Annotated in this window: 60 protein-coding genes, 1 pseudogene and 1 riboswitch (1 of these 62 running past the window's edge); of the genes and pseudogenes, 20 read left to right on the top strand and 41 right to left on the bottom strand. The window is 73.8% G+C overall.

Going from position 1 to position 54,782, the window contains the following annotated elements; translation table 11 throughout:
* Positions 1–91 precede the first annotated feature (91 nt).
* The 4 genes from dusB to ACGFI9_RS32805 form a co-directional block, all read right to left on the bottom strand.
* Entirely contained in the window at positions 92–1,264 is a 1,173-nt protein-coding gene (gene dusB, locus ACGFI9_RS32790) for a tRNA dihydrouridine synthase DusB (protein WP_393184225.1), read from the bottom strand.
* Between the two features lie 51 nt (positions 1,265–1,315).
* Positions 1,316–2,695 (bottom strand): glycine--tRNA ligase, encoded by a 1,380-nt coding sequence (locus ACGFI9_RS32795; protein ID WP_393184227.1) that lies wholly within the window; start codon positions 2,693–2,695, stop codon positions 1,316–1,318.
* Positions 2,696–2,810: 115 nt separating this feature from the next.
* Complete coding sequence (locus ACGFI9_RS32800; protein ID WP_393184229.1) at positions 2,811–3,386, bottom strand: hypothetical protein; 576 nt, start codon at positions 3,384–3,386, stop codon at positions 2,811–2,813.
* Positions 3,387–3,411: 25 nt separating this feature from the next.
* Complete coding sequence (locus ACGFI9_RS32805) at positions 3,412–3,753, bottom strand: antibiotic biosynthesis monooxygenase family protein (protein ID WP_393184231.1); 342 nt, start codon at positions 3,751–3,753, stop codon at positions 3,412–3,414.
* Between the two features lie 27 nt (positions 3,754–3,780).
* Between ACGFI9_RS32805 and ACGFI9_RS32810 the strand changes: the two genes are divergently transcribed.
* The 8 genes from ACGFI9_RS32810 (at position 3,781) to ACGFI9_RS32845 (ending at position 8,311) form a co-directional block, all read left to right on the top strand.
* A complete protein-coding gene (locus ACGFI9_RS32810) occupies positions 3,781–4,038 on the top strand; it encodes a DUF6703 family protein (RefSeq protein ID WP_393184233.1) in 258 nt (85 codons plus the stop codon).
* 75 nt (positions 4,039–4,113) lie between these two features.
* Positions 4,114–5,052, top strand: a complete 939-nt coding sequence (locus ACGFI9_RS32815) for a metal ABC transporter substrate-binding protein (RefSeq protein ID WP_393184235.1) — start codon at positions 4,114–4,116, stop codon at positions 5,050–5,052.
* Complete coding sequence (locus ACGFI9_RS32820; protein ID WP_393184237.1) at positions 5,049–5,813, top strand: metal ABC transporter ATP-binding protein; 765 nt, start codon at positions 5,049–5,051, stop codon at positions 5,811–5,813. Before ACGFI9_RS32815 ends, ACGFI9_RS32820 begins: the two co-directional genes overlap by 4 nt.
* Positions 5,813–6,697 carry a metal ABC transporter permease gene (locus ACGFI9_RS32825; protein WP_393184239.1) on the top strand — a complete coding sequence of 295 codons (885 nt, stop codon included), beginning with the start codon at positions 5,813–5,815 and terminating at the stop codon, positions 6,695–6,697. Before ACGFI9_RS32820 ends, ACGFI9_RS32825 begins: the two co-directional genes overlap by 1 nt.
* A gap of 43 nt (positions 6,698–6,740) precedes the next feature.
* Positions 6,741–7,043, top strand: coding sequence for an ArsR/SmtB family transcription factor (locus ACGFI9_RS32830; RefSeq protein WP_393184241.1), 303 nt, complete (start codon positions 6,741–6,743; stop codon positions 7,041–7,043).
* Positions 7,044–7,086: 43 nt separating this feature from the next.
* Positions 7,087–7,479 carry a Fur family transcriptional regulator gene (locus ACGFI9_RS32835; RefSeq protein ID WP_393184243.1) on the top strand — a complete coding sequence of 131 codons (393 nt, stop codon included), beginning with the start codon at positions 7,087–7,089 and terminating at the stop codon, positions 7,477–7,479.
* Positions 7,480–7,525: 46 nt separating this feature from the next.
* Positions 7,526–8,131 (top strand): hypothetical protein, encoded by a 606-nt coding sequence (locus tag ACGFI9_RS32840; protein WP_393184245.1) that lies wholly within the window; start codon positions 7,526–7,528, stop codon positions 8,129–8,131.
* 9 nt (positions 8,132–8,140) lie between these two features.
* Entirely contained in the window at positions 8,141–8,311 is a 171-nt protein-coding gene (locus tag ACGFI9_RS32845) for a hypothetical protein (RefSeq protein WP_393184247.1), read from the top strand.
* Between the two features lie 55 nt (positions 8,312–8,366).
* Here the strand turns inward: ACGFI9_RS32845 and ACGFI9_RS32850 are convergent, their stop codons facing one another.
* The 5 genes from ACGFI9_RS32850 to ACGFI9_RS32870 form a co-directional block, all read right to left on the bottom strand.
* Positions 8,367–10,421 carry an acyl-CoA dehydrogenase family protein gene (locus ACGFI9_RS32850; RefSeq protein ID WP_393184248.1) on the bottom strand — a complete coding sequence of 685 codons (2,055 nt, stop codon included), beginning with the start codon at positions 10,419–10,421 and terminating at the stop codon, positions 8,367–8,369.
* A 121-nt stretch (positions 10,422–10,542) separates the two neighbouring features.
* Complete coding sequence (locus tag ACGFI9_RS32855) at positions 10,543–11,046, bottom strand: DUF6328 family protein (RefSeq protein WP_393184249.1); 504 nt, start codon at positions 11,044–11,046, stop codon at positions 10,543–10,545.
* 95 nt (positions 11,047–11,141) lie between these two features.
* On the bottom strand, positions 11,142–11,891 hold the full coding sequence (locus ACGFI9_RS32860; protein WP_393184251.1) for a sugar isomerase domain-containing protein: 750 nt from the start codon (positions 11,889–11,891) through the stop codon (positions 11,142–11,144).
* On the bottom strand, positions 11,888–12,700 hold the full coding sequence (locus ACGFI9_RS32865) for an aminoglycoside N(3)-acetyltransferase (RefSeq protein WP_393184252.1): 813 nt from the start codon (positions 12,698–12,700) through the stop codon (positions 11,888–11,890). The genes ACGFI9_RS32860 and ACGFI9_RS32865 overlap by 4 nt, the downstream gene beginning before the upstream one ends.
* The gene (locus ACGFI9_RS32870) at positions 12,697–13,521 is read right to left on the bottom strand and encodes an alpha/beta fold hydrolase (RefSeq protein ID WP_393184254.1); all 825 of its coding nucleotides are present in this window, start codon (positions 13,519–13,521) and stop codon (positions 12,697–12,699) included. Before ACGFI9_RS32870 ends, ACGFI9_RS32865 begins: the two co-directional genes overlap by 4 nt.
* Positions 13,522–13,609: 88 nt before the next feature.
* A riboswitch (TPP riboswitch) is annotated at positions 13,610–13,716 on the top strand.
* A 73-nt stretch (positions 13,717–13,789) separates the two neighbouring features.
* On the opposite strand from ACGFI9_RS32870, the gene ACGFI9_RS32875 reads away from it, so the two are divergent.
* The 3 genes from ACGFI9_RS32875 to ACGFI9_RS32885 all read left to right on the top strand — a co-directional run bounded on the left by ACGFI9_RS32875 (position 13,790) and on the right by ACGFI9_RS32885 (position 16,700).
* Positions 13,790–14,368 carry an ECF transporter S component gene (locus ACGFI9_RS32875; RefSeq protein ID WP_393184256.1) on the top strand — a complete coding sequence of 193 codons (579 nt, stop codon included), beginning with the start codon at positions 13,790–13,792 and terminating at the stop codon, positions 14,366–14,368.
* A 107-nt stretch (positions 14,369–14,475) separates the two neighbouring features.
* On the top strand, positions 14,476–15,903 hold the full coding sequence (locus ACGFI9_RS32880) for an ABC transporter ATP-binding protein (RefSeq protein ID WP_393184258.1): 1,428 nt from the start codon (positions 14,476–14,478) through the stop codon (positions 15,901–15,903).
* A complete protein-coding gene (locus ACGFI9_RS32885; RefSeq protein ID WP_393184259.1) occupies positions 15,900–16,700 on the top strand; it encodes an energy-coupling factor transporter transmembrane component T family protein in 801 nt (266 codons plus the stop codon). Before ACGFI9_RS32880 ends, ACGFI9_RS32885 begins: the two co-directional genes overlap by 4 nt.
* A gap of 328 nt (positions 16,701–17,028) precedes the next feature.
* On the opposite strand, the gene ACGFI9_RS32890 is transcribed toward ACGFI9_RS32885, so the two are convergent.
* The gene (locus ACGFI9_RS32890) at positions 17,029–17,274 is read right to left on the bottom strand and encodes a hypothetical protein (RefSeq protein WP_393184261.1); all 246 of its coding nucleotides are present in this window, start codon (positions 17,272–17,274) and stop codon (positions 17,029–17,031) included.
* A 245-nt stretch (positions 17,275–17,519) separates the two neighbouring features.
* On the opposite strand from ACGFI9_RS32890, the gene ACGFI9_RS32895 reads away from it, so the two are divergent.
* Together ACGFI9_RS32895 and gndA are read left to right on the top strand one after the other, a co-directional pair.
* Positions 17,520–17,852 (top strand): MTH1187 family thiamine-binding protein, encoded by a 333-nt coding sequence (locus ACGFI9_RS32895; protein WP_393184263.1) that lies wholly within the window; start codon positions 17,520–17,522, stop codon positions 17,850–17,852.
* 94 nt (positions 17,853–17,946) lie between these two features.
* Entirely contained in the window at positions 17,947–19,389 is a 1,443-nt protein-coding gene (gene gndA / locus ACGFI9_RS32900; RefSeq protein WP_393184265.1) for an NADP-dependent phosphogluconate dehydrogenase, read from the top strand.
* A 3-nt stretch (positions 19,390–19,392) separates the two neighbouring features.
* On the opposite strand, the gene ACGFI9_RS32905 is transcribed toward gndA, so the two are convergent.
* The 5 genes from ACGFI9_RS32905 to recO form a co-directional block, all read right to left on the bottom strand.
* Positions 19,393–20,160 carry a pirin family protein gene (locus ACGFI9_RS32905; protein ID WP_393184267.1) on the bottom strand — a complete coding sequence of 256 codons (768 nt, stop codon included), beginning with the start codon at positions 20,158–20,160 and terminating at the stop codon, positions 19,393–19,395.
* Positions 20,157–20,381 carry a thioredoxin reductase gene (locus ACGFI9_RS32910; protein WP_393184269.1) on the bottom strand — a complete coding sequence of 75 codons (225 nt, stop codon included), beginning with the start codon at positions 20,379–20,381 and terminating at the stop codon, positions 20,157–20,159. Before ACGFI9_RS32910 ends, ACGFI9_RS32905 begins: the two co-directional genes overlap by 4 nt.
* Before the next feature lie 140 nt (positions 20,382–20,521).
* Positions 20,522–20,707 carry a hypothetical protein gene (locus tag ACGFI9_RS32915; protein WP_393184271.1) on the bottom strand — a complete coding sequence of 62 codons (186 nt, stop codon included), beginning with the start codon at positions 20,705–20,707 and terminating at the stop codon, positions 20,522–20,524.
* A gap of 68 nt (positions 20,708–20,775) precedes the next feature.
* Positions 20,776–21,552 carry an isoprenyl transferase gene (locus tag ACGFI9_RS32920; RefSeq protein WP_393184396.1) on the bottom strand — a complete coding sequence of 259 codons (777 nt, stop codon included), beginning with the start codon at positions 21,550–21,552 and terminating at the stop codon, positions 20,776–20,778.
* A gap of 53 nt (positions 21,553–21,605) precedes the next feature.
* A complete protein-coding gene (gene recO, locus ACGFI9_RS32925) occupies positions 21,606–22,454 on the bottom strand; it encodes a DNA repair protein RecO (RefSeq protein ID WP_393184272.1) in 849 nt (282 codons plus the stop codon).
* 102 nt (positions 22,455–22,556) lie between these two features.
* Between recO and ACGFI9_RS32930 the strand changes: the two genes are divergently transcribed.
* Entirely contained in the window at positions 22,557–23,336 is a 780-nt protein-coding gene (locus tag ACGFI9_RS32930) for a DUF4097 domain-containing protein (RefSeq protein ID WP_393184274.1), read from the top strand.
* On the opposite strand, the gene ACGFI9_RS32935 is transcribed toward ACGFI9_RS32930, so the two are convergent.
* From ACGFI9_RS32935 to ACGFI9_RS32970, 8 genes are all read right to left on the bottom strand, one after another.
* Positions 23,323–24,423, bottom strand: a complete 1,101-nt coding sequence (locus ACGFI9_RS32935) for an acyltransferase (protein ID WP_393184276.1) — start codon at positions 24,421–24,423, stop codon at positions 23,323–23,325. The genes ACGFI9_RS32930 and ACGFI9_RS32935 overlap by 14 nt on opposite strands.
* A 191-nt stretch (positions 24,424–24,614) precedes the next feature.
* A complete protein-coding gene (era, locus tag ACGFI9_RS32940; RefSeq protein ID WP_393184278.1) occupies positions 24,615–25,523 on the bottom strand; it encodes a GTPase Era in 909 nt (302 codons plus the stop codon).
* Positions 25,520–25,906: a cytidine deaminase gene (locus ACGFI9_RS32945; RefSeq protein WP_393184279.1), complete on the bottom strand. Its 387-nt coding sequence runs from the start codon at positions 25,904–25,906 to the stop codon at positions 25,520–25,522. Before ACGFI9_RS32945 ends, era begins: the two co-directional genes overlap by 4 nt.
* A complete protein-coding gene (locus ACGFI9_RS32950) occupies positions 25,899–27,311 on the bottom strand; it encodes a hemolysin family protein (RefSeq protein WP_393184397.1) in 1,413 nt (470 codons plus the stop codon). The genes ACGFI9_RS32945 and ACGFI9_RS32950 overlap by 8 nt, the downstream gene beginning before the upstream one ends.
* The gene (ybeY, locus tag ACGFI9_RS32955; protein WP_302762477.1) at positions 27,287–27,760 is read right to left on the bottom strand and encodes an rRNA maturation RNase YbeY; all 474 of its coding nucleotides are present in this window, start codon (positions 27,758–27,760) and stop codon (positions 27,287–27,289) included. The genes ACGFI9_RS32950 and ybeY overlap by 25 nt, the downstream gene beginning before the upstream one ends.
* Positions 27,761–27,777: 17 nt before the next feature.
* Entirely contained in the window at positions 27,778–28,836 is a 1,059-nt protein-coding gene (locus ACGFI9_RS32960; protein WP_393184282.1) for a PhoH family protein, read from the bottom strand.
* Positions 28,837–28,966: 130 nt separating this feature from the next.
* Entirely contained in the window at positions 28,967–30,343 is a 1,377-nt protein-coding gene (locus ACGFI9_RS32965; RefSeq protein ID WP_393184283.1) for a serine hydrolase domain-containing protein, read from the bottom strand.
* Positions 30,344–30,364: 21 nt separating this feature from the next.
* A complete protein-coding gene (locus ACGFI9_RS32970) occupies positions 30,365–30,715 on the bottom strand; it encodes a histidine triad nucleotide-binding protein (protein WP_393184285.1) in 351 nt (116 codons plus the stop codon).
* 45 nt (positions 30,716–30,760) lie between these two features.
* Between ACGFI9_RS32970 and ACGFI9_RS32975 the strand changes: the two genes are divergently transcribed.
* A complete protein-coding gene (locus tag ACGFI9_RS32975; RefSeq protein ID WP_393184286.1) occupies positions 30,761–31,522 on the top strand; it encodes an SDR family NAD(P)-dependent oxidoreductase in 762 nt (253 codons plus the stop codon).
* 748 nt (positions 31,523–32,270) lie between these two features.
* Here the strand turns inward: ACGFI9_RS32975 and ACGFI9_RS32980 are convergent.
* From ACGFI9_RS32980 to hrcA, 3 genes are all read right to left on the bottom strand, one after another.
* Complete coding sequence (locus tag ACGFI9_RS32980) at positions 32,271–33,005, bottom strand: 16S rRNA (uracil(1498)-N(3))-methyltransferase (protein ID WP_393184288.1); 735 nt, start codon at positions 33,003–33,005, stop codon at positions 32,271–32,273.
* Position 33,006: 1 nt separating this feature from the next.
* Positions 33,007–34,149 carry a molecular chaperone DnaJ gene (gene dnaJ, locus ACGFI9_RS32985; RefSeq protein ID WP_393184290.1) on the bottom strand — a complete coding sequence of 381 codons (1,143 nt, stop codon included), beginning with the start codon at positions 34,147–34,149 and terminating at the stop codon, positions 33,007–33,009.
* A gap of 75 nt (positions 34,150–34,224) precedes the next feature.
* Positions 34,225–35,247 carry a heat-inducible transcriptional repressor HrcA gene (gene hrcA / locus ACGFI9_RS32990; RefSeq protein ID WP_393184292.1) on the bottom strand — a complete coding sequence of 341 codons (1,023 nt, stop codon included), beginning with the start codon at positions 35,245–35,247 and terminating at the stop codon, positions 34,225–34,227.
* 228 nt (positions 35,248–35,475) lie between these two features.
* Between hrcA and ACGFI9_RS32995 the strand changes: the two genes are divergently transcribed.
* Positions 35,476–36,135, top strand: coding sequence for a DUF4870 domain-containing protein (locus tag ACGFI9_RS32995; protein WP_393184294.1), 660 nt, complete (start codon positions 35,476–35,478; stop codon positions 36,133–36,135).
* A 38-nt stretch (positions 36,136–36,173) separates the two neighbouring features.
* Here the strand turns inward: ACGFI9_RS32995 and hemW are convergent, their stop codons facing one another.
* Positions 36,174–37,397, bottom strand: coding sequence for a radical SAM family heme chaperone HemW (gene hemW / locus ACGFI9_RS33000; protein WP_393184296.1), 1,224 nt, complete (start codon positions 37,395–37,397; stop codon positions 36,174–36,176).
* A gap of 19 nt (positions 37,398–37,416) precedes the next feature.
* On the opposite strand from hemW, the gene ACGFI9_RS33005 reads away from it, so the two are divergent.
* Together ACGFI9_RS33005 and ACGFI9_RS33010 are read left to right on the top strand one after the other, a co-directional pair.
* Positions 37,417–38,226 (top strand): enoyl-CoA hydratase-related protein, encoded by an 810-nt coding sequence (locus ACGFI9_RS33005; RefSeq protein WP_393184298.1) that lies wholly within the window; start codon positions 37,417–37,419, stop codon positions 38,224–38,226.
* Positions 38,227–38,343: 117 nt separating this feature from the next.
* Positions 38,344–39,207, top strand: coding sequence for a hypothetical protein (locus tag ACGFI9_RS33010; protein WP_393184299.1), 864 nt, complete (start codon positions 38,344–38,346; stop codon positions 39,205–39,207).
* A gap of 16 nt (positions 39,208–39,223) precedes the next feature.
* On the opposite strand, the gene ACGFI9_RS33015 is transcribed toward ACGFI9_RS33010, so the two are convergent.
* From ACGFI9_RS33015 to ACGFI9_RS33050, 8 genes are all read right to left on the bottom strand, one after another.
* Entirely contained in the window at positions 39,224–39,868 is a 645-nt protein-coding gene (locus tag ACGFI9_RS33015; RefSeq protein ID WP_393184301.1) for an MOSC domain-containing protein, read from the bottom strand.
* 77 nt (positions 39,869–39,945) lie between these two features.
* Positions 39,946–40,776: a carbohydrate ABC transporter permease gene (locus tag ACGFI9_RS33020; protein ID WP_393184302.1), complete on the bottom strand. Its 831-nt coding sequence runs from the start codon at positions 40,774–40,776 to the stop codon at positions 39,946–39,948.
* Positions 40,773–41,759, bottom strand: a complete 987-nt coding sequence (locus ACGFI9_RS33025) for a carbohydrate ABC transporter permease (RefSeq protein ID WP_393184304.1) — start codon at positions 41,757–41,759, stop codon at positions 40,773–40,775. The genes ACGFI9_RS33020 and ACGFI9_RS33025 overlap by 4 nt, the downstream gene beginning before the upstream one ends.
* On the bottom strand, positions 41,756–43,048 hold the full coding sequence (locus ACGFI9_RS33030; protein ID WP_393184306.1) for a sugar ABC transporter substrate-binding protein: 1,293 nt from the start codon (positions 43,046–43,048) through the stop codon (positions 41,756–41,758). Before ACGFI9_RS33030 ends, ACGFI9_RS33025 begins: the two co-directional genes overlap by 4 nt.
* 230 nt (positions 43,049–43,278) lie before the next feature.
* Positions 43,279–43,560 carry a GlsB/YeaQ/YmgE family stress response membrane protein gene (locus tag ACGFI9_RS33035; protein WP_393184307.1) on the bottom strand — a complete coding sequence of 94 codons (282 nt, stop codon included), beginning with the start codon at positions 43,558–43,560 and terminating at the stop codon, positions 43,279–43,281.
* 262 nt (positions 43,561–43,822) lie between these two features.
* On the bottom strand, positions 43,823–44,104 hold the full coding sequence (locus ACGFI9_RS33040) for a GlsB/YeaQ/YmgE family stress response membrane protein (protein WP_091664913.1): 282 nt from the start codon (positions 44,102–44,104) through the stop codon (positions 43,823–43,825).
* A 373-nt stretch (positions 44,105–44,477) separates the two neighbouring features.
* Positions 44,478–46,355 carry a translation elongation factor 4 gene (gene lepA / locus ACGFI9_RS33045; RefSeq protein WP_393184309.1) on the bottom strand — a complete coding sequence of 626 codons (1,878 nt, stop codon included), beginning with the start codon at positions 46,353–46,355 and terminating at the stop codon, positions 44,478–44,480.
* Positions 46,356–46,450: 95 nt separating this feature from the next.
* Positions 46,451–46,987 (bottom strand): DUF4240 domain-containing protein, encoded by a 537-nt coding sequence (locus ACGFI9_RS33050; RefSeq protein ID WP_393184311.1) that lies wholly within the window; start codon positions 46,985–46,987, stop codon positions 46,451–46,453.
* A 115-nt stretch (positions 46,988–47,102) separates the two neighbouring features.
* Here ACGFI9_RS33050 and ACGFI9_RS33055 point away from each other — a divergent pair, with 115 nt between their 5' ends.
* A complete protein-coding gene (locus ACGFI9_RS33055) occupies positions 47,103–48,080 on the top strand; it encodes a phosphotransferase family protein (protein ID WP_393184313.1) in 978 nt (325 codons plus the stop codon).
* 275 nt (positions 48,081–48,355) lie between these two features.
* Entirely contained in the window at positions 48,356–48,622 is a 267-nt protein-coding gene (rpsT, locus tag ACGFI9_RS33060) for a 30S ribosomal protein S20 (RefSeq protein ID WP_393184315.1), read from the top strand.
* A gap of 216 nt (positions 48,623–48,838) precedes the next feature.
* On the opposite strand, the gene ACGFI9_RS33065 is transcribed toward rpsT, so the two are convergent.
* The 6 genes and pseudogenes from ACGFI9_RS33065 to ACGFI9_RS33090 form a co-directional block, all read right to left on the bottom strand.
* Complete coding sequence (locus tag ACGFI9_RS33065) at positions 48,839–49,309, bottom strand: hypothetical protein (protein ID WP_393184399.1); 471 nt, start codon at positions 49,307–49,309, stop codon at positions 48,839–48,841.
* A complete protein-coding gene (holA, locus tag ACGFI9_RS33070; RefSeq protein ID WP_393184317.1) occupies positions 49,306–50,286 on the bottom strand; it encodes a DNA polymerase III subunit delta in 981 nt (326 codons plus the stop codon). Before holA ends, ACGFI9_RS33065 begins: the two co-directional genes overlap by 4 nt.
* A 151-nt stretch (positions 50,287–50,437) precedes the next feature.
* A pseudogene (locus ACGFI9_RS33075) lies at positions 50,438–52,809 on the bottom strand (ComEC/Rec2 family competence protein); the annotation flags it as partial.
* The gene (locus tag ACGFI9_RS33080) at positions 52,809–53,909 is read right to left on the bottom strand and encodes a helix-hairpin-helix domain-containing protein (protein ID WP_393184318.1); all 1,101 of its coding nucleotides are present in this window, start codon (positions 53,907–53,909) and stop codon (positions 52,809–52,811) included. The gene ACGFI9_RS33080 and the pseudogene ACGFI9_RS33075, both read right to left, overlap by 1 nt.
* A gap of 106 nt (positions 53,910–54,015) precedes the next feature.
* Positions 54,016–54,738, bottom strand: a complete 723-nt coding sequence (locus tag ACGFI9_RS33085; RefSeq protein ID WP_393184319.1) for an alpha/beta fold hydrolase — start codon at positions 54,736–54,738, stop codon at positions 54,016–54,018.
* Positions 54,739–54,743: 5 nt separating this feature from the next.
* Positions 54,744–54,782, bottom strand: the 3' end of a protein-coding gene (locus ACGFI9_RS33090; RefSeq protein ID WP_393184401.1) for an SDR family NAD(P)-dependent oxidoreductase. 720 nt of this gene lie beyond the right edge of the window; the window shows 39 of its 759 coding nt (coding positions 721–759); the start codon falls outside the window, past its right edge — the gene reads right to left on this strand; its stop codon occupies positions 54,744–54,746.

Consider the following 54,782-nt stretch of genomic DNA (forward strand, 5'->3'; position numbering starts at 1 on the left):
GATCGCCACCCGCGGCTACTCCGCCTCCTGACGATCCGCACCAACCAGCAAAGGGCCCGACCCCACCACGGGGTCGGGCCCTTTCGGCGTCTCAGCCGCCGGAGTCGTCCAGCTCGGCACCGTCCGGCGGGGTGTCGTCGTCGCGGCTGGCCAGCCAGCCGTCGGGCAGGAAGACCTTGCCCGGGGAGTTGGTCCGGCCGCGCGGCTGGCCCAACGTCTCCACCGGGAACGGCACCGTCGGGTCGAGCTTGCCGAGCAGGTCGTCGAGCTGGGCCAGGCTGTCGATCATCGCCAGGGAGCGGCGCAGCTCGCTGCCGATCGGGAAGCCCTTGAGGTACCAGGCGACGTGCTTGCGGAAGTCGGTGCAGCCGTCCCGCTCGCCCCGGGCCGGGTTGCGGGCGCCCGCCACGAACTGGTCGACCAGCAGTTCGGCGTGCCGCCGCATGGTCACCGCCACCTCGCCGAGGCTGGGCAGCCGCCGCTCGGTACGCCCGTTGAACGCGGCCTCCAGGTCGGCGAAGAGCCACGGCCGGCCCAGGCAGCCGCGCCCGATCACCACCCCGTCGACGCCCGTGTGGGCGACCATCCGCAGCGCGTCGTCGGCCTCCCAGATGTCGCCGTTGCCGAGCACCGGCACGTCCAGCGCCTGCTTGAGGGTAGCGATGGCGTCCCAGTCGGCGGTGCCCGAGTAACGCTGCGCGGCCGTACGCCCGTGCAGGGCGACCGCCGCGACGCCGGCGTCCTGGGCGGCGAGCCCGGCCTCGACGTACGTCAGGTGGTCGTCGTCGATGCCCTTGCGCATCTTCACGGTGACCGGCACCCCGGCGGGCGACGCGGCGTCCACCGCTGCCTTGACCAGCCGGGCGAAGAGCCGGCGCCGCCACGGCAGGGCCGAGCCGCCGCCACGCCGGGTGACCTTCGGGACCGGGCAGCCGAAGTTGAGGTCGATGTGGTCGGCGAGGTCCCGCTCGACCACGATCCGCACGGCGGCGGCGGTGATCTCCGGGTCGGTGCCGTAGAGCTGGAGGCTGCGCGGCTGCTCCTCCGCCCCGAAGGCGATCATGCGCAGCGTCTTCGGGTTCCGCTCGACCAGCGCCCGGGTGGTGATCATCTCGCAGACGTAGATGCCGCCGCCCTGCTCCCGGCAGAGCCGCCGGAAGCCGACGTTGGTGATCCCCGCCATCGGCGCGAGCACGACCGGCGGCCACACCTGGTGCGGCCCGAGGGTCAGCGGACGCAGCGCGGGCAGGGTCGGGGCGGTCACCGGACAAGTGTACGGGGCCCCGACCGGCGCGGTCGGGGCCCCGTGACCAGCTCAGCAGCCGGGCAGGCGCTCGATCAGGTAGCGCTCGACCTGGTCCAGGGAGATCCGCTCCTGGGCCATGGTGTCCCGGTTCCGCACGGTCACCGCGTTGTCGTCCAGGGTGTCGAAGTCGACCGTGACGCAGAACGGCGTACCGATCTCGTCCTGGCGGCGGTAGCGGCGGCCGATGGCCTGCGAGTCGTCGAACTCGACCACCCAGCGCTTGCGCAGGTCGGCGGCGAGCTGCTTGGCCTTCGGCGAGAGCGCCTCGTTACGGGACAGCGGCAGCACCGCCACCTTCACCGGGGCCAGCCGCGGGTCGAACCGCATGACCGTGCGCTTGTCGACGCCGCCCTTGGTGTTCGGGGCCTCGTCCTCGTCGTACGCCTCGAGCAGGAACGCCAGCACCGCGCGGGTCAGGCCGGCGGCCGGCTCGATCACGTACGGCATCCAGCGCTCGCCCTTGGTCTGGTCGAAGTACGACAGGTCGACGCCGGAGTGCTTGCTGTGCGTCGACAGGTCGAAGTCGGTGCGGTTGGCGATGCCCTCCAGCTCGGCGAACTCGGTGCCGCCGAACTGGAACCGGTACTCGATGTCGACCGTGCGCTTCGAGTAGTGGGAGAGCTTCTCCTTGGGGTGCTCGTAGAAGCGCAGGTTGTCGGCGGAGAGGCCGAGGTCGAGGTACCAGTTCCAGCGCTCCTGGAGCCAGTACTCGTGCCACTTCTCGTCGGTGCCCGGCTCGACGAAGAACTCCATCTCCATCTGCTCGAACTCGCGGGTCCGGAAGATGAAGTTGCCCGGGGTGATCTCGTTGCGGAACGACTTGCCGGTCTGCGCGATGCCGAACGGCGGCTTCTTGCGGGCGACCGTCTCCACGTTCTTGTAGTTGACGAAGATGCCCTGGGCGGTCTCCGGGCGCAGGTAGTGCAGGCCCTCCTCGCTCTCCACCGGGCCCAGGTAGGTCTTCATCAGGCCGTTGAACATCTTCGGCTCGGTGAAGGTGCCCTTGTTGCCGCAGTTCGGGCAGTTGATCTCCGAGAGCGCGGTCGGCGGCCGGCCGTGCCGCGCCTCGAACGCCTCCTCCAGGTGGTCGGCGCGGAACCGCTTGTGGCAGGACTGGCACTCGGTCAGCGGGTCGACGAACTCGGCGATGTGGCCGCTGGCCTCCCACACCTGCCGGGCGAGGATGACCGCGGAGTCCAGGCCGACGACGTCGTCGCGCTGCTGGACCATGGTCTTCCACCACTGCCGGCGGACGTTCTCCTTGAGCTCCACGCCGAGCGGACCGTAGTCCCACGCCGATCTGGTGCCCCCGTAGATCTCGCTGGAGGGGAAGACGAAGCCTCGGCGCTTGGCGAGGCTGACGACGGCGTCGATACGGTCGGCTGGCATGTTTCCTCCTACGCCGGCTGGCGGTCGGCGGGGGCGATGTGTGGATGGAACCGGACGGTTCGGGACAACGGTACGACCACCGGTGTCCTGAGCCCAGCAGAATACCGGGGTCCGGTCAGCTCACCCCGCAGACCTCCATGCCGCCCGTCTGCTGGTCCGGCGCCAGCGTCACGGTCTGGGCCTCGCGCTTGCCGCCGGCCAGGGTGACGTCCACCGGCACGGTCAGCGTCTGGGTGTCGACCTTGCCCACCCGGTAGCCGGAGATCTGCGGCTCGGTGGCCACCCGCTGCTCGAACTCCTGCCGGGACTCCCGCCGCTGTGCGTCGTCGCAGAGCTGGTCGTACGCCTTGGACCAGTCCTTCTCGACGAGGGCCTGGTAGTAGTCGTCGGTGACCGCCCGGCCCTGCTCCGCGACGGCCTGCACGTTGCTCACCGCCAGCCCGACGACGGCCGCGCCGCCCCCGCCGCAGCAGAGCAGCACGGCGAGCGCGCCGACGCCGAGGCCGAGCCAGAGCCGGGACCGGCCGCCCTCGGTCGGCGGAGCGGCGAACGGCGGGGCGACCCCGGGGCCGGGGGGCGGCGCGGGGACGCCCGGCTCCACCAGCCCCCCGGGGTCCGGTGGGCCCGGCACCGCCGGCACGTCGGGCGGCTCGGGAGGCGGGGGTGGGGCGGCCGGGCCGGGTGCGGTCATACGCCAGAGGGTAGTGCCCCCGGACTCAGCGGTAAGGACCTGCGGCCCGATCACTGGCGACGACGACGATCTCGCCCTCCGGCGCGGCACTGGCGAGTGTCTCGTAGGCGGAGGGCTCGTCCACCGACTGGGCGAGCAGGGGAACCGCGGTGACCTTGACATCGAAGCCGCCGAGCGCCCGCCGGTACGCCCCGACCGACTCCCACTCGGTGAGCAGGCACCAGTGCGTGGGGTCGTCCAGGGCGCGCATCAGCTCACCGCGCAGGTAGCCGGGGCGGGCGGCGAGCGCGGCCAGCGCGGCGTGCGCCCGTTCAGTGAATTCGGGCGCCACCTCGGTGTCCACCACGAACCGGTTGGTGACCAGCACCGGCTTCCTCCTCGTAGAGTCTGTGGGATGCAGCGTACGCAGAGTCCCCTGCTGGCCCGGCTGGCCGGGCTCAACCCGACGACGGTGTTCCTGGCGACGCTGGTCCTGGTGCTGGTGGCGCTCTTCGCGCCCGGCCCGGTGGGCGGCGTGCTGTTGCTGTTGCTGGCCGGGCTGCTGGTGTGGCTGATGACGGTCACCTGGGCGGTGCAGCGGCCGGCCACCCGGGTGCTGCGGCTGGTGATGCTCACCCTGTTGATCACGGTCGCGCTGGCCAAGGTGCTCTGATCCGGGGCCGGCCCGCGCTGACATGCAATCATGCGTTTTTGACAATCAATTTCGTTATCGCGGACAGTTGACGACATGACCGTCCGACCTGCCCCGCGCGTCCTCGCCGTAGCCACCGCCGCCCTGCTCACCCTGGGCGGCGCCGCCGCCTGCTCGGACGGCGGCGGCGGGAGCGACCCGGGCCGCGTCGACGTGGTGGCCGCGTTCTACCCGCTCCAGTTCCTCGCCGAACGGATCGGCGGGGACGCCGTCACCGTCACCAACCTGGTCAAGCCCGGCGCGGAGCCGCACGACCTGGAACTCAACCCGCGCCAGGTCGGCCAGGTCAGCGACGCGGGGCTGGTCGTCTACCTCGCCGGCTTCCAGCCGGCGGTGGACGAGGCGGTCGAGCAGAACGCCGGCGGCCGGGCCTTCGACGTGGCCGGCGTCCAGCCGCTGCGCGACGCCGCGGAGGGCGGCCACCAGCACGAGGGCGAGTCCGGGCACGAGGAGGAGAGCGGCGGCAAGGACCCGCACGTCTGGCTCGACCCGACCCGGCTGGCCACCATCGGCGACCGGCTCGCCGAGCGGCTCGGCAAGGCCGACCCGGACCACGCCGCCGACTACACCGCCCGGGCGAAGACGCTCCACGCCGAGCTGGCGCGGCTCGACGCCGACCTCGCGCAGGGGCTGAAGACCTGCCAGCGGCGGGAGATCGTGACCAGCCACACCGCCTTCGGCTACCTGGCCGCCCGCTACCAGCTCGAACAGGTCGGCATCACGGGGCTCAGCCCGGAGGCGGAGCCCTCCCCGCAGCGCCTCGCCGAGGTGGCGACGGAGGCCCGGGAGCACGATGCCACCACGATCTTCTTCGAGACCCTGGTCAGCCCCAAGGTCGCCGAGACCGTGGCCCGCGAGGTGGGGGCGAAGACCGCCGTGCTCGACCCGATCGAGGGCCCGCCGGCCGAGGGCGACTACCTCTCGGCGATGCGGACCAACCTCCAGACCCTGCGTACCGCCTTGGACTGCTCATGACCGCACCCGTTCTCCAGGTCACGCACGCCGCCGTCGGCTACGACGCCCGGCCGGTGCTGCGGGACGTCTCACTCACCCTCACCACCGGCGAGGTGGTCGCCGTGCTCGGCGCCAACGGCTCCGGCAAGTCCACCCTGATCCGCGCCGTGCTGGGCCTGGTCCCGCTGAGCGGCGGGTCGGTCACCCTCTTCGGCACCCCGCAGCGCCGGTTCCGGCAGTGGCACCGGATCGGGTACGTCCCGCAGCGGCTCGGCGCCGGCAGCGGCGTACCGGCCACGGTGGGCGAGGTGGTGGCCTCGGGCCGGCTGGCCCGCCGGGGCGTGCTGCGCCCGCCGGGCCGGGCCGACCGCGAGGCGGTCGCCGCCGCGCTGCGCGCGGTCGGGCTCGCCGACCGGGCCGGCGACCCGGTGGCCACCCTCTCCGGCGGGCAGCAGCAGCGCACCCTGATCGCCCGCGCCCTCGCCGGCCAGCCGGAGCTGCTGGTGCTGGACGAGCCGACCGCCGGGGTGGACGCGGTCAGCCAGGAGGCGTTCGCCGTGGCGCTGCGCGGCTTCCTCGACGGTGGCGGAACGGTGCTGCTGGTCGCCCACGAGCTGGGCCCGCTGCGCCCGCTGATCAGCCGGGCGGTCGTGGTCCACCAGGGCGGCATCTGCCACGACGGCGCGGTGCCGGAGCCGGCCGGGCACCACGCGGATCCCGACCACGAGCACGTGCACCCGCACTGCGACGAGGAGCCCGCCGGGCTGTGGAGGAGCATCTGATGGACCTCTTCCAGTACGACTTCATGCTGCGTGCCCTGGTCGGCGCGCTGGTCATCGGGCTGGCCGCCCCGGCGCTCGGCATCTACCTGGTACAGCGCCGGCTGGCCCTGATCGGCGACGGCATCGGGCACGTGGCGCTCACCGGCGTCGGCGCGGGACTGCTGCTCAACCGCTCCCCCGTGCTGGTGGCGGTGATCGCGGCGACCCTCGGCGCGATCGTCATCGAGCTGGTCCGCTCGCGCGGGCGTACCTCCGGCGACCTGGCCCTGGCGCTGCTCTTCTACGGCGGCATCGCCGGCGGCGTGATGCTGGTCGGGCTCTCCGACGCCAGCAGCGGGTCGCTCAACGCGTACCTCTTCGGGTCGCTGACCACGACGTCGGCGGCCGACCTGACCACCATCCTGGTGCTCGGCGTGGCGATCCTGGTCACCATGCTGGTGCTGCGCCCGGCGCTCTTCGCGGTCTGCCACGACGAGGAGTACGCGCGGGTCTCCGGCCTGCCGGTCCGGGCGCTCAACCTGCTGCTGGCGGTGACCACCGCGGTGACCGTGACCATCGCCATGCGGGCCGTCGGGGTGCTGCTGATCAGCGCGCTGATGGTGGTCCCGGTGGCGACCGCGCAGCAGGTGACCCGGGGTTTCCGGGGCACCATGGCGGCGGCGATGGCGCTCGGGCTGTTCGCCGCCGGTGCGGGCGTGGTCGTGGCGGCCACCGCCGACACCGCGCCCGGCGCCTCGGTGGTGCTGCTGGCCATCGCCTCGTTCCTGGTGGTGGCGCTGGCCACCGCCGGCCGGCGGGCGCTGCGCCGGCGGTCCGGTCCGGTCGCCGTGCCGGTCCGCGAGGCGGTCGCGGAGCCGCCGGAGCACGAGGTCGCGCTCCGGTGAGCCGGCCCGGGCCGACCCAGTCGGCATTGGTTACCGTTACGGGATGACCGCCACGAACGGGTACGACGCCTTCGAGGGCGCGGGTGATCTGCTGCGCGCCCTCTCGGCGCCCATCCGGCTGGCGATCGTGAGCGAGCTGGCCGCGGGCGAACGCTGCGTACACGAACTGGTGGAGAAGCTCGGCGCCCCGCAGCCGCTGGTCTCCCAGCACCTGCGGGTGCTGCGCGGTGCGGGCGTGGTCCGCGGCTCCCGGCGGGGGCGCGAGATCGCGTACGCCCTGGTGGACGAGCACGTCGCGCACATCGTCGCGGACGCGGTCAGCCACGCCGGGGAGGGGCCGTCATGAGCGAGCGCAGCGTCGGCACGGGCCACTGCGGGGAGGTGGCGGCATGACCGAGGGGCCGCTGCGGAACACCCGGCAGCGGACCGCGGTGAGCGCGCTGCTGGCCGAGGTGGAGGGCTTCCACAGCGCGCAGGACCTGCACGCGATGCTGCGCCAGCGCGGCCAGCGGGTGGGCCTGACCACCGTCTACCGGACGCTGCAGGGGCTCGCCGACGCCGGCGAGATCGACGTGATGCGGCCGCCAGGCGGCGAGCACCTCTACCGGCGGTGCAGCGAGGGCCATCACCACCACCTGGTCTGCCGGGCCTGCGGGCGGACCGTGGAGGTGGCCGGGCCGGCGGTGGAGAGCTGGGCCGAGCGGGTCGCCGCCGAGCACGGGTACGCCGAGGTCAGCCACACCCTGGAGATCTTCGGCACCTGCCCCGGCTGCGTCCGCTGAAAACCTCGCCGTGCCGCCCCGGCCCGGTCGTGGCACGCTGTCCGGCGTGAAGATCTACGCTGATCGTTTCCCGACCGCCCTCCGTCAGCTCCTCACCGACCTGCTCGTGGTCGTCTGGGTGTACGCGTCGATCCGCTTCGCGCTCTGGCTGCACGACCTGGTCGAGAAGCTCGCCGTACCGGGGCGGAAGCTGGAGGGGGCCGGCGGCGGCCTCGCCGACAACCTGGCCGAGGCGGGCGGCAAGGTCGGCCGGGTGCCGCTGGTCGGCGACGAGTTGACCGCCCCCTTCACCAAGGCCGCCGACGCCGCCCGGGCGGTCGCCGAGGCGGGCCGCGACCAGCAGGAACTCGTCGGGCAGCTGGCCCTGGCGCTGAGCCTCGCGGTGCTGGTCTTCCCGCTCGGCCTGGTGCTCGTCGGCTGGCTGCCGCTGCGGGTGCGCTGGATGCGCCGGGCCGGCTCGGCGCAGGCCCTCGCCAGCGCCCCGGCCGGACGGGACCTGCTGGCGCTGCGCGCCCTGGCCGGCCAGCCGCTGGCGAAGCTGACCCGGATCGCGCCCGACGTGGCCGAGGCGTGGCGGCGCGGCGACGATGCGACGGTCGACGCGCTCGCCGCGCTGGAGCTGCGCAGACTTGGGCTGAAGGCCGGCCGCTAAGGTGTGGCGGTGCTGTACTTCCTGATCGTCGTCGCCGTCCTGCTGCTGATCTACGCGGGCGTCCTGGTGAGCTTCGTGCGCAAGGGCCGCAAGATCCCCCCGGCGGCGTACCTGGTGCTGGCCGCGCTGAACGGGCTGATCCTGGCCGGCGTGATCGCCTGGGCGGTCGCCCGCTCCTGACGCCGGTTAGGAGGGCCCCCTGCTATACCGGAGGCGTTAACAGGGGGCCCTCCTTTCACGCCGGCGGGATGCGGCGGCGGACGTCCTGGGTGGTGGACGGGCCCGGCTGCCAGCGGGCCACCCACGGCTTGTCCGCCGGCGGGGTGGCCACGCCCTCCTCCAGGGCGGCGTACCGGCCGGCGAGGATCCGCTTCGCGGCGGCCACGTCGACCGCGTCGGTGTTGGACCACAGGCCGGTGAACAGCTCGTCGATCCGCAGCCGGGCCTGCCGGCAGAACAGGTCGGCCAGCTCGACGTTCTCCGGGTGGGTGTCCCGCTCGGCGACGGCGCGGACGCAGACCGCCGACATCGCGAACAGCTCCGCACCGATGTCCACCACCCGGCCGAGGAACGCCTGCTTGCGCTCCATCTTCCCCTGCCACCGGGACATCGCGTAGAAGGTCGACCGGGCCAGCTTGCGGGAGGTCCGCTCGACGTGCCGCAGGTGCCCGGCGAGCGGGCCGAACTCGTGGTACGCCCCGGGCGCCTGGCCCCGCCCGACCGCCAGGGTGGGCAGCCACCTGGCGTAGAAGACGCCGGCCCGCGCGCCCGCCCTGGCCTTGCGGCCCAACCCGGCGTCCGGGTCGATGATGTCGCCGGCCACCGACAGGTGCGCGTCGACCGCCTCCCGGGCGATCAGCAGGTGCATGATCTCCGTGGAGCCCTCGAAGATCCGGTTGATCCGCAGGTCCCGCAGGATCTGCTCGGCGGCGGCCGGCCGCTCGCCCCGGGCGGCCAGGGAATCGGCCGTCTCGTAGCCCCGGCCGCCCCGGATCTGGATCAGCTCGTCGGCGATCTTCCAGGCCATCTCGCTGGCGTAGAGCTTGACCAGCGCGGCCTCGATCCGGATGTCGTTGCGGTCGTCGTCGGCGAGCAGGCAGCAGAGGTCGAGCATGCTCTCCATGCCGTACGTGGTGGCCGCGATGAAGGCCAGCTTCTTGGCGACCGCCTCGTGCTCGCCCACCGGCCGGCCCCACTGCACCCGGTCGGCGGCCCACTCCCGGGCCACGTTCAGCGACCACTTGCCGGCGCCGACGCACATGGCGGGCAGCGAGAGCCGCCCGGTGTTCAACGTGGTCAGCGCGATCTTCAGGCCCTTGCCCTCGCCGCCGATCACGTTCTCCTTCGGCACGAAGACGTCGTGGAAGCGGGTGAGGCTGTTCTCCAGGCCGCGCAGGCCGACGAAGGCGTTGCGCCGTTCGATCGTGATGCCCTCGCTGTCGCCCTCCACCACGAAGGCGGTGATGCCACCGCGCCGCCCCGCGCCGGCCGGCACCCGGGCCATCACCACGAGCAGGGTGGCGACCGTGCCGTTGGTGGCCCAGAGCTTCACCCCGTTGAGCCGGTAGCCGGTGCCGTCCTCGGTGGGCTCGGCGGTGGTGGCGAGCCGGGCCGGGTCGGAGCCGACGTCGGGCTCGGTGAGCAGGAACGCGGAGACCTCGCCGGCGGCCAGGCGGGGCAGGAAGCGCTGCTTCTGCTCGGCGGTGCCGAACATCTTCAACGGCTGCGGCACGCCGATCGACTGGTGCGCGGAGAGCAGCGCGCCGATGGCCGGGTTGACCGAGCCGGCCCGCATCAGGGCCCGGCAGTAGTGCAGGTTGCTCAGCCCGAGGCCGCCGTACCTGCGATCGATCTTCATGCCGAACGCGCCCAGCCGGGCCAGCCCGTGGAAGACCTCGTCCGGGATGCGGGCGTCCCGCTCGATCACCGCACCGTCCACCTCGGCGTCCAGGTACGCCCCGAACGCGTCGAGGAACTCCTCGGCCCGGGCGGCGTCCGCCGGGTCGGCGTGCGGCCACGGGTTGATCAGGTCCAGGCGGAACCGGCCGAGGAAGAGTTCCTTGCCGAAGCTGGGCCGGTCCCAGGATGCCTCCCGCGCCGCCTCGGCGACCTGGCGGGCCTCCTTCTCGGAGACCTGGCCGGCCTCGGTGGGCAACGGACCCGCCCCGCCCGCCTCGTCGATCGCGGCGGCGGTGCCGGCCGGCGGGTCGGTGTCGTCGATCGGGGCGACCCGGCCCGTGGGCCCGCCGGCGTTCGCGGGGTCGGGTCGGCTGTTCTGTGTCGTGGTCACGGCTGCCTCCTGGGGACCTTGGTCCGGCTGCGTCGACGTGCTCGACGAGAACGACGCTACTCCCGGGTGTTACCCAGCGGTAGCGTCGGTTGCACGTCCGATTTGGCACGGACCGCGCAGCTCAGTCGCCGGCCAGCACCTGCGGGTCGTCGTCCTCGTCGTCGATGTCGTCGTCGCCCCAGTTGCGGCGGGCGAACGGCAGGATCAGCCAGAACACCAGGAACCAGAGCGCGGTGAGCGCGCTGAGCACGAAGGCGATCGGCCGGCTCAGCACGAAGTCGGTGATCAGCAGGACCGCGCTGACCATCGACACGAGCATGAAGGCGAGGCCGCCGGTGGCCATCCGGTGGGAGAACCGGACCAGCTCCGGCTTGCGGCCCTGCCGGAACAGCGCCCGGTGGAAGGCGACCGGCGAGATGATCATCGCGGTGGCGGCGGCGGCGGACAGCAACGCGACGATGTAGACGTCCTTCTGGAAGTGCGTGACCCGGGTGAATCCGCTGCTGAACGGCAGGGTGAGCAGGAAGGCGAAGAGGATCTGCACGCCGGTCTGCGCGACCCGCAACTCCTGGAGCAGGTCCGCGAAGTTGCGTTGCCAGCGCTGCTTCTCGGATTCCTTGGACACGCGCTACCTCCGGGGACGACGGTACTGCCGGTGGGGGCCTCCCACCGGCAGTAGCGGCTGTGCCCGGTCCGCGCCGTCACGAAACCGGCTCGCGCTCAGGCCCCCCGGCGGATCCGGCCGGCGTACCGGGCCTCCAGTTCGGCGTTGTGCTCGTCGCCGCCGGTGATGTTGGCCGACAGGTAGACCGGGGGCCGCTCCCCCGCGGCGAGCAGCCGGGCCACCACCTCCGCCACGATCTGCTGGGCCAGCAGGGCGGCCGTGATCGAGGAGACCGCCCCCACCGCGCCGCCGCCGGGCAGCGGCAGGGTGGCGTCGCCGTACGGGGCGCCGTTGTCGAGCACCACGTCGGCGAAGTCGGCCAGCTTGCGCCCGGACGGGTGGCGCGAGGTCATCCGGGCCGAGTGCGCCGCCGAGGTGATCGCGACCAGGGCGTGCCCGCGCTCCTTGACGATCGCGGCGAACTCCACCATCGCGCCGTTCAACCCGGAGTTGGAGGCGAGCACGAAGACGTCCTGCGGCCGGACCGGGGCCAGCTCGTAGAGGCGGTGCGCCACCGCCGGGTCGCGTTCCAGCTTCGGACCGAGCACGTCGGCCGGTTCCCCGCCGTACAGGACCAGGTCGCGCAGGGCGATCCGGTTGGTGGGGACCAGCCCGCCGGCCCGCCCGGCGATCTCCATCGCCAGGGCCTCGGAGTGCCCCGTGCCGAACGCGTGCACCACGCCGTCGGCGCGCAGCGACTCGGCGATCAGGTCGGCCGCCCGGCCCACGTTGTCCCGCTGTCCGGCGGCCACCCGGCCGATCGTCTCGGTCACCACCGCCAGGTACGCCTCGGCACTCACGGTCATGCTTCCTCCGTCCGTCGGTTGCGGGCCAGCCAGTCCACCGCGAAGTCGACCGCCGCCCGCTGCCTCATCAACCGGCCCGTCCCGTCCCCGACCGGCCCGAGCCGCACCGCACCGGTGGCCTCCAGGTCCGCGCCGAGCCGGGCGAAGCCGTCGTCGTCCAGCCGTACGTCCTCCCACCACACCCACTCCCGGCCGCCCTCGGCGGTCAGCACGGCGGCGCCGCAGCGCTGCCGGGGCGGCGCGGGCTGCCGATACTCGGCCAGGTGCAGCGAGGTGTTGCAGCCGTGGTCGACGCCGAGCAGCAGCACGTCGGCGTCGAGGTCGTAGAGCCGGCCCAGCGGGGAGCCCTCGCCGAGCATGTCGGCCAGCGCGTGGCCGGCGACGATCCGGTCGGCGGCCGGCCCGAGCGCGGCGAAGGAGACCTGCGGGTGGTGGCTGCGCCGGGCGCCCGGCCAGGTGCGGACCAGCTCCGCCAGGGCGCCCATGAACCGGCTCGGGGTGACCGCCGGGTCGAAGCCGGGCAGCTCGGCCCGGATCACCGGCCACCACTGCGTCGGCACCGGCGGGTTGGTCCAGTCCGCCGGGTCGCTGTTGTCCGGGGTGTGGGTGGGCACCACGACCGTGCCTTCGGGGCCGAGCACGTCCCGCAGGGCGAGCAGCACCGCCTCCGGGCCGCCGCACAGGAAGCCGAGCCCCCGCAGGCCCGCGTGCACCAGGACGGTCCCGCCGGGGCGTACGCCGAGGTCGCGGAGCTGGGCGGCGAGCGACGCGCGGGTGTGCGGCCGGGCCGGCGCGGCGGTGGCGATCATCGGCCGACGCGGTCCAGGATCGCCTCGGCGAGCGGCGCGGGCGCCTCGTCGGGGATCCAGTGGGTGACGCCGGTGAGCGTGACGAAGCGGAAGTCGCCGGTCACGTGCGCGGCGCACGCCTCGGCGGCGGTCCGGCCGATCGCGACGTCCCGGTCGCTCCAGACGAAGGTGGTCGGCACGGTCACCGGCCCGACGGCCTTCATGTCCGCCCCGGTCATGGCCCGGTACCAGTTCAGGGCGGCGGTGAGCGCGCCGGGCTCGCGCATCGGGTCGGCGTACCGGGCCACCCGGGCGGTGTCGCCGACCCCGCCGAGCATCCGGCGCAGCGTCGCCGCGCGGAACGCCAGCAGCACCTTCTCCGCCTTGCCCGGCTTGCGGAACAGCGCGATGTAGGAGGAGCGGGCCTTCTGCTGCGGGTCGGTGGCGAGCGCGTGCCCCATGGCCGCCGGGTGCGGCACCGACACCGCGGTCAGGGTGCGGACCCGCTGCGGGTGCAGCGCCGCCAGACCCCAGGCCACGATCGCGCCCCAGTCGTGCCCGACCAGGTGTGCGGCCTTCACCCCCAGCGCGTCGAGCACGCCGGCGGCGTCCGCCACCAGCTCCGGGATCCGGTACGCCTCGACCGCCGCCGGCCGCGCGCCCGGCGAGTAGCCGCGCTGGTCCAGCGCGTACGTGCGCAGGCCGGCGGCGTGCAGCGCGGGCACCACCTCGTCCCACTCGCCACCGTGCTGCGGGAAGCCGTGCAGCAGCAGGACGGGTTCGCCGTCCTCCGGACCGCCGGTGCGTACCTCGAACGTGAGACCTCGCGCGTCGATCCGCATGATCGGCAGCCTACCCAGCCGGACCGGCCGCCGATCGCCCCGCTGGGCCGGGCACCGGGGTCGGTGCTAGCGTCTGCCGAGACAACTTCACATCCGACAGGGGAGCGCACAGCGCTGAGAGTGCGGGCCGGTGCCCGCAGACCCTCGAACCTGATCTGGGTAATGCCAGCGCAGGGAGTTCGGTCGACCTCCAGCCGCGCCGCCGTCCGGTGATTCCGGGCGCGGCGTGCGTCTTCTCCTGGTTCGTTCTTCTGGACTGGGAGCAATCATGGACAACCACAACCGGTGGCGCACCATCGACATCGTCGTCGCCTCGGTGCTCGGGGTGGCGTTCGGCGTCATCTTCTGGGCCTGGGGCCTGCTGTGGAACGGGCCGGCGGACGCCATCCCGCTGCCCGGCCGAGCCGTCCTGTACGGCGTCTGGCTGGTGCCGGCCGTGCTGGGCGCGCTGGTCGTCCGGAAGCCGGGCGCCGCGTTCTACACGCTCACCCTCGCCGCGCTGGTCTCCGTCGCGCTGGGCACCAGCTGGGGCTGGACCATCGTGGTGCAGGGTCCGCTGGAGGCGGCGGCCGGCGAGCTGGCCTTCGCGCTCTTCGCCTACCGGAACTTCCGGCTGCCGGTGGCGCTGCTGGCCGCGGCGCTGGCCGGGCTCGCCGCGTCGATCTACGACGTCTTCGTCTGGTACCCAGGCACCGCGTGGGGCAGTTTCCGCCTCCCCTACATCCTGCTCACCGCCGCGAGCTCGCTGGTGGTGGCCGGCCTGGGCAGCGTGGCCCTGACCCGCGCCCTGGCCAACACCGGCGTCCTCGACCGCTTCCCCGCCGGTCGCGAGCGCGCCGCCGTCTGACCGCCCACCTGCCCGCCACCTTGACCAAGGGGTTTGCGTCGGCCGAGGCGGGTTTCCCGACGCAAACTCCTTGATCAACAAAGCCGGGGCCGGAGGGAGGTGGAGTGGTGAGTGCGGTGAGCCTGCGCGGGTTCGGGTGGCGGCACGCCGGGCGTCGGCAGTGGGCCGTCCGCGGGGTGGACCTGCGGGTCGAGGCCGGGGAGCGGGTGCTGCTGCTCGGGCCGTCGGGCGCCGGCAAGAGCACCCTGCTGGCGGCGCTGGCCGGGCTGCTGCCCGAGGACTCCGGCGAGCAGGAGGGCACCGTCGAGATCGACGGGCTCGACCCCCGCAAGGCCCGGGAACGGGTCGGCATCGTATTCCAGGACCCGGAGACCCAGCTGGTGATGGCGCGCTCCGGCGACGACGTCGCGTTCGGGCTGGAGAACCGGGGCGTACCGGCCGAGGAGATCTGGCCCCGGGTGACGGAGGCGCTGCGCCGGGTCGGTTTCCCGTACCACCGGGACCGGCCCACCGCCGCGCTCTCCGGTGGTGAGCAGCAGCGCCTCGCGCTGGCCGGGGCGCTCGCGCTGCGGCCGGGGCTGCTGCTGCTCGACGAGCCCACCGCCAACCTCGACCCGGCCGGCGCCACCCTGGTCCGGCGGGCGGTCACCGACGCCCTCGACGCCGACACCACGCTGATCCTCGTCGAGCACCGGGTCGCTGAGGCGTTGCCGCTGGTCGACCGGGTGGTGGTGCTGGAGGCCGGCGGCGGGGTGCGGGCCGACGGGCCGCCCGGGACGGTCTTCGCCGTGCACGGCGACGCGCTCGCCGCGGCCGGGGTCTGGGTGCCCGGCCGCACCGTGCCGCCCCGACACGCCACCGCACCGCCCGGCGACCCGTTGCTCACCGCCGACCGGCTCGGCCTCCCGCCCCGGCTGGCCCCCACCGACCTTCGGGTACGCGCCGGCGAGGCGCTCGCCGTCCTCGGCCCGAACGGCGCCGGCAAGTCGACCCTGGCCCTGCTCCTCGGCGGCCTGCTCCGCCCGGGCACCGGTACGGTGACCGCCACCGAGGCGCTCGCCGGGCGGGACGCCCGTACGCCCCCGCACCGGTGGCGGGCACCCGCCCTGGCCCGGCGGATCGGCTCGGTCTTCCAGGACCCGGAGCACCAGTTCGTCACCGGCACGGTCCGCGACGAGCTGGCGCTCGGGCCGCGCCGTACCGGGCAGGACGAGCCGGCGGTACGGGCCACCGTGGACGGGCTGCTCGACCGGCTCGGCCTGGCCGGACTGGCCGGGGCCAACCCGTACACCCTCTCCGGGGGCGAGGCGCGGCGGCTGAGCGTGGCGACCGCCCTGGCCACCGCGCCCCGCCTGCTGATCTGCGACGAGCCCACCTTCGGCCAGGACCGGCGTACCTGGCTGGAGCTGGTCGACCTCTTCGCCGAGCTGCGCGACGCCGGCCACGGCGTCGTCGCCGTCACCCACGACCCGGACTTCGTCGCGGCGCTGGCGGACCGGACCGTCACCCTGACCCGCCCCGGAGCCGACGCGTGATCGGGGTGGAGCCGGTCGCCGTGCCGGGCGCGCCGCTGGCCCGCCGCAACCCGGTGGCGAAGCTGGCCGCCGCGCTGGTCTTCTCGTTCATCCTGATCGCGACCCTGGACCCGGTGGCCCCGGCGATCGCCATCGCGGTCGAACTGGCGGTGCTGCCGCTGTTCGGCGTGCGCTACGGCGTGCTGGCCCGGCGGGCCTGGCCGCTGCTGGCCAGCGCCGGCGGCATCCTGGTCACCCTGGTGCTCTTCGCCGCCGACCGGTCCGGTCCGGTGCTGGTCGAGGCCGGCCCGGTCGTGGTCACCCAGGGGGTGCTGGTCACCGCCCTGGGGCTGGTGCTGCGCATGCTCGCAGTGGCGCTGCCGGGGGTCATCGTCTTCGCCACCACGGACGCCACCGACCTGGCCGACGCACTGATCCAGAACGCGAAGGCGCCGGCCCGGTTCGCCATCGGCGCGCTGGCCGCGTTCCGGCTGGTGCCGCTGCTCGAACAGGAGTGGCGGATGATCAGCATGGCCCGGCGGGCCCGGGGCGTGGACGCCGGCGGCAACCCGGTGGCCCGGCTACGGCTCTTCGTGTCGACGGCGTTCGCCCTGCTGGTCGGGGCGATCCGCCGGGGCACCCGGCTGGCGGTCGCGATGGACGCCCGGGGCTTCGACGCCGGCATCCCGCGTACGGTCGCCCGGCGGCAGCGGTTCACCCGGGCGGACGGGCTGCTGGTCGTCGGGGCGGCCGTGCTGGCCGGCGCGGCGCTGACGGTGAGCGTGGTGCTGGGCACCTTCCGCCCGCTGATCGGCTGACCCGCGCTCGGATCGGTCGCCTCGACCGGGCGCCACCGGCCTCCCCCGGGCGACCACTGGCCGCCACCGGCCGCCACCGGCCGCCACCGGCCTCCGCTGGCGGGCCAGAGCGGAGCGGCACCGCCGGGCAGTCACCGGTGCGGGTGTGTCGCGGCCCGGTGGGCGTGCCCCCGGAAGCGATATGTCTCTGCGACATGAATATGTCGCAGAGACATATCGCTCAACGGCGGATCGCCTGTCCGGCTGGCAGCCCTTGACCGACAGCCCTCGGCAGGCACGCCGGACGACGCCGGATCGAGGGGCCCTGCCGCCCCCGGCGCGGGTCCGGTCAGCTGCGCCGGAACGCGTAGAACCGGGCCTGGCCGGCGCGCTGGCTGCGCCCGGCGAGGCGGGCGCCGCGCCCGGCCGGCGGGCCGGCCTTCGGCGGCGCGGGTGGCGTGGCACCGGCCGGCGTCGGCAGCGCCACCGAGCCGGCCACCGGCGCCACGGCGAGGGTGTCGAGATCCGTCGGGGTCACGTCCGCCAGGGACGGCGACGGCTTGCGGGACTTCTTCGGACTGCGCTTGGCGGGCATACGCGAACCTCCTGGCTGTCGGGGCGCGCCGGTTCCGGCGCGGCGAGCGGGCGAGCTCCGGTGGGTCCGACCACGACAGACACCGCGAGCGACGGCGGCGGGGAGGATGCGGACGCCCGGAGCAGGACGGGTCCACGGCGTACGGCGGTGGACCGGGCTCGGCGGAAGGGCGTCAGTTACGCATGCCAGCAGGCTAACCCGCCGCCCGCCCGCCCCGCACCCGATTTACTGGCACGATCGACGACATGCTGATCGCGTTCTCGATCACCCCGCTCGGCGTGGGTGAGTCTGTGGGCGACCTGGTCGCCGACGCCGTCCGGGTGGTCCGCGAATCCGGACTGCCCAACCGGACCGACGCCATGTTCACCACCGTCGAGGGCGAGTGGGACGAGGTGATGGCGGTGGTGAAGCGCGCCGTGGACACGGTCGCGGCGCAGGCGCCCCGGGTCAGCCTGGTGCTCAAGGCCGACCTCCGCCCCGGGGTCACCGACGCGATGACCGCCAAGGTCGCCCACGTCGAGGCCCGGCTGGCCGAGGGCACGGGCCCGACCGCCACGATGCCGCCCGTCCAGGAGTGACACCACGCTCACCCGCCGTCGACGTCCCCACCCGGGCCCGCGAAGACCGCGATACGGTCGCAGGACGGGCAACCGACGAGAGGTGGCGGTACGCATGGCACAGCAGGCGACGGCACAGATCGGGGTGACCGGTCTGGCGGTGATGGGCCGCAACCTGGCCCGGAACCTGGCCCGCAACGGGTTCACCGTGGCGGTGCACAACCGTTCGCCGGAACGCACCCGCAGCCTGGTCGCCGAGCACGGCGACGAGGGCGCCTTCGTGCCGTCCGAGTCGATGGCCGACTTCGTCGCCTCGCTGGAGCGCCCCCGCGCGGTGATCGTCATGGTGAAGGCCGGCGCCCCCACCGACGCGGTGATCGACGAGCTGATCCCCCTGCTGGAGGAGGGGGACATCGTGGTCGACTGCGGCAACGCGCACTTCGCCGACACCCGCCGCCGCGAGGAGGCGTTGCGCGGGCACGGGCTGCACTTCGTCGGCACCGGGGTGTCCGGCGGCGAGGAGGGCGCGCTGCACGGCCCGAGCATCATGCCGGGCGGCTCGGCGGAGTCCTACCGGAAGCTCGGCCCGATCTTCGAGAAGATCGCCGCGCAGGTGGAGGGCACGCCGTGCTGCCGGCACATCGGCCCGGACGGCGCCGGCCACTTCGTGAAGATGGTCCACAACGGCATCGAGTACGCCGACATGCAGCTCATCGCCGAGGCGTACGACCTGCTGCGGGCCGGGCTGTCGGCGAGCCCGGCGGAGATCGCGGAGATCTTCCGGGAGTGGAACGGCGGCGAGCTGGAGTCCTTCCTCATCGAGATCACCGCGGACGTGCTCGGGCACACCGACGCGGCGACCGGCCGGCCCTTCGTCGACGTGGTGCTCGACCAGGCGGAGCAGAAGGGCACCGGCCGCTGGACCGTGCAGAGCGCGCTGGACCTGGGCATCCCGATCACCGGCATCGCCGAGGCCACCTTCGCCCGGTCGCTGTCCGGGCACGCCGACCAGCGGGCCGCCGCCCGCCGCGCCTTCCCCGACGCGGGCGAGAAGTGGCACGTCGACGACCGGGAGACCTTCGTCGAGGACGTCCGGCGCGCGCTGCTGGCCAGCAAGATCGTCGCGTACGCGCAGGGCTTCGATCACATCCGCGCCGGCAGTCGGGAGTACGACTGGGGCATCGACCTGGGCGGCACCGCCACCATCTGGCGGGGCGGCTGCATCATCCGGGCCCGCTTCCTCGACCGGATCCGGGAGGCGTACGACGCCGAGCCGGAACTGGCCACGCTGCTGGTGGCCCCGTGGTTCGCCGAGCGGGTCAACGCCGGGGTGCCGGCCTGGCGCCGGGTGGTGGCCGACGCGGCCCGGGCGGGCGTGCCGACCCCGGCCTTCTCGTCGTCGCTGGCCTACTTCGACGCGCTCCGCGCCGAGCGGCTGCCGGCCGCGCTGATCCAGGGACTGCGGGACAACTTCGGCGCGCACACCTACCACCGGGTGGACCGGGACGGCACGTTCCACACGCGGTGGGCCGGAGACCGGTCCGAAGTGGAGGCGTGAGGCTCAGGCGAGGGTGGCGTGCATCTCCCAGACCAGGATCTCCGCCGGCTCGGTGGCGGCCACCCGCTGGCCCCCGGACATCGTGATCCGGGCCGCGTCCCCCTCGTCGAGGCGGCCGGTGCCCTCCAGGGTCACCGCACCGCTGGGGACGTAGAGGTGCAGGAAGGGCGCGTCCGGCAGGTTCACCTCGTCGCCGGGGGCGAGCCGGGCGGCGTGCAGGGTGGCGTACCGGTTGCGGATCCGGATCGCGGAAGCGCCGTCGTACCGGTCCATGCCGGAGGCGACCGGGATCAGGCCGCCGCGGAGCAACTCGTCGCCGATCTCCAACTGCTCGTAGCCCGGGTCGATCCCCTCCTCGTCCGGGAGCACCCACATCTGGACGAAGTGGACGGGGGCGTCGTGCGGGGCGCCGCCCTCCAGCCGCCAGGAGTCGTTCTTCTCCGAGTGCAGGATGCCGGTGCCGGCGCTCATCCGCTGGGCCAGCCCGGGATAGATGACCCCGGCGTGGCCGGTGGAGTCCTGGTGGACGAGGGAGCCGCGCAGCACCCAGGTGACGATCTCCATGTCCTGGTGCGGGTGGGTCTCGAAGCCGGTGCCCGGGTGCACCACGTCGTCGTTGTTGACCAGCAGCAGCCCGTGGTGGATGTTGGCCGGATCGTAGTGGCGGGAGAAGGAGAACGAGTGCCGGGAGTCGAGCCAGGAGAGCCGGGTCCGGAACCGGTCCCCGGCCCGGCGGACGTCCACCTGGGGAGTGGGGGCGATCGCCGTCACCAGGCACGCTGCCCGGTCTCGGCGGGCGCCCAGGTCAGCGCCGGTTCGCCGGTGGCCCCCAGCTCGGCGATCTCGCCGGAGCGTACGGCGGGCGCGTGACCCAGCTCGGCGCAGTGCTGCTCGGCGATCTCCGCGCAGATCTCGGCGACCTGCTCGCAGATCGGGCTGCCCAGGTCCGCCGCGTTCAACGCCATGATCATCTTGTACCGGAGATCGGCCATCCTCCACCCCCGTGGCCGGCGCGTCCCGGCGGCGCGCCCTGCGCCGATCGTACGCGCGGGCGCCCCGCTCCCGGCCGGAAAACCGGATGCGGGGCGCCCGCGGAGAAGGCCCGCCACGACGCTGCGACGGGCCGTGGAGCTCAGAAGAACCGACGGCGCTTGGCCTTCTGCGGCCGGAGCATGTCGGCGCCCTTGGCGAGCAGTCGGCTCACCCCGCTCGGGCCGCGACGGGCCTCCAGCGAGTGGCTGAGCCGGCGCGCGCCGGCCGCCGCCAGCGGCACGGCGACCGCCATGACCGCCCACTGCGCGATCCGCTTCTGAATCATGTGGTTCACCTCCGCGTTCGGCTGCTGTCCCGATTGGTACCCAGCGCCGCGCGTCGGTAAGCGTGCCCTCAGGCTCCCGGGGCCACCGGGTTGGGCAGCGCGCCGCCGAACCGCCGGTCCCGCTGCGCGTACAGCTCGCAGGCGTACCAGAGGTGGCGGCGGTCGAAGTCCGGCCACAGGGTGTCGAGGAAGACCAGCTCGGCGTACGCGCTCTGCCAGAGCAGGAAGTTCGAGGTGCGCTGCTCGCCGGAGGGGCGCAGGAAGAGGTCCACCTCGGGGACCTCCGGGTGGTAGAGGTACTTCTGGATGGTCTTCTCGGTGACCTTGCCCGGGTCGAGCTTCCCGGCCGCCACGTCGCGGGCGATCGCGGCGGCGGCGTCGGCGATCTCCGCCTGCCCGCCGTAGTTGACGCAGAACTGGAGGGTCAGCGTCGAGTTGCCCCGGGACATCTCCTCGGCGGTCTGCAGCTCGGAGATCACGCTCTTCCAGAGCCGCCCGGCCCGGCCGGACCAGACCACCCGGACGCCCAGGTCGACGAGCTGGTCCCGGCGGCGACGGATGACGTCCCGGTTGAAGCCCATCAGGAAGCGGACCTCGTCCGGCGAGCGCCGCCAGTTCTCGGTGGAGAAGGCGTACGCCGACAGGTAGGGGATGCCCAGCTCGATCGCGCCCTCGATGGTGTCGAAGAGGCTGTGCTCCCCCTGCTCGTGACCCTTGGTGCGGGGCAGGCCGCGCTCCTTGGCCCAGCGGCCGTTGCCGTCCATGACCACGGCGATGTGCTTCGGCAGCGCCTCGGCCGGCAGGGCCGGTGGCCGGGCACCCGACGGGTGCGGAGTCGGTGGCACCGGCTCGCGCCGGACGGCCCTCGTCGATCGGATCACTGAAGTCTTCTCCCTGTTCACACCAGCGGCGGCGGCCCCGGCGTCGGCGGGACCACACCCGGCCCCGCGCCGCCGGGCGGCGGGACCGCGCCGGGCGCCGGGGCACCCCGGTCGACCAGCGGCAGCGAGCGTAGCGCGCGCTCCAGGTGCCACTGGAGGTGCGCCGCGACCAGGCCGCTGCACTCCCGGCGTACGCCGGTCTCGGTGGCGTCGGCGTACCCCCAGTCGCCGGTGGTCAGCGCGGACATCAGGTCGATGGTGGCCGGGGCGGGGTGGGCGGCGCCGGGCGGGCGGCAGTCCGGGCAGACGGCGCCCCCGGCCGGCACGGAGAACGCCCGGTGCTTCCCCGGGGTGCCGCAGACCGCGCAGGCGGTCAGTGCCGGCGCCCAGCCGGCGAAGGCCATCCCACGCAGCAGGTACGCGTCGAGCACCAGCGTGGTGGCGTGCTCGCCGCGGGCCAGCGACTTCAGCGCGCCGAGGGTGAGCTGGAACAGGCGCAGGGACGGCTCCCGCTCGACCGGGGTGAGCCGTTCCGCGGTCTCGGCGATCGCGCTGGCCGCCGTGTAGCGGGGGTAGTCGCCGAGGAACCGCTTGCCGTACAGGTCGATCCCCTCGACCTGGCTGATGGTGTGCAGCGAGCTGCCCTGGTTGCCCTTGGGGTCGCCGGCGAGCTGGAGGTCGACGTGCCCGAACGGCTCCAGCCGGGCGCCGAACCGGCTGGTGGTGCGGCGGACGCCCCGGGCCACCGCGCGCAGCCGGCCGTGCCGGCGGGTGAGCAGGGTGATGATCCGGTCGGACTCGCCCAGCTTCTGCACGCGCAGCACCACCGCGTCGTCGCGGTAGAGCTGTCGGCGGTACCCGGCCATCCGGTCATTCTCCCTCGGGGTGCGATCTCAGGGTCGGTTCGGGGTGGACGGGCGGACAAACCCGGATGTGCGCGCCCGGCGCGCGGCCGTAGCGTGCTGGCCATGGCTCTGCACCGGACCGTCGTCGCCACCGCGGCGGCCGCCACCCTGATCCTCCTCGCCGGGTGTGACACCCTGTCGTTCCGTCGGCTCGACTTCGACAACACCGAGGCGGTGAAGATCACCCGGATCACCGTGCAACCGGGCGGCGCCGGGGACGTCACCGTCCGCGCCACCGGCTCGGCCACCCAGGTACGCATCAAGCGGGTGGTCCGCTACCAGGGCGAGCAGCCCACCACCCGGTACGAGTTCAACGGCGACGAGCTGGTGCTGCCCACCGACTGCGGCCCCCAGTGCACCGTCTCCTACGAGGTGATCGCCCCGGAGGGCGTGGCGGTACGCGGTGAGACCGGCTCCGGGAACGTCGAACTGCACGGCGTCGGCACGGTGGACTTCACGCTCCACTCCGGCAACGTGAGCGTGACCGGTGCACGCGGCGACGTCCGCGCCACCACCAGCTCCGGCAACATCGAGGTGCTGGACGCGGCCGGCGCGGTCCGCCTGCGCGCCACCTCCGGCAACATCGACGCGCGCCGGCTCCTCGCCGGCGTGGACGCGGAGGCCGCCTCGGGCAACGTCACCGTGGAGCTGGACAAGCCGGCCTCGGCCCGGTTGCGCGCCGCCAGCGGTGACGTCGAGCTGACCGTGCCGGACGGCCGGTACCAGGTACGGGCGGGCGCCGACGCCGGCGACACCGACCTCGGCGTGCCGAACGACCCGACCGCCTCGCTGGTCCTGGACGTGACCGCCAGCAGCGGCAACGTCACCCTCACCCGCCGCTGACCCGGATGCCCGTCGCCAGTTCGGTCTCCGCGCCGGCGGGGGCGGGGCTGGCCGGGGCGGCCGCCGCGCGGTCCGCCACGGTCGTCCGGGGCCGGCCGGGAAGCAGCTCCGGCCTACGCCGGGCCGCCAGGTCCTCCAGCCAACCGACGAGCAGGGTGACCACCCCGACCAGCGCGAACACCAGCACCACCCGGACGGCCAGGCCGACCGGGTCACGCGGCGTCCAGCCGACCAGGCCGACCAGTGGGGTGAGCGCCACCACGAACGGCATGTGCCACAGGTAGACGGTCAGCGCGCGCCGGTTCAGCAGGGTGACCGCCCGGCCGACCAGCGGGTAGCGGTCGACCCAGGGTGCCCCGGCCGGGGCGCGGCCGATCGCGACCAGGATGAACGCCGCCGACCAGAGCGCGTTGCCGAGGTGGATGTCGTTCAGGTCGTAGCCGCGCGGCCCGGGGTGGGTGAAGATCCAGGCCAGGCCGGCGGTGCCGAGGGCGAGCGCGGTGGGGACGAGAGCCCGGTTGCTCATCCGGCGGAGCAACCCGTCGTGGTGGGCGAAGCCCAGCAGCCAGGCGCCGAAGTACAGGCCGAACTCGCGCAGCACGGTCGGGGCGTCCGGAAAGATGCCGAACTCGATCGTGGCGAGCAGCGCGTACGGGGCGAGCAGGATGGGCAGCGGCGTACGGCGGAACAGCCACAGGACCAGCGGCGAGGCCAGCACGAACCACAGGTAGTCCCGCAGGTACCAGATCGGGCTCAGCCCCAGCCCGCCCCAGTGGTTGGCCGGCGGGTCGCCGACCGGAAAGAGCCAGAGCAGCACCTTCGGGGTGAGCGGCAGCCCGGTGAACAGCATCGCCGGTACGAAGACCGCGGCGAGCACCCAGAGCGACGGCAGCAGCCGACGCAGCCGGCGCGCGACGGCCGGCACCCCGGTCCGGTCCAGCGACGCGGCCATCAGCGAGCCGGCGAGCGCGAACATCACCGACATCGCGGGGAACACCAGCGTGAGCGCGGCATGACCGGTGACGTGATAGACGACGACTCGAACGATGGCCAGGAAGCGGAGCAGGTCCAGGTATCGGTTTCGCATCAGCCTGCATCGGTGCCGGGGGCGGGATCAACGGTTCCCTACCCTCCGGCTCGGCCCGGGGAAACGATCAACGGGGCGGGGTCAAAAGTGAAACTTCCCATAAAATCGACCGATCCGGACCGGCCGGGTCGGGACCCCGGAAACAGCGATCGCCGGCCCGGTCGTCCGGGCCGGCGATCGGGCGTACGCCGTCAGAAGCCGAGCTTGCGCAGCTGCTTCGGGTCGCGCTGCCAGTCCTTGGCGACGCGTACGTGCAGGTCGAGGTAGATCCGACTGCCGAGCAGCTCCTCGATCTGCCGCCGCGCGGTGGTGCCGACCTCCTTGAGCCGGCTGCCCCGGTGACCGATCACGATCGCCTTCTGGCTGGGCCGCTCGACGTACACGTCGGCGTAGATCCTGGTGAGGTTGCCCTCCGCGATCATCTCCTCCACCACCACGGCGATGGAGTGCGGCAGCTCGTCCCGGACCCCCTCCAGGGCCGCCTCGCGGATCAGCTCGGCGACGAGCACCTGCTCGGGGTCGTCGGTCAGCATGTCGTCCGGGTAGAGCTGCGGCGACTCGGGCAGGTAGCCGGTCATCACGTCGACCAGCGTGTCCACCTGATGCCCGGAGACCGCGCTCACCGGCACCACGTCGGCGAAGTCGGCCAGCTCGCTGACCGCGACCAGCTGCTCGGCCAGCCGCTTCCGGTCCACCAGGTCGGTCTTGGTGACCACGGCCAGCACGGTCGCCTTGAGGTTGGCCAGCTCGCCCGTGATGAACCGGTCGCCCCGCCCGATCGGCTCGTTCGCCGGGATGCAGAGGCCGATCACGTCGACCTCGCTCCAGGTCTCCCGGACCAGGTCGTTGAGGCGTTCCCCGAGCAGCGTCCGGGGCCGGTGCAGGCCGGGGGTGTCGACCAGGACGAGCTGCGACTCGGGCCGGTGCAGCACCGCGCGGATGACGTGCCGGGTGGTCTGCGGCTTGTTCGAGGTGATCGCGATCTTGGTGCCGACGATCGCGTTGGTCAGCGTCGACTTGCCCGCGTTCGGCCGCCCGACGAAACAGGCGAACCCGGCACGGTACGGACGCGGCTGTTCCGGGTCGCGTACCCCGGTCACTCGACCACCGTGCCGAGGACGGCGCCGTCCGGCGCGGCCAGGTGGATCGGCGCGTCGGCGGCGAGGTCCCGGACGGCGGCGTGCCCCGCGCCGTCCAGCGTCGACGCCTCGGTCACCACCACCGCCGCCTCCAGCCGGGTGGCCCCGGCGGCGACCGCCGAGGCGACCGCGAGCTGGAGCGCGGTCAGCGTCAGCGAGGGCAGCGCGACGCTGGCCGCCGCGTACGTCCGGCCGTCCTGGTCGCGGACCGCCGCGCCCTCCACGGCGCCCACCCGGCCACGCGCACCCCGGGCCAGGACGACCAGCTTGGCGTCCTCGGCGCTCAGCTCGGCCGGGTCGGACGGGGTGGGCCGGGCGGCCGGCACGGCGGAAGTCTCAGGCATCGGCGGGCTGCCTCTCCTCGGAACGGTTGTGGTTGCCGCGGGAATCGGCGTGCTCGCCGCGCCCCGCGCTGTCGGACGCGTCGCTCGGCGCGACCCGGCTCACCAGCACGGTGTCGATCCGGTTGCGCCGGCCGGTAGTGCCCTCGGCGATCAGCCGGAGCCCGGCCACCTCGGCCGCGGCGCCGGGAATCGGCACCCGGCCGAGCGACTGGGCGAGCAGACCGCCGACCGTCTCCACCTCGTCGGTGGGGAGCTCGGTGTCGAACAGCTCGCCCAGATTCTCCACCGGCAGTCGGGCGGTCACCCGGACCGCCCCGTCCGCCAGGCGCTCGACCGGCGGGCGCTCGACATCGTACTCGTCGGTGATCTCACCGACGATCTCCTCCAGGATGTCCTCGATGGTGACCAGGCCGCCCGTGCCGCCGTACTCGTCCACGACGATGACCAGGTGGTTGCGGGCCGCCTGCATCTCGGAGAGCAGGTCGTCGACCGGCTTGGACTCCGGCACGAAGGTCGCCGGACGCATCAGCTCGGAGACCGGCAGCTGCGCGGTCCGCGGGTCGCCGCCCTGGGTACGCCGGATCAGGTCCTTGAGGTAGAGCACGCCGAGCACGTCGTCCACGCTCTCGCCGATCACCGGGATGCGGGAGAACCCGGAGCGCAGGAAGAGCGCGAGCGCCTGGGCGAGCGTCTTGCGCTCCTCGATCCACACCATCTCGGTACGCGGCACCATCACCTCCCGGGCGATGGTGTCGCCGAGGGCGAAGACCGAGTGGATCATCTGCCGTTCGCCGTGCTCCACGACGCCGCGCTGCTCGGCCAGGTCGACCAGCTCGCGCAGCTCCACCTGGGTGGCGAACGGACCCTCCCGGAAGCCCTTGCCCGGGGTGACCGCGTTGCCGATCAGGATCAGCAGCGAGGCGAGCGGATTCAGCGCCCGGCCCAGCCAGCGCACCAGCGGGGCGACCGCCCGGCCGACCGCGTACGCGTGCTGCCGGCCGATCGTGCGCGGCGCGACACCGACCACCACGAAGCTGACCACGGTCATCGCCCCGGCGGTGACCAGGGCGGCCCGCCAGCCGGCGCCGAAGCTGTCCACCGCCACCAGCGCGACCAGCGTGGTGGCGGTCAGCTCGGCCAGCAGCCGGACCAGGAGCAGGAGGTTGAGGTGGCGCACCACGTCACCGGCGACGGCCTGGAGGGTACGCGCGCCGCGCACCCCGTCCCGGGCCAGCTCGGCGGCGCGGGCCGGGGAGACGGCGGCCAGCGCCGCCTCGGTCATCGCGATGAGACCGGCGAGCACCACCAGCCCCGCCGCGAAGGCGATGAGTTGGAGATCGGGCAGGCCGGCGGGCGCGCCGCCGGCCGCCAAGGTAGCCATCACTTCGACCGGGTCGACCGCCAGCTGGCCAGCAGTCGGGCCTGGAGACCGAACATCTCCCGCTCCTCCTCGGGCTCGGCGTGGTCGTAGCCGAGCAGGTGCAGCACGCCGTGCACGGTGAGCAGGTGCAGCTCGTCGGCGGTCGAGTGACCGGCGGTGGCCGCCTGCTTGGCCGCCACCTCCGGGCAGAGCACGATGTCGCCGAGCAGGGCCGGCTCACCGCCGGCCGGGCTGCTCTCGCCCGGGCCGTGGTCGACGCTGCCCTCGTCCATGGGGAAGGCGAGCACGTCGGTCGGGCCGTCGCCGCCCATCCAGCGGTGGTTCAGCTCGGACATGTAGTCGATGTCGACCAGCAGGATGGAGAGCTCGGCGAGGGGGTTGACCCCCATCTCGTCGAGGGCGTGCCGGGCGACGGCGAGCACGGCGTCGGTGTCGACCTCGACACCCGACTCGTTGGCGATCTCGATGGACAACTGTCTTCCTCTGGTGGTTAGCGGCGCCGGCCGGCTCGGCCGCCCTGGGCGGTCCGCCCCGGCACGGCGTGCACGCTCTGCGCCTGCTGGTTCTCCCGCTCGGCGTCCCAGCGGGCGTACGCGTCGACGATCTCGCCCACCAGCTTGTGGCGGACCACGTCCGAGCTGGAGAGCTGGGCGAAGTGCACGTCCTCGACGTTGCTCAGGATCTCCCGGACCACCCGCAGGCCGCTGGTCGTCCCGCCGGGAAGGTCCACCTGGGTGACGTCACCGGTGACCACGATCTTGGAACCGAAGCCGAGCCGGGTGAGGAACATCTTCATCTGCTCGGGCGTGGTGTTCTGCGCCTCGTCGAGGATGATGAACGCGTCGTTGAGCGTACGGCCTCGCATGTACGCCAGCGGCGCCACCTCGATGGTGCCGGCGGCCATCAGCTTCGGGATGGACTCCGGGTCGAGCATGTCGTGCAGCGCGTCGTAGAGCGGCCGCAGGTAGGGGTCGATCTTCTCGTTCAGGGTGCCGGGCAGGAAGCCCAGCCGCTCCCCCGCCTCGACCGCCGGCCGGGTGAGGATGATCCGGTTGACCTGCTTGGCCTGGAGCGCCTGGACGGCCTTCGCCATGGCCAGGTAGGTCTTGCCGGTGCCGGCGGGACCGATCCCGAAGACGATCGTGTGCGCGTCGATCGCGTCGACGTAGCGCTTCTGGCCGAGCGTCTTGGGACGGATGGTGCGGCCCCGCCGGGAGAGGATGTTGAGGGTCAGGACCTCGGCGGGCCGCTCGGTGCTCCCCTGCTCGAGCATGCCGACGGTACGCCGTACGGCGTCAGTGGTCAGGGTCTCGCCTTTCTCGATGAGTTCGAGCAGCTCGCTGAAGAGACGCTCGGCGAGGGCGTTGTCCGCGGGCGCGCCGGTGATGGTGATCTCGTTGCCCCGCACGTGGACGTCACTGTTGACCGAGCGTTCGACGAGACGGAGGATCTCGTCGCCCGCGCCGAGCAGATTCACCATGATCTTCTGGTCGGGGACCGTGATCCTGGTCTGCACCCGGGGCGGGCCGGGAGGTGGGGTGCCGGTCATAGATCGGGCCGTCGGGCCCTACGCCACCTGCTCTCGATCTCGGCGCCGGGCCCTGCTGGCGCGGCGGACGTGACATCCATCGTATCGGTTCAACACCCACCGCACCGCGCCCATTTCCAGTGGTCGAAGGTCAACTGCCGGTGCGGAAGTCGTACCCCTCGAAGGTCTCCTGGTGCCGGCTGAAGCGGTAGGTGGCCCAGTGCATCCGGACCACCGCCCCGCGCTCGTCGCGGGTCAGCCGGAGCAGCTCGCCCACCTCCCGGCCGGACACGGTCCGGAACACGTCCGGGCGGTCCGGCAGCGGCGCGAACACCGCCGGCGGCCGGCCGGCCGGGTCGTCCGCGCCCCGGGCCCGCAGCGTCCCGTCGTGCCAGGAGAAGACGTACTCGAAGCCCTCGCCCCACCAACGGCCCAGCACGCCGCGCAGGTGCTCCGGGGCGGGCGGGCCGGGCCGCCACGGCTCGATCTCGGCCGGGTCGTGCTCGGCGGCGGCGGCGAGCAAGCGGTGCGAAAGGTCGAAAACCTCCACGCCGGTGCCCGATGAGCCGAGCACCGCGCAGCCCATCGCGCCGGCCGTGCCGTCCCCGCCACGCCGGCCGTAGACGGCGGCCAGGAAACCGGGCATGGCCCCGTCGTGCCCCACGTGCATCACCCGTCCCGGCTGTGGCACCAGGATCAGGCCGAGCCCGAAGCCCGCCCCCCAGAGGGTCTCGTCGGTGGTGGTCAGCGGCCAGCGCATCTCGTCCAGAGTGCCGGGGGCGAGCACCGCGCCGGCCGGGTCGAGCGCGGCCGGGTCGGCCAGGAAGGCCGCCCAGCGCGCCATGTCCGGGGCGGTGCTCCAGAGCTGCGCGGCCGGGGCCACCCCGCCGAAGTCGGTCGGCGGCTCCGGGTGCGCCTCGTCGGAGTACGCGTCGACCAGGAACCCGGTCGCCGCCCGCTCCCCTGGGGTCGGGCTGGTGGCGGTCAGCCCGAGCGGGGCGAGCACCCGGTCGGCGAGCACCTCCGCCCAGGTGCCGCCGCGCAGCCGGGCGACCAGCTCGCCGAGGAGCGCCATGCCGAGGTTGGAGTAGTGGTAGCGCCGCCCCGTCGGCAGCACCCGTTCCACCCGCTCCAGATCGGCGAGCAGCTCCGCCACGGCGGGGGCGCGCAGGGTGTCCCAGACATCGCCGTGCGGCTCCCGCTGCAGGCCCGCGGTGTGCGACAGCAGCCGGCGTACGGTCAGCTCGCCGTGCGCCGGCAGGTCGAGGTGCCGGCCGATCGGGTCGTCCAGGTCGAGCAGCCCGTCGTCCCGGCACTGCATGACCAGCACCGAGGTGAAGGTCTTGGTGACCGAGCCGATCCGGAACATCGTCTCCGCGTCGAGGGGGCTGTCGTTGCCGGTCCCGCCGACCGCGCAGGTCCAGAGCGGCCGGTCGGCCCGGTGCAGGGCCACCGAGACCGCCGGGATCCGGCCCTGGGCCTGCGCCTGCCGCACCATCCGGGCGAGCCGGTCATGCACCGTGATCATGGGTGCAGTCTAGGGACCGCCTCAGCGGCAGAGCATCGGACCGAGCGGGGCGCCGCCCAGCAGGTGCGCGTGCGCGTGGAAGACCTCCTGGCCGCCGTACGGTCCGGTGTTGAACATCAGTCGGAAGCCGTCGCCGGTCAGCCCCTCCTCCTCGGCCACCACGGCGGCGGTGGCGAGCACCTCGCCGGCCAGCCCCGGGTCGGCCTCGGCGAGGGTGGCCACGTCCGCGTAGTGCTCCTTGGGGATCACCAGCACGTGGACGGGCGCCTTGGGGTTGATGTCCCGGAAGGCGAGGGTGGTGGCGGTCTCGCGCACGATGGTGGCCGGGATCTCACCCGCGACGATCCGGCAGAACAGGCAGTCGGTTCCCATCGGGGCATGGTAGTGCCGCAGTCGCGGTCCGGCATGATGTGCCGCGTGACTTCTCGGGCGGTACTGGTGACGGGGGCCTCGCGCGGCATCGGCCGCGCGGTGGCGCGGGCGTTCGCGGCGGGCGGGGACCGGGTGGCCATCCACCACCGGGACTCGGCGGAGCTGGCCGAGGCGCTGCGGGCGGAACTGCCCGGCGACGGGCACGTGGTGGTCCGGGCTGACCTGGCCGACCCGGACGCGGTCCGGGCCATGGTCGACGAGGCCGCCGACCGGCTCGGCGGCCTGGACATCCTGGTCAACAACGCCGGCGTGTACGGCCCGCGGGACCTCCCGCACCCGGTCTTCGGGAACACGTACGAGCAGTGGCGCGAACAGTGGCGGCTGGTGCTGGAGACGAACCTGACGGGCGCCGCCAACGTCACCTGGTGCGCCGCCCAGCACATGCGCGGACGGGGCGGGCGGATCGTCAACGTGTCGTCCCGGGGCGCCTTCCGGGGCGAGCCGGAACAGCCCGCGTACGGGGCGAGCAAGGCGGGACTGAACGCCCTCGGGCAGTCCCTGGCGCTAGCCCTGGCGCCCTACGGCATCGCGGTGGCGACGGTCGCGCCCGGCTTCGTCGAGACCGACATGACCACCACGCACCTCAGCGGCGAGCGGGGCCATGCGATCCGGGCCCAGTCCCCGTTCAACCGGGTGGCCCGCCCCGAGGAGATCGCCGCCGCCGTCCACTGGCTGGCCAGTCCGCAGGCGGAGTGGGCCTCCGGCACCATCGTCGACCTCAACGGCGCCTCCTACCTGCGCAGCTGACCCCGCAGCCACAGGCCGCCCTCCACCCGACCGGGCCCAGCTCAGCTCGGCCCGGCCCAGCCCGGCCCAGCTCGGCCCGGGCCGGCTCGGACCGGGCCGGCTCGGACCGGGCCGGCTCGGACCGGGCCGGCTCGGACCGGCTCGGCTCGGACCGGCTCGGCTCGGACCGGGCCGGCGCCGGTGCCGTCGGCCGGGCCGAAACCCCGCCCTGCCTGACAAGACACAAGATTGGAAAGCGATATGCCTCAGAGGCATATTTATGCCTCTGAGGCATATCGCTCTCAACGAAGGTGATGGGTCACCGCGACACGCCGACCAACGCCGGAACGGGCGCGGACGGCACCGTGCCGGGGACAGGCGGGGACGGGCCAGGACCGGGGTCGAGGACGGGCCGAGGCCGAGGACGGGCCGAGGCCAAGGCCAAGGCCAAGGCCCGGCCAGGGCCGGGGCCGGAGCCGAGGCCAAGGCCCGGCCGGGGCCGGGGCCAAGGCCGGGGCCGGGGCCGGGGCCAAGGCCGGGGCCGGGGCCGGGGCCGGGGCCGGGGCCGGGGCCGGGGCCGGGGCCGGGGCCGGGGCCGGGGCCGGGGCCGGGTGGGGGACGAGGACGGGCGGGGGGCGGACAGTACAGCTCGGGCTGGACGGACGGCCGCCGGCAGAGGCGGTGACGGACATCGGCCGCCGGGCGGCAGGCGGGCCCGACCGCGCGGCGCGGCGCCGGTGAGCTCAGGGTCGACCGGGGACCTGGCCGGTCACCAGCGGGACAGGCGGGTGGCGAGGACGCTGAGCGCGGCCACGCCGGCTGTGGAGGTGCGCAGGACCGCAGGGCCGAGGCGGATCGTGCGGGCGCCGGCCTGCTGGAACGCGGTCAGCTCGGGCGGGGCGATGCCACCCTCCGGGCCGACCACCAGCACGATCTCGCCGGTCTCCGGCAGCTCGGCGGTGGTGAGGCGCTCCTGCGCCTCCTCGTGCAGCACGAACGCCGCGGCCGCCCCGGCGATCCGGCGCGCGACAGTGGTGGTGGACTCGTCGGGCGTACCGGCCACCACCGGGAGCCAGGCCCGGCGGGCCTGCTTGGCGGCCTCGCGGGCGGTGGCCGCCCACTTCTCCCGGGCCCGTACGCCCCGCTCGCCGCGCCACTGCACCACCGAGCGGGACGCCGACCAGGGGACGATCTCGTCCACCCCGACCTCGGTCATCGCCTGCACGGCCAGTTCGCCCCGGTCGCCCTTGGCGATGCCCTGCACCACCACGAGCCGGGGGACGGACGCGTCGACGTACCCCCGCGAGGTGACCCGCAGGTCGAGGGTGCCACGGCCGACGGCGGCGACCACCGCGGCGGCCGTGCCGCCCCGGCCGTCGGCCAGCAGCAGCTCCTCACCGACGCGCAGCCGCTGCACGGTGGCCGCGTGGTGCCCCTCCGGGCCGTCCAGCGTCAGCGTGTCGCCGGTCGGCAGCGCGTCGACCAGGAACAGCGGCGCGGACACCTCAGGCGTGCCCGTTGAAGGCGTCGCGCATCCGGGAGAAGAAGCCGCCCTGCTTGGTCAGCTCGGCGACCTCCTCGCCCCGGGTCTTGGCGAACTCGCGCAGCATCCGCTCCTGGTCGGCGTCGAGCTTGGTCGGGGTACGCACGTCCAGGTGGACGTAGAGGTCACCCCTGCCGGTGCCGCGCAGGTGCGGTACGCCCCGGGCGCGCAGCCGCAGCGTGCTGCCGGGCTGGGTGCCGGGCTTGACGTCGACCGTCTCCTCGCTGTCCAGCGTCTTGATGGTCAGCCGGGTGCCGAGCGCGGCGGCGGTCATCGGCACGGTGACCCGGCAGTGCAGGTCGTCGCCCTTGCGGGAGTAGACGTCGTGCGGCCGCTCGTGGATCTCCACGTAGAGGTCGCCGGCGGTGCCGCCGCCCGGCCCGACCTCGCCCTGCTGGGCCAGCCGGATCCGCATGCCGTCCTCGACGCCGGCCGGGATCTTGACGGTGAGCGAGCGGCGGGTACGCACCCGGCCGTCGCCGGCGCAGGTCGGGCAGGGGTGCGGGATGGTGGTGCCGTAGCCCTGGCAGACCGTGCACGGCCGGGCGGAGACCACCTGGCCGAGGAAGGTCCGCTGCACCGACTGCACCTCGCCCCGCCCGCCGCACGCCTCACAGGTGGCCAGGTGGGTGCCGGCCGCGGTGCCCGCGCCGGAGCAGGTGGTGCAGAGCACCGCCGTGTCCACGGCGATCGGCGCCTCGACGCCGAACGCGGTCTCGTTGAGGTCCAGCTCCAGCCGCAGGATCGCGTCGGCGCCCGGCCGGGTACGCGGGCGCGGCCCGCGCGAGCCACCGGCCGCGCCGCCGAAGAACGCGTCCATGATGTCCTGGAAGCCGACGAACGGGCCGGCCCCGCCCGGACCGCCCGGCCCGGCGCCCCCGCCGCCCGGGGCGAGCGGGTCGCCGCCCAGGTCGACGATCTGCCGTTTCCGGTCGTCCGAGAGGACCTCGTACGCGGCGTTGATGTCCTTGAACTTCTCCTGTGCCTCCGGGTCCGGATTCACGTCCGGGTGGAACTGCCGCGCCAGCTTGCGGTAGGCGCGCTTGATCTCGTCGTCGGAGGCGTCCCGGCTCACGCCGAGAATGCCGTAGTAGTCCCTGGCCACTGCGTTCGGTGTCCTCGTGTTTCGTCTCGCGTTGCGCCGGTCGTCGGCCGCAGGCCGGCCGTCGGCCCTGACTGGTCAGTTCTGGGCCAGCAGTTCGCCCACGTAGCGTGCCACGGCCCTCACCGTGGCGATGGTGCCGGGGTAGTCCATCCGGGTCGGCCCGAGCACCCCGAGCCCGCCGACGATGGTGCTGCCCGGGCCGTACCCGGTGCTCACCACCGAGGCGGCGCGCAGGTTGTCGATCTCGTTCTCGTCGCCGATCAGCACCCGGGTGGTGCTCGGCTCGGCCTCGCCGATCAGTTTGAGCAGCACGACCTCCTCCTCGAGCGCCTCGAGGATCGGGCGCAGCGAGCCCTGGAAGTCGAGCAGGCCGCCCCGGGTGAGGTTGGCCGTGCCGGCCAGCGCGATACGTTCCTCGTGCCGCTCGACCAGCGTCTCCAGCAGCACGCTGGAGAGCGTGGCCATGGCTGGGCGCAGCTCTGGGGACGCCTCGTCGACCAGCGCCTGGACCAGGGGCGGGGTATCCGACAGCCGGGTGCCGACCAGCTTCTCGTTGACCAGGCGGCGCAGGTCGGTGACGTCGTCCGCGGGGATCGGCCCGGGCATCTCCACCAGCCGCTGCTCGACCCGGCCGGTGTCGGCGATCATCACGACCATCAGCCGGGTGGTGGAGATCGGCACCAACTCCAGGTGGCGCACCTTGGAGCGGGCCAGGCTCGGGTACTGCACAACGGCGACCTGGCGGGTGAGCTGGGCCAGCAGCCGGACCGTCCGGTGCACCACGTCGTCCAGGTCGACCGCGCCGACCAGGAAGCGCTCGATGGCTCGGCGCTCGGCGGGGCTGAGCGGCTTGACCCGGGAGAGCCGGTCGACGAAGAGCCGGTAGCCGCGGTCGGTGGGCACCCGGCCGGCGCTGGTGTGCGGCTGCCGGATGTAGCCCTCCTCCTCCAGCACCGCCATGTCGTTGCGCACGGTCGCCGGGGAGACGCCCAACTGGTGGCGCTCGACGAGGGCCTTGCTGCCCACCGGCTCCTGCGTGGCGACGTAGTCCTCGACGATCGCGCGCAGCACGGCGAGCTTGCGGTCGTCGAGACCCATCTCCCCCACCTCCCTGACGCACCTCGACCCACCGGCACCCGCTGGCTGCCGGGCGTCTGGCACTCGACTGTAGCGAGTGCCAGTCTACGTCGGCGTGCCCGCCGACGCGATGATCAGCGACGGACCCCCGGTGCGGCCCCGCGCACACTCCGCCAGAGCCGTTCAGCCGGACATCGCGGGCGGTGTCGCTCTGGTGCGCCCTTGCGAACGGGACCTACCGTGACGTCCATGACTGAACCTCCTCGCCCTCCCGGAGCGGGGGACCCCGGCGCCCAGCCGCCGGAGGCGACCCCGCCGTCGGCCCCGCACGGCTCGTCGTCGGCGGACGAGCCCCCCACCGCACCACTGTCCGGGGATCCGGGCGGGGGCGGCTATCCCCCGCCCGGTGGCTATCCGCCGCCCTCCGGCGGCCAGCCGCCGTCAGGCGGCTACCCGCCCCCTGGTGGCTACCCCCCGCCGGGCGGCTACCCCCCGCCGGGCGGCTATCCCCCGCCGGGTGTCGGGTACCCGACCGGCGGCTCGTACGGCCCGCCCGCCGGCTACGCCAACAACGACGACAAGACGTGGGCACTGGTGGCCCACTTCGGCGGCGCGGCCGGCATGTTCATCGGCGGCGGCGTGCTGGGCTGGGTGGCCCCGCTCATCGCGCTGCTCGCCCGCGGCAACCAGTCGCCGACCGTCCGCGCGCACGCGATCGCCGCGCTGAACTTCCAGCTCATCTGGTCGATCATCGCGCTGGTCGGCTGGATCCTGGCCTGCATCCTGATCGGCATCGTGATCGGCTTCGGCGCGATGATCGTCGGGATCGTCTTCGGCATCCTCGCCGGGGTGAAGGCCAACGAGGGGCAGCTCTACCGCTACCCGATGTCCGCCAGCCTGATCAAGTGAGCCGGGCCCGGCCGGCCGGTGGGCCGGCCGGGTCACGGTCAGGGCAGCAGGTCGCGGACCACCGCGTCGGCCAGCAGCCGGCCGCGCAGGGTGAGCACCGCCCGGCCGGCCGCGTACCCGTCGGCGTCCAGCAGGCCGTCGGCCAGGGCGCGGCCGGCCGCCGCCCGCCCCGCCTCGTCCAACACGTCCAGGGGCAGGCCGGAGGCGAGCCGCACCCGCAGCATCACGTCCTCCATGTGCGCCTCCGCCGGGGTGAGCACCTCCCGGGCCAGGCCGGGTGACTCCCCCGCCGCCAGGCGCTGGGCGTACGTGCTGGGGTGCTTGACGTTCCACCAGCGCACCCCGCCGACGTGGCTGTGCGCCCCGGGGCCGAGGCCCCACCAGTCGGCGCCGGTCCAGTAGAGCAGGTTGTGCCGGCACCGGGCCGCCTCGGAGCGGGCCCAGTTGGAGACCTCGTACCAGGAGAAGCCGGCCGCGCCGAGGGCCGCCTCCGCGGCCAGATAGCGGTCCGCCGCCACGTCGTCCGAGGGGTACGGCAGCTCGCCCCGGCGCATCCGTGCGGCCAGCCGGGTGCCGTCCTCCACGATCAGGGCGTACGCGCTGACGTGGTCCACACCCGCCGCGACCACCTGGTCCAGCGAGGCGGCGAAGTCCTCCGCGCGCTCCCCGGGCGTGCCGTAGATCAGGTCCAGGTTCACGTGGTCGAAGCCGGCGTCCCGGGCCTCCCGCGCGGCGGCGGTGGCCCGCCCGGCGCTGTGCTTCCGGTCGAGGATCGCCAGCACCCCGGGCGCGGCGGACTGCATGCCCAGCGAGATCCGGGTGTAGCCGGCCGCCCGCAGCGCCTTCAGCGACTCCGGGGTGACCGACTCCGGGTTGGCCTCCGTGGTCACCTCGACGTCGGCGGCCAGCCCCCAGGTGCGGTCGATTCCGTCCAGGATCCGGGCCAGGTCGTCGGCGGGCAGCAGGGTGGGCGTGCCGCCACCCACGAAGACGGTGTCCACCCGGGGCGGCGGGCTGTCGCCCAGCACCCGCCCGGCCAGCGCCAGCTCGGCCAGCACCGTGTCGGCGTACGTCTCGCGGCTGGCCCCGCCGCCCAGCTCGGCGGCGGTGTACGTGTTGAAGTCGCAGTAGCCGCAGCGGCTGGCGCAGAACGGCACGTGCACGTACACCCCGAAGCCGCGCGCGCCGACGGCGCGGCGGGCGGCAGCGGGCAGCGATCCGTCGCGCGGGACGGATTCGCCTTCTGGAAGAGCGCCGGGCATGGCCACTAGTGTGCCCGGCATGACCTCTCCGGACGCTCTCGTGCGGGTCGCCACGGCCCGTGGGGTGACCACCCTCACCCTGGACAGCCCGCACAACCGCAACGCGCTTTCCACGCCGCTGATGACCGAGCTGCTGGCCGGGCTGGCCGCCGCGGTCGCCGACGACGAGGTCCGGGTGATCGTGCTGGACCACACCGGCCCGGTCTTCTGCTCGGGGGCGGACCTGAAGGAGACCGCCGCCGCGTACGCCAGCGGGACGGTGCCCGCCGGGATGCTCGGCGACGTGCTGGTCGCGGTCCGGGAGTGCCCGAAGCCGGTGCTGGCGAAGGTGGCCGGGCCGGCGCGGGCCGGCGGCCTGGGCCTGATCGCGGCGGCCGACCTGGCGGTCTGCGCCGAGGAGGCGACGTTCGCCTTCACGGAGGTGCGGATCGGGGTGATCCCGGCGGTGATCTCGGCGACCGTGCTGCCGCGACTGCTCCCGCGGGCCGCCGCCGAGCTGTACCTGACCGGGGACACCTTCGACGGCCGGCGGGCCGCCGAGATCGGCCTGGTCACCGCGGCGCTGCCGGCGAACGGGTTGGACGCGGCGGTGGAGCGCTACTGCGTCTCGCTGGTGAAGGGCGCGCCGGGGGCTCTCGCCGGGACCAAGGAGCTGCTGCGCCGGCCGGCGGCCACCGACCTGCGGGCGGAGATCGCCGAGTTGGCCACGCTCTCCACCGGGTACTTCCTCTCCGACGAGGGCCGGGAGGGCGTGCTCGCGTTCCGCGAGAAACGATTGGCACGATGGGTGCCCGCTCCCGAGGGCGGTCCGGCAGAGGGGGCGAGCTAGGAGCGAGCATCCGGGCCTCCGGGGCGTGGCGGGGCGGTGACGGAGCGGGAGGCACCCGGTCGGCCGACCCGATCCGCCCATCCGGACACGTACTCTTGCGAACTGTCGGAACAGGAGGTGCGGGTGCGAACTCGGGTGTCGATCATGGCGGCCGGCGTGGCGGTGTGCGTCCTGGCCCTGCTCGGGGTCTGGTTCGTCGCCAAGCAGTTCGGCCAGCAGCTCCGCCTCCCGATGGCCAGCCGCACCTGCACCGTGCAGGCCGACGGACGGGTCGTGCTCGGCGCCGACCAGATGGCCAACGCGGCCACCATCGCCGCGATCGGCATGCAGCGGCAGATGCCCGAGCGGGCCGTGGTGGTGGCGCTGGCGACCGCGTACCAGGAGTCGCACCTGCGCAACATCGCGCACGGCGACCGGGACTCGCTGGGGCTGTTCCAGCAGCGCCCGAGCCAGGGCTGGGGCACCCGGGAGCAGATCCGCGACCCGCGCTACGCGGCGAACAAGTTCTACGCCGCGCTGAAGAAGGTCAGGGGCTGGGAGAAGATGCGGGTCACCGAGGCCGCCCAGCGGGTGCAGCGGTCGGCCTACCCGGAGGCGTACCAGAAGTGGGCGGACGAGTCGACGGTCCTGACCCGGGCGCTGCTCGGCGACGCGACCGGCGCGGTGGCCTGCACCGTCGGGCCGACGCCGACGATGCGCGGCCCGGCCGCCGCCACCGCGCTGGTGCAGAACCTGGCGCTGGACTGGGGCCTGGCCGGCCTCACCGCGCCGACCGACCTGACCGACTTCGCGGTCCCCGCGACGGACAACCGCAACGGCTGGCGGTACGCCCACTGGCTGGTCTCGCACGCCGACGACCACGGGGTGAAGCGGGTCCGCTTCGGCGGCCTGGAGTGGACGGCCGAGCACGGCACCTGGGCCCGGGTGCAGAACGGCGACGCCCCGACCCAGGTGCTGGCGGAGGTCTTCGCGGCGACCTGACCGGCCGGCGCCCCGCTCAGGCGGGCGCGACGCCGAGCCGGCGGCGGACCTTCTCCTGGATGGACGCGGGCAGCTCCGGCACGTCGAGCAGCGCGGGCAGCAGCTCCGGCTCCAGCGAGGTGGCCCGGAACACCTGACCGATGGTGACCCCGTGCGCCGGGCGCTCCACCACCTCGACCGGGTCCCCCGCGCCGACCTCGCCCTCCCGCAGCACCCGCAGGTACGCCCCGGGCGCGGCCCGCACGGTGAACCGCTTGATCAGGTCCGGCATCCCCCAGAACCCGGCGAACGTGGTGCACGGGGTGCGCGGCTTGGTGACCTCCAGCAGCGCGGTGCCGACCGCCCACCGCTCGCCGATCACCGCCCCGGTGACGTCCACCGCGTACGTGGTCAGGTTTTCGCCGAAGGCGCCGGGCCCGATCGGCCGGCCCAGCTCGGCCGCCCACCAGCCGGCGTCCTCCTCGGCGTACGCGTACACGGCCTGGTCGGGGCCGCCGTGGTGGGCCCGTTCGCCGATGAAGTCGCCGACCACTCCGGCGAACCGGATCGCCACCGGGCCGTCGGCCGGCCGCTTGTCGATGCCGCTGCGACCGCTCGGGTCGCCCGCCCACTCCGCCTCGGTCACCACGCCGAGGTTCACCGCCGCCAGCCTGCCCGTCATGGCGGTCAGCCTAGTCGCCGACGATCACCCGGCCGGTGGGCGCACCCGGGTCCGCCGGGCTGCACCGGCACCCGGGCTCAGCCCTTGACCGCCCCGGCGACCAGGCCGGAGACCATCCGGCGCTGTACCAGCAGGAAGAACACGATCACCGGCAGGGTGAAGAGCGTCGAGGCCGCCATCACCGACCCCCAGGCGGTGTCGTCGCGCCCGAAGAAGAAGGTCATCGCCACCGGCAGGGTGTACTTGTGCTGGTCGTTGACGAAGGTCAACGCGAAGATCAGCTCGTTCCAGGCGGTGATGAAGGAGAAGATGCTGGTCGCGACCAGTCCGGGGGCGACCAGCGGGAAGAGGATCCGGCGGAAGGTCTGGGCCCGGCTGGCGCCGTCGATCGCCGCCGCCTCCTCCAGTTCCTTCGGCACGGCGGCCACGAAGCCGCGCAGCATCCACACCGCGAAGGGCAGCGAGAAGCCCAGATAGGTCAGGATCAGGCTGGGCAGGGTGTTGTAGAGCCCGAGCCGCTGGATCATCAGGAAGAGCGGGATGACCAGCGCCTCCAGCGGGATCATCTGCACCACGAGCAGCAGGATCAGGAACGTGGTGCGCAGCCGGAACCGGAACCGGGCCACCGCGGTCGCGGCGAGCAGCGCGACCAGGCCGCTGAGCAGCACGGTCGACACCGCGACCAGGGCGCTGTTGAGGAAGAAGTCGGTGAACGTCACGCCCGGGATGAGGTTCCCGGTGAGGATCTCCCGGTAGTGCTCCAGGGTCGGCTTCGCCGGCACCGGGCGCGGGGTGGCCGAGAAGATCTCCCGGTTGGGCTTCAGCGAGGTGGCGACCATCCAGTAGACCGGGAAGGCCGCGAAGAGCGCGACCAGCAGGCCGGCGGCGTTGAGGGCGACCTTCTTCACGACTCGTCCTCCTGCCGGAGCACCATGCGGACGTACAGGGCGGTCACCACGAGCAGGATCAGCGTGAGGATGACCGCGATCGCCGACCCGAGGCCGTACTTGGGCGGCGGCGAGAACGCCTCCGCGTACGAGTAGATCGACAGCATGAAGGTCGAGCGGTCCTGGGTGCCGCCGGCCAGCACGAACTGCTGGGTGAAGACCTTGAAGTCCCAGATGGTGGAGAGCACCACCAGGATGCCGAAGACCGGGCGCAGCATCGGGAAGGTGACCGACCAGAACACCCGCCACGGGCCGGCCCCGTCCACCCGGGCCGCCTCCTGGAGTTCGCTCGGCACGCTCTTCAGCCCGGCCAGCACGCTCACCGCGATGAACGGGAACGAGTGCCAGACCACCACCAGGGTGAGGATCGCGAAGAAGAGCAGCGGGTCGTTGAACCAGCCGTAGCCGGTCCAGTCGCTACGCCCGAAGAGCGTCGTGGACAGCCCGTCCGGGAGCTTGTTGAACAGCCAGGTGACCAGGCCGCTGGTGTCGTCGAAGATCCACTTCCAGACGATCGTCCCGGTCAGCGCCGGGGTGGCCCAGGCGAGCATCACGCAACTGGCCACAAAGGTGGCCATCTTCTTTCCCAGCCGGTTGAGCAGCAGCCCGACCAGGGTGCCGAGGATCATGGTGAGCACCACGTTGGCCACGGCGAAGAGCACGGTGTTGCGCAGCACCGTACGGAAGAACGGGTCGCCGAGGATGTGCGTGTAGTTGGCCAGGCCGACCCACGGCCACTCGCGGTCCCCCCGTAGCTGCCGGACGCTGTCCAGCTTGTAGAAGGACATCATCACGACCTGGCCGAGCGGCCAGAGCAGCAGCACCGCGATGATCGCCAGGCAGGGCAGGAGCAACAGGTACGGGAGGCGGTCCACGCGACGGCGCCGCCGCGCGGGGGTCTCCCGCGCGGCGGCTTCGCCGGTGGCCTCGGTCAGCGTGGTCACTTGGCGTTGAGGATGCTTTCCATCTCGGTGGCCGCGTCGGCGGTGGCCTTCTCGACCGTCTTCTGACCCTTGATGACCGAGCTGTTCATCGCCTGGGTCACCGTCTTGGTCCGGCTGACCTCGACCCACTTCGGGGTCAGCGGGGTCAGCTTGGTGTTCTGCATGGCGGTGGCGAACGCGGCCATCACCTTGTCGTTGGCGTAGTTGCCGCCGCCGACCAGGTCCTTGTAGACCGGGAAGAAGCCGAGGCTGCTGGCGAACTCCTGGTCCTTCTGCTTGCTCAGCAGCACGGTCAGGTAGTCCCAGGCCAGGTCCTGCTTCTTGCTGTCCTTCCAGAGGGCGATGTCGGAACCGCCGGCGAAGGCCGGGGCCGGCTTGCCGTCCGGGCCGGGGATCGGGAACGTGCCCCAGACCTTCTCGATGTCCGGGTTGTCCTTCTTCATCGCGCCGCCCTGCCAGCTACCGGCGAACGCCATGGCGGCCTTCCCGGTGGCGAACTGGGTGCGGGCGTCGACCTCGTTCCAGCCGGCGGCGGCGGGCGGGGCGACCTTGTGCACGGTCACCAGGTCGGTCCAGAACTTGACGGCCTTCTGCGCCTCCGGCGTGTTGTAGCCGGACTTCCAGGTGTCGCCCTGCTTGGTGGCGATCTCGGCGCCGGCGGCCCAGAGGAACGAGTAGAACGGCAGCTCGGAGTTGCCGGGCAGGGCGATGCCGTACGTGTTGGGCTTCTTGGCCTGCACGGTCTTGGCCACGGTGACCAGCTCGTCCCAGGTCGTCGGCGGCTTCACGCCGGCCTCGGCGAACCAGTCGGTGCGGTAGTAGATGGCGCGCACGCCGGCGTACCACGGGACGCCGTACTGCTTGCCGTCGAGCTGCGCGTTCTTGACCAGGTCGGGGAGGATGTCCTTCCCCTCGGACCAGCCGTTGAACTTGTCCGTGACGTCGGCCAGGGCCTCCTGCGCCGCCCAGCCCTGGGTCTCGGTGTTGCCGAGCTCGGTCACGTCCGGACCCTCACCACCGGCGAGCGCGGCCTGGAACTTCTTCGGCGCCTCGAGCCAGGGGATGTACTGCACCACGACGTCGGTCTCGGGGTGCTTCTTCTTGAACTCGGCCTCGACGCCGTCGAGGAACTTGGTCTGGGCGTCGCCGCCCTCACCCATCATCCAGACCGTCAGCTTGCTGTTGTCCGCGGCCTTGTCGTCGTCCCCGGAGCCACCGCACCCGGCCAGCACCATCGCGGCCGAGGCCACGATGGCGGTGACCGGAGCCAGCCGCTTCCACCTGTTCACGCCATATCTCCCTCGCGCCGTTTGGCACTAACCTTCTCCGCCGCACCTTAGTAGGAAAATTTCCTTTACAACAGGGGGTACTCGCGACGGCCGGGCGAGGCGACGGTATCGCAGCCGCCCGCCCGGGCGGCAGGGGTGCCGTCCGGGCAGCTCACGACAGTTGGCACAGACGCCGGCGGGCGCCCGACCTGACGGTCGGGCGCCCGCTGAGCCGTTTCGGAATTGTTGCGTCAGTAGCGCGAGACGCTGCGCCGGCGACCCACGCCGGACACCAGGGCCACGGCGATGGCGGCCAGCACGACCTGCACCAGCAGTTCCATCCAGTCGACACCCGAGGTCTCCGTCGCGATGCCCAGGGCCCGGGCCAGCACGGTGCCGAGCAACGCGGCACCCACGCCGACCAGCATGTGCAGCCAGATCGGCATGTTCTGGCGGCCCGGAACGACCAGGCGACCCAGAGCGCCGACGATCAGACCAACGATGAGCGCGGTGATGATGCCCGTCACGGTCATGGTCGCTCTCCTCCTCAAAGATCTGTCACACGGTTCGTGTGTTCACTGTCGTGACCGCTAAGTGCCCGACCGGCGGAAAACCCAAACCGACTTCGTCCACCAATCCCGGCGAACGGCCGCGACCAGCGCTTTCGCTCCGAAAATCCGCGTACGGCCACCGGTTTTCGCATTGAACGTGGTCATCCCCGGAACGGGCCGCCGCAGACGCCGAGCGGGCGCCCGACCCTGGGGTCGGACGCCCGCTCGGCGTTTGTGGGTGCGGTCAGTAGCGCGAGACGCTGCGCCGACGGCCCACGCCGGCCACCAGGGCCACGGCGATGGCGGCCAGCACGACCTGCACCAGCAGTTCCGTCCAGTCGATGCCGGCGGTCTCCGTCGCGATGCCCAGGGCCCGGGCCAGCACGGTGCCGAGCAGCGCGGCACCCACGCCGATCAGCATGTGCAGCCAGATCGGCATGTTCTGGCGGCCCGGAACGACCAGGCGACCCAGAGCGCCGACGATCAGACCAACGACGAGCGCGGTAAGAATGCCCCAGACGGTCACGGTCGTTCTCCTTCGAGGTAGTCACACACCTTCTGTGTCGTTCCTGTCGGACCGGTAAGTTCCCGAGGCGCCAAAAACCCAAACCGACCCGTCCGGCGATCACCACCGACGGCCACCCGCGGCCCTGCCGCCCGGGTCGCCGTCGGGATCGGACGGTCGCGCAGGTGGCGCAGGGTGCGGGCAGATCGGACGGCGGGCGTCCGCGGCGGCGGAAAAACATCCCCGGGTACGCGGAAACGGCCGGCGCCCCGGGCCGGACGGACCCGGGTCACGGGTCGTCGCGGGCGGGGCGCCGGCCGTCTCGTGCGACAACTCCAGCTGGGCGCGGCTGACGCCGCGCAGCCACCGGGAGCCGTCGCCGGCGCGCGGGCGCCTACTTCTTGCCGGGGGCCTTGCCGTCCCCGGAGTCGGAGGAGAGCGCCGCGATGAAGGCCTCCTGCGGGACCTCCACCCGGCCGACCATCTTCATCCGCTTCTTACCTTCCTTCTGCTTCTCCAGCAGCTTGCGCTTCCGGCTGATGTCACCGCCGTAGCACTTGGCGAGCACGTCCTTGCGGATGGCGCGGATGGTCTCCCGGGCGATCACCCGGCTGCCGATGGCCGCCTGGATCGGCACCTCGAACTGCTGGCGCGGGATCAGCGTGCGCAGTTTCGCCGCGATCGTGGTGCCGTAGTTGTACGCCTTGTCCTTGTGCACGATGGCGCTGAACGCGTCCACCGGCTCACCGTGCAGCAGGATGTCCACCTTGACCAGGTCGGACGACTGCTCGCCGGAGGGCTCGTAGTCCAGCGAGGCGTACCCCTTGGTGCGGCTCTTGAGCTGGTCGAAGAAGTCGAAGATGATCTCGGCCAGCGGCAGGGTGTAGCGCAGCTCCACCCGGTCGGCGGAGAGGTAGTCCATCCCGAGCAGGCTGCCCCGGCGACCCTGGCACAGCTCCATCACCGCGCCCACGTAGTCGTTGGGGGTGAGCACGGTGGCCCGCACCGTCGGCTCGTACACCTCGGCGATCTTGCCGGTCGGGTACTCGCTCGGGTTGGTCACCACGATCTCCTGGCCGTCCTCCTGGATGGCCCGGTAGACCACGTTCGGCGCGGTGGAGATGAGGTCGAGGTTGAACTCCCGCTCCAGCCGCTCCCGAATGATCTCCAGGTGCAGCAGGCCGAGGAAGCCGCAGCGGAAGCCGAAGCCGAGCGCGCCCGAGGTCTCCGGCTCGTAGGTCAGCGCGGCGTCGTTGAGCTTGAGCTTGTCCAGCGCCTCGCGGAGGTTGGGATAGTCCGAGCCGTCGATCGGGTAGAGGCCGGAGTAGACCATCGGCTTCGGGTCCTTGTACCCGCCGAGGGCCTCCTTCGCCGGGTTGGCGTTGATGGTGACGGTGTCACCGACCCGGGACTGCCGAACGTCCTTCACGCCGGTGATCAGGTAGCCCACCTCGCCGACGCCCAGCGCGTCGGCCTTCACCATCTCCGGGGAGATGACGCCGATCTCCAGCAACTCGTGGGTGGCGCCGGTGGACATCATCTTGATCCGGTCCCGGGCGCTGATGAGCCCGTCGACCACCCGGACGTAGGTGACCACGCCGCGGTAGACGTCGTACACCGAGTCGAAGATCATGGCCCGGGCCGGGGCCTCGGCGTCGCCGACCGGCGGCACGAACTGCCGGACGATCTCGTCGAGCAGGTGCGGCACGCCCTCACCGGTCTTGCCGGAGACCTTGATGCAGTCCGCGGGGTCGCCGCCGATCAGGTGGGCCAGCTCCTCGGCGTACTTCTCCGGCTGGGCGGCCGGCAGGTCGATCTTGTTGAGCACCGGGATGATGTGCAGGTCGTTCTCGAGGGCCAGGTAGAGGTTGGCCAGCGTCTGCGCCTCGATGCCCTGCGCGGCGTCCACGAGCAGGATCGCGCCCTCGCAGGCGGCGAGGGACCGGGACACCTCGTAGGTGAAGTCGACGTGCCCCGGGGTGTCGATCATGTTGAGCACGGCGGTCTCGCCGGCCCGGTCACCCTCCCGGATGGTCCACGGCATGCGGACGGCCTGGCTCTTGATGGTGATGCCGCGCTCGCGCTCGATGTCCATCCGGTCGAGGTACTGCGCGCGCATCTGCCGGGGGTCGACCACGCCGGTGAGCTGCAGCATCCGGTCGGCCAGGGTCGACTTCCCGTGGTCGATGTGGGCGATGATGCAGAAGTTCCTGATGCGCGCCGGGTCGGTGGCACCAGGAGCGTTCGCGCCGGGATCGAGCGTCGGTGGCACAGCGGTCCGTTCTGGTCGGCTGACGTGAGCGGGCCGGCGCGGCGCCGGCCCCCTCTATGCTCCCACGTCGCCCGGCACGGGCCGGTCCTCCCCCGTCACTCCTCGGGCGGCTCGACGAAGAGGGCGGCGAGCTTCGGCAACCGCCGCCGCGCCTCGTCCTCGTCGTCGAAGTCCCAGAAGTCGTTGAGGTCGGGCGCCGCGGCCGGCTCCCGGTCGGCCGGCAGGTCGGCCGCCGTCGCCTTCCGGTACGCCTCCCACGGCACCGCCAGCATGTCCTCGCACTCGAACTCCTCGCCGCTGAGCGCGGCGGCCCGGACCCGGGGCAGCTCGGCCAGGGAGTCCGGGTCGGCCACCGCCTTGGCGAACACCGCGCGGCCCTGGGTCATCAGCCAGCCGCGGAAGTACTCGAAACCGTCGTCCGAGGCGCCGCCGTTGATCAGGTACGCCGCGCCCCACAGGTCGACCCGGTAGGAGGCGGCGAGCACCCGCCGCTGGTGCTGGGCGTACCCGACGATCTCCGCCGGGTCCCGCTCGGCGAGCAGGGCGACCGCCCGGGCGGCGACCGCGTCGGGCTCTCCCCCGGCCCCGGCGCGGGCCTGGTCGATCAGCTGCCAGAAGTCGTCGGTCCTCATGGCCTGGCAGTCTCCCAGACCGACCGCCGGTCCTCGCCGGGCAGCGGGAACTCGTCCATCTCCACGGCTCGGATGCTGCCAGCGCGGTACGACACTCGTCGGGCAGCATGAGGGCGTGCCGCCGATCTCGCTGCCCCCGGTGCCGTACGCCGCGACGGCCGTCCGCCCCGACTGGGCCGCGCTGCCCGGCGGGCTGCGGGAGGCGATCGCCGCGCGGCTCGGCGGGCCCCCGGCGGCGGTCCGGGTGGCCGGCGCCGGCTTCACCCGGGGCTTCGCCGCGCTGCTGACCGGCCCCGACGGCGACCGGGTCTTCGTCAAGGCGGCGGCGCTGGCCGACCAACGGCACCTGGTCGACTGGTACCACCACGAGGCGGAGATCCTGGCCCGGCTCCCCGCCGGCCTGCCGGTGCCCCGCCCGCACTGGGCGCTCACCGAGGCCGGCTGGTACGCGGTGGCGCTGACCGCCGTCGACGGGCACACCCCGGGGCTGCCCTGGGACCCGGCCGAGCTGGACGCCGTCCTCACCGGGTACGCCGAGGTGGCCGCCGCGCTCGCCGACCCGCCGGCGGAGCTGGCCGCGCTCGGGCTGCCCCGCCTCGCCGACCTGGCCCGCGACGACATCCTCTGGTGGGGCGAGGTGGCCGCCGGCCGGGAGCCGACGCCCGAGCTGCCGGCCTGGGCCCCGCTGCCCGAGCTGGTCGCGCTGGAGTCCCGCCTCCCCGCGTACGCCGCCACCGGCGGGCTGGCCCACGGCGACCTGCGGGTGGACAACGTGCTGCTCGACGCCGACGGCCGGGCGTGGTTCTGCGACTGGACCTGGCTGTGCCACGGGCCGGCCTGGTTCGACCTGGCCAGCCTGCTGATCACCGGGTACGCCAGCGGCCTGGACGCGGACGCCGCCTTCGCCGGCCACCCGGCGGCGGCCGACGCCCCGCCCGACGCGCTGGACGTGACGCTCGCCGCACTCTCCGGCTACTTCCTCATCAGCGCGGCGGCCGGAGGGTCGACCGCCTCCCCGCACCTGCGGGCGCACCAGCGGTGGAGCGGCGAGCAGGCGCTCGGCTGGCTGGCCGCCCGGCAGGGCTGGACCTGAGCCCGGCGGGCCCCTGACCCCGGGCCAGGACCTGCGGATCGGCCGGGGCGGGTCGGCCCGTGTGCGGGTCGGCCGGGGCGGGTTGACCGCTGGGGGGGTGGCCGACGCGGGTCGGCCGATGCGGTCTGCCTGGTTGGCGGCTCGGCCGGCCGGGCGGGCTGAGCCGTTTTGGCTCGTGGCGGGGCGACCTGGTAACCTGGCTCTTCGCGCGGCGATGACGCATGCTCGTCGTGCGCGGATCAGACCAACCCGAGCTATCAAGACGAGGCTGTCGCGTGGCGAACATCAAGTCCCAGATCAAGCGCAACCGGCAGAACGAGAAGCGCCGGCTGCGTAACAAGTCGGTCAAGTCGTCGCTGAAGACCGCCATCCGGAAGTTCAACGAGGCTGCCGAGGCCGGCGACACCGAGAAGGCCACCGCCCTCATGCGGGACGCCGCCCGCAAGCTGGACAAGGCTGCCAGCAAGGGCGTCATCCACGCCAACCAGGCGGCCAACCGGAAGTCGGCGATCGCCAAGCGCGTCGCCTCGTTCTCGGCCTGACGAGCGCCCTCAGACCTGACCGGAAGCCCCGGGGGTAACCACCCTCGGGGCTTCCGGCTGTCTGCGTCCCGGGGACGACCCGTCGCCTCCCGGGGCGCGCACGACGCCGTGCCTCCCGGCATCGTTGAATCCGGCGCGGTCGCCACGCCAACCACCGCCGGACGTCGGCCGACACCTCGTCGACCAGCCCGGACGCGGCAGGGCGGGGCGGGGCGTTCAGCGGAGCGGGTCGGGGTGGGCCCGGTCCGCCCGCCGCTCTCCACCGCCCGGTTGGCGCACCGGATCCTCGGGGTGGGCAGGGGGCGCCGGCTCCCGGGCCGGCACCGCGCCGGGCAGGGCCCGCGCCGTCACGGGCACCCGGGCCCGCCCGACGGCCGGCTCCATCTGCCGCCGGAAACGGTCCCGTTCCTGGTCGGGCACCTGCGCGGCGGTGCGGATCACCACCTCGGCGACCACGTCGTTGAGCTTGACCATGGCCGCCACCACCGCCGGCAGGACCAGCACGGCCCACCAACTGACCAGCTCGGCGAGGGCGAGCAGCACGGCCAGCGCCACCGACCCCTCGAAGAAGAGGAAGCAGAGCACCCCGCCCGGGTTGACGAAGCGCAGCCCCAGCACCCGGGCATAGAGCGGTCGGTACCGCTCGTCGTCCGTCGAGACGGTCGCCCAGGACTGGGGTCGGGTCACCGGGCGCCGCCCTGCCGGGCTGCCGCGACCGAGAACACCGCCCGCTCCAGCGCGTACGCCCGGTCGTCGGCGCCGCCCTTGACGGCCGCATTGCACTCGGCGGCCGCCCGCATCGCCTCGACCAGGCCCTCCGGGGTCCAGCCACGTCCCTGCCGCTGTGCCCGCTCGATCTTCCACGCCGGCATGCCCAGGCTGCTGGCGAGCTGGTACGGGCTGCCCCGTCCGGCGGAGGCGACCCGGGCCACCGTACGGACGCCGTCGGCGAGCGCGTCGGCGATGGGCACCGGGTCGACGCCGACGTGCAGCGCCCAGCGCAGCGCCTCCAGTGCGGCGGGTACGTCGCCGATCATCGTCGCGTCGGCGACGGTGAAGCCGGTCACCTCGACCCGACCCTTGTAGTAGCGGGCCACCGTGTCCGCCCCGATCCGCCCGTCGGTGTCCGCGACGAGCTGCGAGCAGGCGGCGGCCAGCTCCCGCAGGTCCGTGCCGACCGCGGCGATCAGCGCCTCGGCCGCGTCCTCGGTGCACCGGCCCCCGCTGCGGCGGATCTCGTCCCGCACGAAGGCCACCCGCTCCCGGTGCCCCTTGAGCTTCGCCGCCGGCACGACCGTCGCGCCGGCCGCGCGTAGCCCGTCGGCGAACGCCTTGCCCTTCGCCGCACCGAGGTGCAGCACCACGAGCTGCACGTCGGGATCCGGGTTCTTCGCGTAGTCGAGCAGTGCGGCGACCAGGTCCTTGCGGGCGTCCTGGCCGGACCGGAGCACCAGCACCCGCCGCCCACCGAAGAGCGAGGGGCTGAGCATCTCGGCGATCTCGCCCACCGTCAGGGAGCCGGCCTGGTACTCCCGGACGTCCACGTCCGGGTCGATGCTGCGGGCCCGGGCGACGGCTTCGGTGACGGCTCGCGTGGCGAGCAGCTCCTCGTCGCCGAGAACGAGCAGAATAGGGGGCAGGCTGGCGGGGGTCACGTCGCCCATACTCGCATGCGCTCCGACCGGATCGTGCCTGGTCATCGAGGACTGTGACGGCACAGCCCGCAGTCAGCGCAAATCCAGACATTTGATTCGATCCACCTGCTATCCCCACAAGCTCACCCGCCCTCGGGGCGGCCGCCCGGCGTCCCGGCCCGACGCCCCGGGCCACCACCGCCAACCCCTGCCCGTCGCGTACCGCGGCGGCGTCGCCGGACGTGTCGGTCCGCAGCACCCGGGCGCCGCCCCGGCGCAGCCGGTCCAGCAGGGCCGCGTTCGGGTGCCCGTAGTCGTTGCCCAACCCCACCGACACCAGCGCGACGGCGGGCCGGACGGCGGCCAGGAACTCCGGATCCTGGTACGCCGACCCGTGGTGGGCCACCTTGAGCACGTCGGCCCGGAGCCCCTCGGGCGGCCCGGTCTCCAGCAGCGCCCGCTGCTCCTCCGTCTCGGCGTCACCGGCCAGCAGGATCCGCACCCCGGCCACGGTCGCCCTCAGCACCAGGGAGTTGTTGTTCGGGTCCGACCGGCTGCCCCGCACCGGGTACGGCGGCCCGAGCACGGCCAGGTCCACTCCCCCGGCCCGCCAGCGCCAGCCCACCGGCACGGTACGCAGGGCCGCGCCCCCACCACGGGCGGCGTCGCGTACCTGGGCGACGCCGTAGGGCGGCTCGCCCCACTCCGGGGTCACCACCTCCGCCACCCGCCGGCCCCGGAACACCCCGGCGATCCCGCCCACGTGGTCGGCGTGGAAGTGGCTGACCACCAGCAACGGCACCTCGCGTACGCCGAGCCGGCGCAGGCAGCCGTCCACGCCGGACGGCTCCGGGCCGGCGTCGACCACCATCGCCCGACCCGCGGCGATCGGCAGCACGACGGCGTCCCCCTGCCCCACGGCGCAGGCCACCACCACCCAGCCGGGTGGGGGCCAGCCGGGGGCGAGCAGCCGGACGGGCAGCGTGCCGAGCACCACCGCGACCGCCCCGACCGCGACCAGCCGCCGCAGCACCGGCCGGCGGGTGGCGAACAGCAACGCGACGGACAGCGCGGCCAGCAGCAGGGCCCCGGTCACCCCGCCCGGCCAGGGCAGCGTCCCGGCGGGCAGCCGCGCTCCCTGCCCGGCCACCAGCACAGCCACCGGGCGGGCCAGCTCGCCAGCCAGGCGGCGAACTCGGCACCCGCCGGCCAGACCGGCGACACGACGGCGGCGGCCACCCCGAGCACGGTGGCGGGCGCGACGGCCGGCACCGCCAGCAGGTTCGCCGGCACCGCGACCAGGCTCACCGTCCCCGAGAGACCGGCGATCACCGGACCGCAGGCGAGCTGCGCGGCGGCCGGCACGGCGAGTGCCTCGGCCAGCCCCGGCGGTACGCCCCGACGGCGCAACGCGTCCCGCCAACCGGGGGCGAGCAGCAGCAGGCCGCCGGTGGCGCACACCGACAGCGTGAACCCGGGATCGCCGGCCAGCTCGGGGTCGACCAGTACCAGCACGGTGACCGCGGCGGCGAGGGTGGGCAGCGCGGCCCGGGGCCGGCCGGTGGCGAGCGCGGCCAGCCCGATCGCGCCCATCGCGGCGGCCCGGACCACGCTCGGCGAGGGGCGGACCAGGATGACGAACCCGACCAGGGCGACCACGCAGAGCCCGGCGGCCGTCCGGGGGCCGGCGCGGGCCCAGCGGGCCAGCAGCAGCACCGCCCCGACGACGATGGCGACGTTCGAGCCGGACACCGCGTTCAGGTGCGTCATGCCGGTGGTGCGGAAGTCCTCCTCGACGGCCGGGGGCAGCCGGCTGGTGTCCCCGACGACCAGCCCGGGCAGCAGCCCGCCGGGTTCGTCGGGGAGCGGCTCGCAGGCGCGTTGCAGCCCGGACCGCAGGACACCGGCCGCCCGTTGCGCCCAGGGCGGCCGGCCGCGCCGGGTGGGCGGCCCGGTCGCGGTGAGCACGGCCGCGGTGAGGTCCCCGCCGCGCGGGGCGGCCAACCGCCCCCGGGCGGTCGCACGCTGGCCCGGCAGCAGCGTCCGCCACGCCGGGTCGGTGGCGAGCACCAGGCCCCGCACCGACCCGGTCAGCCGCCGGCCCTCGGGGTCGGTGAGGCGTACCAGGTCGGCGCGGAGCAGCAGGGTGGCCGGGCGGCCGGGGGCGCCCCGGACCGGGCGCGGGTCGTCCCGGACCACCAGTTCAGTGGTGACCAGGGGCCGCGCGGCCACCAGTGCCTTCACCGGAGCGGCGTCGCGGACCGCGATCCGGGCGGCGGTGGCGGTCGCCCCGCAGACCACCCCGAGCAGCACGGCGACCGCGACCCAGCCGTAGCGGCGGGCGGGGGCGGCGGGGCGACCGAGGACACCGCAGAGGTGGAGGCCGAGCACGGCGGCCAGACCGGCGGCCACCCCGGCCAGCGCGGCCGACTCACCGGCGGCGAGGCGCAGCCCGGCCAGGGCGGCGAGCCAGGCCGCCACGGCCAGTCCGGCCAGGCGTAGGTCGAGGACGTCCTCGGCCGGCCCCTCCCCATCGGACGGCAGCCTCGGCATCACACCGTCACCAGGTCCTTGAGCTGCTCGTACCGGGCGTCGCCGATGCCCTCGACCTGGCGTAGGTCGGAGACGGACCGGAAACCGCCGTGCTGCTCGCGGTGGTCGAGGATCCGCTGGGCGAGCACCGGGCCGACGCCGGGCAGCGCGTCGAGCTGGGCCAGGGTGGCGGTGTTCAGGTTGACCGGGCCGCCCGGCGCCGCCGCGCCGCCGGCCGCCGGCCCCGCCGCGGGCTGCCCGGGCTGGGCGGCCTGCCCCGGTGGGGCGGCGACGCCGACCAGGACCAGTTCGCCGTCGGTGAGCTTGCGGGCCGGGTTGAGCAGAGCGACGTCGACGCCGGGCAGGGCGCCGCCGGCCGCCTCGATCGCGTCGGCGACCCGGGCGCCGGCCGGCAGCCGGACCAGGCCGGGGCGGCGTACCTTGCCGGCGACCGCGACCACGAGCTGAGCGGCCACGCCGGACGACCCGGCGGGGGACGGCTCGGGTTCGTTCGGCGCGGCGGTCGCCGCCACCGGGCGGACCGGCTCGGCGTGCGGACGGGACCGCCAGGCCCACACCCCGGCCACCAGCACCACGACGGCGGCCACCACGGCCAGCGCGCGGACACCCCGCCGGCCCGGATCGAAGGCTCCCGGCCCGGGCAGCCGGGACACCAGCCCACCGCTCCCCTTGGCGTCGGCCGCCCACCCGTCACCGGCCGCGGCCGCCGACCCGGCCGCCCTGGGATCAGCCGCGCCCGCCCACCCCTCGCCGGTCGTGGTCGCCGACCCGCTGGGTGCCGGCGCATCCGGAGGGAGGAACGGTACGGGGCCAAGGGCCGGCCGGTCCGCAGGGAAGGGACCGGCCGGCCCCGAGGCCGGCTCGTCCGGGGGGAAGAACGAGACCGGCGTGCCGGGACGGGAAGACGCGGCCGACCCGGACCGAGCCGAGTCGTCCGGCCAGAGGACCGAGCCGAAGGGTGACGGGAGCCGGCCGGCCCGCGCCGGCCCGTCGCCGGACGGCGGATCGGGCCGGTGGGTCGGCGGGGCGGGAGCGAGCCCCGCCGGCTCGAACAGCCGGGACAGGCGCTGCCGTACCCTCGTCTCCTCGTCGTCTGGCACGGCTCGGGACGCTACGGCGGCGACCGGCGCCGGTTCACCACCGCGACGCTCCGCTGTGGACGACGGACCGGGCTGTGGACGACGCCCCGATCATGCCCGCGGTGTGCTAGCGGGCCGGCGACAGCTCCCGCGCGAAGCGGCGTACGGCCTCCGTAACGGCGGCCGGGGCGTCGAAGTTGGCCAGGTGCGCCGCACCCGGGATCAGCTCGATCCGGGTGCCGGGACGGGCCCGCGCGAACGCCCGCTCGCCGGAGCGGAACAGCCTGTCCCGTTGCCCGTTGAGGATGAGCACCGGGGCGCGGACCGCCGCGAGGCTGGACGCGTCGAACCGGCCGAGCATGTCCCGCCAGGCGACCGGCAGGGTGTGGAAGGCGTAGCCGTCGGCGATGGTGGCGTCGACGATCTCCGGCGGGTACAGCCGGCGCAGCAGCCGGTCGTTCCACCGGCTGAGCCGGTCGGCTGGCAGCCGTTCGACCAGGGCCGCCACCAGCCGGTACGGCACGGTCAGCGGCCCGCTGGTGGCCACGCTCGCGCCCATCAGCACCAGCCCGGCCAGCAGGTCCGGATGCCGGTGCGCGAAGTGCAGCGAGACGTACCCGCCGAGCGAGTGCCCGACCACGACGGCCGGGCCGGCGTCGAGGTCGCGGACCGCTTCGGCGATCAGGTCGGCGGCGTGATCCAGGTCCCACGGCTCGGCCGACCGGCTGCCGTGCCCGGGCAGGTCGACGGCGGTCACCGGGAACTCGGCGGCGAGCGCGGCCAGTTGCGGCTGCCACTGGCCGCGGGCGAAACGGGTGCCGTGCACCAGCACGATCGGCGGGTGATCCACAGAGCTCAGTGTGCCTCCGGGTCCAGGCCGAGCGCCGCCCGGCC

The organism is Micromonospora sp. NPDC048930, from assembly GCF_043197935.1.
Classification (GTDB): domain Bacteria; phylum Actinomycetota; class Actinomycetes; order Mycobacteriales; family Micromonosporaceae; genus Micromonospora.

Coding starts and splice junctions, on each gene's coding strand:
- ACGFI9_RS32795 (WP_393184227.1), bottom strand. CDS start 2,695: ATGCCAGCCGACCGTATCGACGCCGTCGTCAGCCTCGCCAAGCGCCGA.
- ACGFI9_RS32800 (WP_393184229.1), bottom strand. CDS start 3,386: ATGACCGCACCCGGCCCGGCCGCCCCACCCCCGCCTCCCGAGCCGCCC.
- ACGFI9_RS32810 (WP_393184233.1), top strand. CDS start 3,781: ATGCAGCGTACGCAGAGTCCCCTGCTGGCCCGGCTGGCCGGGCTCAAC.
- ACGFI9_RS32815 (WP_393184235.1), top strand. CDS start 4,114: ATGACCGTCCGACCTGCCCCGCGCGTCCTCGCCGTAGCCACCGCCGCC.
- ACGFI9_RS32820 (WP_393184237.1), top strand. CDS start 5,049: ATGACCGCACCCGTTCTCCAGGTCACGCACGCCGCCGTCGGCTACGAC.
- ACGFI9_RS32825 (WP_393184239.1), top strand. CDS start 5,813: ATGGACCTCTTCCAGTACGACTTCATGCTGCGTGCCCTGGTCGGCGCG.
- ACGFI9_RS32830 (WP_393184241.1), top strand. CDS start 6,741: ATGACCGCCACGAACGGGTACGACGCCTTCGAGGGCGCGGGTGATCTG.
- ACGFI9_RS32835 (WP_393184243.1), top strand. CDS start 7,087: ATGACCGAGGGGCCGCTGCGGAACACCCGGCAGCGGACCGCGGTGAGC.
- ACGFI9_RS32860 (WP_393184251.1), bottom strand. CDS start 11,891: ATGACCGTGAGTGCCGAGGCGTACCTGGCGGTGGTGACCGAGACGATC.
- ACGFI9_RS32865 (WP_393184252.1), bottom strand. CDS start 12,700: ATGATCGCCACCGCCGCGCCGGCCCGGCCGCACACCCGCGCGTCGCTC.
- ACGFI9_RS32870 (WP_393184254.1), bottom strand. CDS start 13,521: ATGCGGATCGACGCGCGAGGTCTCACGTTCGAGGTACGCACCGGCGGT.
- ACGFI9_RS32875 (WP_393184256.1), top strand. CDS start 13,790: ATGGACAACCACAACCGGTGGCGCACCATCGACATCGTCGTCGCCTCG.
- ACGFI9_RS32890 (WP_393184261.1), bottom strand. CDS start 17,274: ATGCCCGCCAAGCGCAGTCCGAAGAAGTCCCGCAAGCCGTCGCCGTCC.
- ACGFI9_RS32895 (WP_393184263.1), top strand. CDS start 17,520: ATGCTGATCGCGTTCTCGATCACCCCGCTCGGCGTGGGTGAGTCTGTG.
- gndA (WP_393184265.1), top strand. CDS start 17,947: ATGGCACAGCAGGCGACGGCACAGATCGGGGTGACCGGTCTGGCGGTG.
- ACGFI9_RS32910 (WP_393184269.1), bottom strand. CDS start 20,381: ATGGCCGATCTCCGGTACAAGATGATCATGGCGTTGAACGCGGCGGAC.
- ACGFI9_RS32915 (WP_393184271.1), bottom strand. CDS start 20,707: ATGATTCAGAAGCGGATCGCGCAGTGGGCGGTCATGGCGGTCGCCGTG.
- recO (WP_393184272.1), bottom strand. CDS start 22,454: ATGGCCGGGTACCGCCGACAGCTCTACCGCGACGACGCGGTGGTGCTG.
- ACGFI9_RS32930 (WP_393184274.1), top strand. CDS start 22,557: ATGGCTCTGCACCGGACCGTCGTCGCCACCGCGGCGGCCGCCACCCTG.
- ACGFI9_RS32935 (WP_393184276.1), bottom strand. CDS start 24,423: ATGCGAAACCGATACCTGGACCTGCTCCGCTTCCTGGCCATCGTTCGA.
- ACGFI9_RS32945 (WP_393184279.1), bottom strand. CDS start 25,906: ATGCCTGAGACTTCCGCCGTGCCGGCCGCCCGGCCCACCCCGTCCGAC.
- ACGFI9_RS32960 (WP_393184282.1), bottom strand. CDS start 28,836: ATGACCGGCACCCCACCTCCCGGCCCGCCCCGGGTGCAGACCAGGATC.
- ACGFI9_RS32965 (WP_393184283.1), bottom strand. CDS start 30,343: ATGATCACGGTGCATGACCGGCTCGCCCGGATGGTGCGGCAGGCGCAG.
- ACGFI9_RS32970 (WP_393184285.1), bottom strand. CDS start 30,715: ATGGGAACCGACTGCCTGTTCTGCCGGATCGTCGCGGGTGAGATCCCG.
- hrcA (WP_393184292.1), bottom strand. CDS start 35,247: ATGGGTCTCGACGACCGCAAGCTCGCCGTGCTGCGCGCGATCGTCGAG.
- ACGFI9_RS32995 (WP_393184294.1), top strand. CDS start 35,476: ATGACTGAACCTCCTCGCCCTCCCGGAGCGGGGGACCCCGGCGCCCAG.
- hemW (WP_393184296.1), bottom strand. CDS start 37,397: ATGCCCGGCGCTCTTCCAGAAGGCGAATCCGTCCCGCGCGACGGATCG.
- ACGFI9_RS33005 (WP_393184298.1), top strand. CDS start 37,417: ATGACCTCTCCGGACGCTCTCGTGCGGGTCGCCACGGCCCGTGGGGTG.
- ACGFI9_RS33015 (WP_393184301.1), bottom strand. CDS start 39,868: ATGACGGGCAGGCTGGCGGCGGTGAACCTCGGCGTGGTGACCGAGGCG.
- ACGFI9_RS33035 (WP_393184307.1), bottom strand. CDS start 43,560: ATGACCGTGACGGGCATCATCACCGCGCTCATCGTTGGTCTGATCGTC.
- ACGFI9_RS33050 (WP_393184311.1), bottom strand. CDS start 46,987: ATGAGGACCGACGACTTCTGGCAGCTGATCGACCAGGCCCGCGCCGGG.
- holA (WP_393184317.1), bottom strand. CDS start 50,286: ATGGGCGACGTGACCCCCGCCAGCCTGCCCCCTATTCTGCTCGTTCTC.